This window comes from Microvirga sp. KLBC 81 (assembly GCF_003075415.1).
GTDB lineage: Bacteria > Pseudomonadota > Alphaproteobacteria > Rhizobiales > Beijerinckiaceae > Microvirga.
Genome location: NZ_QDAH01000024.1, coordinates 1 through 57,671, shown reverse-complemented (window position 1 = coordinate 57,671; position 57,671 = coordinate 1). Strand labels below are relative to the sequence as shown.

The following is a 57,671-nucleotide window of genomic DNA, read 5'->3' as shown; positions in this document are numbered from 1 at the left end:
GCCATAAAGCTTGTCGGAGCCGGAGCCGCCAACGATCACGTCATCGCCGCCATTGCCGAAGCCGGTGTCGTTGCCTTCGCCCCCGACGATGGTATCCGTGACGTTGCCGCCATACAGCATGTCATCGCCGGAGAAGCCGCCGAGACCGTTCACGCCCTCGTTGGCGTAAATCACGTCCTTCTCCAAGCCACCGATGATCGTATCACCATCGTTGCTGCCGTAGAGAATGAGCGAAGCGTCAAGCGTCTCGGATTGCGATGACGATATCGCAGTGGATGCCGTGCTGGTGCTGACGGGTGCGAGCTCGAGAGGATTGGCCTTTGCCAACTCCAGGAGCTTCGCGGAGGAGAGGGTCGTTCCATCAGCGAAGACGATGGCGACATCATGGTAGCTCGGGGCAGGGTAGTCGTTGAAGATGATCGCATCGCCGCTCGGGTCGAGGATGATGGCGATCTTGTCGTGATCGGTCGTGCCGATCCGATTATCGACTGCCTTCACGATGGTGAATGCGTACACGTCGCCGAGCGTATAGCCCGACAGCCTGATCACGTCGTGACCGGGCTGGAAATCCCAGATCATGTCAACGCCGTCACCCTTCTTGTACAGAAAGGTATCATTTCCGTCGTTGCCGTAGAGATTGTCACCGATCTGGACGCTGAGGCCGCCGTCCCAGGTGAGGGTGCCGTTATCCTTGCCGCCGATGATCAGATCATCTCCGCCTTCACCCTGCATCTCGTCATTGCCAAGACCGCCATAGATCGTATCGTTGCCATCCCCGGCCTCGATCAGGTCGTCATAGGAAAGTCCGGGCTGGGGGGGTCCGTCGGGATTCTGAGGGGTAGGATCGTCTTCATTTCCGGGATCGTCGCCGGGCGGGGTGGCGGTGTCGCCGATGACCTTCGGAGTGCCCGTCATCTGTCCGGTGAGCTTCAGGCTGAGTTCCCGCCCCTCGCCATTGTTGCTGACGCTGGTCAGACGCAGACCGAAATGCTGCTGGAGCACGAATCCCAGGCTCAGCGGCTTGGAGGCGCTCAGGGTGAAGGTGGTCTCGCGGATATCGTCGCCCTTGCCCATCCCCGAGGTGCCGAATTCGATGCCGACGTCGAACGGGCCGACCGACTTGCCGACCTCGCCGCTCATGGTGACGTCTTTCTCGACCTCCATCACCTTGTTGGCATCGACCAGGGAGGTCGTCACATCCAGGCCGGTCACCGAGAGGCCGGAGAGCAGAGTCTCATCCGATACGTGGAAAAAGAGTCCGCGAAGATCCGCGATGTCGAGGGCATCCGTGGCGCCGGCAATCACGTCCATCACCTTGACCTTGAAGGTGAGGGTGCCTTCTAGCGTTTCCGTGACTGTGACGAGTGCCCCTGGCTCTCCCTCAATGAGGAGATCGACTGCCCGAAGTGACGTAGAGGACATGAGAGACCTTTTTATTATAGGTCTCTTTAAAGGCTCAGCTTTGCTGTAGAGTCAAACGAATAACGTGCGTAAGTTTAACTACATAGGTTGTCGTTATGCTGTGTCTGTGTTATTTTGTTTCGATGAATTCCTGAATGAAGCGGCTGAGATCCTGGCTCGAATGGCGCTGGCTATAAGATTAAGCTCGCGCTGCAATCGGTTTAAGCGGGAGAGAAGCTCCCCGTCGTCCATCGTCGGGAGGTTTTGCAGGCGTTGCTCGGCTGGGGCTTCGCTGATGAAGCGGCGTATTTCTTCGAGGGTCGTCGGCCCAATGTTGGGGACGGTCAGCCATTGCGCATCGGAGATGCTCGCGACCTCCCTGATGGTGGGACATCGCCCCTGGAACTCCGCGAGAACCGCACCTCGTACTCGTCCCGAGCACTTCTCGATCGGAAATGGATCATCCAAACCCATCTCGGTTCCTCGCATCCCCGCCGGTGATGTATCGTTTGCCAGCACTGGACCGTTCCTGATCTTAGCCTTACCGGTTCACATGCGTAACTTTTACATCTGGAAAAGAGCAGAGTTCCATAAGGTGATACAAGGCATGCGTATGGAGTAGCCAAAACGGCTTGCGCGGCGAGAAGATGGCAAGAGGCCCATTCGTGTTGGGAAATACACAACTCAGAAGCGAATTGGCCTGCGGGCGCGATCAGCTTGCTTTTTGAGTTGCCAACATGGTGCCTGTCTGCTGGGCGAGAATGTGCCAGGAGAAGGCCTCCTCCAGAAGGTGAGACGTATGTCCTCCGCGCTGGATAGCCCGACGCAGGTAGTCGGAGGCCAACTCACGATAAGTCGGATGGATGCAGTTGTGGATGATCGCTTCCGCACGCTCGCGCGGCGCGAGGCCGAAGATCGGCAAGGCCGATCTCCGTGGCAATCACGTCCACATCATGCTCGTTATGGTCGACATGGGTGACCATCGGCACAACTCGCGAGAGCGCACCATTCTTGGCCAGGGATTTCGTGACAAAGATGGCGAGACAGGCGTTGCGCGCGAAATCGCCGGAGCCGCCAATGCCGTTCATCATATGCGTACCGTTAACATGAGTTGAGTTCACGTTGCCGGAGATATCGCATTCCAGCGCCGTATTGATGCCGATCACGCCGAGTCTGCGAATGACCTCAGGATGATTGCTGATCTCCTGTGGCCGCAGAACGACTTCAAACGTCCCGCAGGTGCCCCTTAGGCCCAGCCGAGCCGGACAGGTAGGATGTTGAGTGCAGGGTAGCCTTGATCCGGCTCAAAGCCGACCTCCGGAAGATTCCTGAGGCGGGACATATGCCATCCTCTCTATAAAAAGGGGACTGTTCTCGTAAATCCCGGCAGGCCATGCGAAAAAACCGGGAAATCTCGCTTGGCATTCATTATTAGCCGGCAACCTTATTGTCGTTCTGCAACAACAGGACTAAGCAGAAGGATTAATTCGTATCTGTCGATTGCAGAGGAATAGATGTCCGCCACCTCCGTTTTGATCCACCTTCTCGGTGAGATTGCCCTGCTTCTATGGGGCATCAACATGGTCAACAGCGGAGTTCAGCGTGCCTTCGGCAGCGATCTGCGATGGATCCTCGGCATTGGGCTGCGCACCCGCCTGCACGCCTTCCTGGCTGGCGTCGGAGTGACGACGGTTCTCCAGAGCAGCACGGCCACGGCCCTGATGGTGGCCTCCTTCACTGCAGGCGGCGCGGTAGACATCGTTGCCGCGCTGGCCGTGATGCTGGGCGCCAATGTGGGCACGACACTGATCGTGCAGGTCTTGTCCTTCGATATCACGCTGATCTTCCCGTTGCTGATCTTCTTCGGCTTTATCGGCTACAAGCGTGGGCAATCCAGCCGGATCAGAGACTTGGGCCGCGTTGCCATCGGTCTCGGGCTTATGCTGCTTTCGCTTCACCTCCTGAGCGAGACAATCCGCGAAATCGAATCCTCAGCGGTGCTCAAGGAATTGCTTGGAGGTGTCGCGTCCGATCCGCTCATCCTGCTGCTCCTGTCAGGAGTGTTCGCCTGGATGGCCCATTCCAGCGTCGCGGCGATGCTGTTCATCATGTCGCTCGCCACGGCTGGCGTCATCGATACCCATGCTGCTCTGGTCATGGTGCTTGGCGCCAACCTCGGAAGCTCCGTCAATCCGATGCTGGAGGGCTTGGGCGGGGACCCGGCCAAGTTCCGGGTGCCGTTCGGCAACCTTGCTATGCGGGTTATCGGATGCGTAGCGGCGCTGCCGCTCATCGACGTCATCCAGAGCTATATGACGTTGTTCGATCCCAACCCCGCCCGGCTGGCGGCGAACTTCCATACACTCTTCAACATGGCTATCGCGGCAATCTTCGTCCTGCCTCTGCCATGGATCGCAAAGCTGCTCACGAGGGCTTTCCCTGAGAAACTGCGAGCCTCCGATCCCGGCATGCCGCAATACCTCGACAAGGATGCCCTCGATACACCCTCCGTCGCCCTCTCAAACGCAGCTCGCGAGGTTCTCCGCATGGCGGATACAGTGGAGATCATGCTGCGCAGCTCGCAGGATCTCTTCCGGGAGGACGATATCAGCCGCGTAGCCGAGGTAAGCCGCACGGACGACGTGGTGGACCGTCTCTACAGCGCCATTCGCCGCTACCTGAGCTCCATCAACCATGAGGCTTTGAGCGAGACGGAGGCGAAGCGCCTCTCCGATATTCTGGCCTTTGCGATCAATCTCGAGCACATCGGCGATATCATCGACAAGAACCTGATGGAGCTGGCGGCGAAACGCATCAAGAACCATCTGCGCCTGCCCAAGGACAGCCTCGACGACATCACCAGCATGCATGGGAAGCTGCTCGAACATCTTCACCTCGCGGCCACCGTGCTCATGTTTCAGGATATCGGCTCGGCCCGTAAGCTGGTCTCGGAGAAGGAGCGTTTCCGCGACCTTGAACGCGCCATGACCCAGAAGCAGCTGGAGCAGATTCGCTCTGGCCGTACGGTCGGGGACACGAGTGCGCTTCAGCTCGACATCGTGCGCGATCTGAAGCGCATCGAGGCGCATATCGCAGCCACCGGCCATTCCCTGCTGGAGCAGAGCGGTGAGCTGAGGCCCAGCCGCCTCTCGTCCTGACACATTACAGGCGGCCCTCATTCTTCAGCGTGCGCCAGTCCATGTAGCGGACTGGCTCGGGCAAGCCGATGTCGCGCCTCTCGTGATCCGAGAGATGATTTAGGTCTACCATCGGTGGCTGGTCTCGCAGGTGTGTAGCGCGCAACCAGAGCTTTACACGCAGCCAAACGCTCTCAACGCCGCGCGAGCGGCGGGCATCTTCGTACCTCATGACGATGTCCCTGCTGTGTCGGGAGGCGCCACAGCGCCTCGTTCATGCAAGGAAAAGATGCTCCTGTTCGGCGGCCTTGACAAAACGAAAGCCAAGGGGCTGGCATAAGGCAGCCTTATGGATCCGCCATGACGAAAGCGCCTTTAAAACTTCCTCCTATGAGTGCCGTGCGAGTCTTCGAAGCCGCTGCCCGGCATCAGAGCTTTACGCGGGCAGCTGAAGAACTCGGCATGACCCAAGCTGCCGTGAGCTATCAGATCAAGATGCTGGAGGATCGGGTCGGCGCGCCGCTCTTCGTGCGCATGCCCCGGCAGGTGACGTTGACGGCACGAGGACAGCAGCTCGCTCCAGCCGTAACGGAGGCCTTCAATGCTCTGCGGGCGGCTTTTGCCGGCGTTGAAGAGGCGGTGCAGTCGGTCCTGTCCATCACGACGCTGAGTACCTTCGCGTCAAACTGGCTTATCCCTCGCTTGGGCCGTTTCCAGCAGCTTTTCCCTAACATCGCGGTGCAGATCTCGGTCGCTCAGCACGTGGTGGATTTAGCGCAAAGCGAGTTCGATGTGGGGATACGCAGTGGCGATGGAGAATGGCCTGGGCTCGAGGCTCATCTCCTCTTTCCCAACCATTTCACGCCGGTCTGCAGCCCCGATCTCATCAGAGGTGCAGAGCTGAAGGAGCCCGTGGACATCCTGAAGTTCCCTATCATTTCGCCGAGCGATCCCTGGTGGAAGGATTGGTTCACGGTGGCAGGCGTGCCCAATATCGACCTGTCGCGCCGCCTCGACAACTCACTCGGAGTTCAGCAATTCGAAGGCATGGCGGCCATGGCGGGGCAGGGCTTTGCACTGATCAATCCCTATTTCTTCCCGGCCGACCTTGCCGCAGGACGCCTCGTGCAGCCGTTCAACCTGATGGCTACATCCAGCCGGGGCTATTGGCTCGTTTATCCCAAGGCTCGCAGGCGATCCCCTAAGATCGAGGCGTTTCGGGATTGGATCTTGAGCGAAGTGGCTGGTGACGCTGAGCGAGGGCCGCTCGTGAGCCATATGAAAACCGGGGCCTGAGCCCCGGTTCAAGAAAAACCATCACTCGGCAGCCTGAGCATCCGCAGGCTTGTCTTTCAGATGCACGAGCATGTTGAGCAATGCGCGATCATGGAGCACCACTATGCGCTCCTTCGAATGCAGCCAGCTGATCGCATCCTCAATGGTCTCCGCATCAACGAGTTTGGCTTCGGCGAGAGCGCGCTCCGTTTCGATGATGCCGCGTTTGCGGGGAGCGGCAGGCGGTAGCATCTCCATGTGCCGTTCTCTCAACCTGGCATCCGAGTAGATCGCCCTGAGGCTATCCTCGTCATCGAATCCGAAGCCGGCGTTGCGCGCTTGCAGCTCGTTCGCGCGCGTGGCGATGGCCGGCGGCTGGTGTTCCTCCGGTGTCATAAGAAGCCCGAGCTTCTTCAAGGCAAGACCCGCGCCTAACTGGCCACTAAGCCAGGATAGCGGGATCGCCAGAAGCAGACCGATGATCGTCGGCGACATCCATAGGAACAGGGATGTGGCGATCATGAAGGCGGAGATGCCGGCCAGCGCACCCAGCACCGTATGGGCCCGGTGACGGCGCACGATGTCCTTGAACGGGATCGACCCGTCGTCACGGCGCTGCGGCTGCCAGCCCGTGTCGCGCCCCAGGAGGATCTGGAACACCGAACCGGACTGAATCAGCATCAGGATGGGCGCAAGAAGCGCGGAGAGGATGATCTCGATCAAGGACGAGATGATAAGCCGGATGCCGCCGCCGGACGCCCGACGGTCCTTGCCGCGGATCAGCATCAGAATCAGGCCGAAGACCTTCGGCGCGAGCAGAATGCCCATGGTCAACGCGAACAGGGCGAGGGCTCGTTCAGGGTCGAACCGAGGCCAGATCGGATACAGGCGGAAGTCGCGCGCGAAATATTCCGGCCGGATATAAGTCGTCTGCAGGACGAGTGCGATACCGACGATCAGCTGGAACAGCCAGAACGGCGAAGCCAGATACGACATGATGCCGGTGGCGAAGTGCTGGCGGGTCGGAAGCTTCAGGCCCTTCGCCGTGATCACACGCATGTGCTGCAGGTTGCCCTGGCACCAGCGGCGATCACGGGCCGAAAGGTCGATGAGAGAGGGCGGACTTTCCTCATACGAGCCTTCGAGGTCCGGCAGCATATAGACATCCCAGCCGGCACGGCGCAGCAGCGCAGCCTCCACGAAGTCATGGCTGAGAATATGTCCACCGAAGGGCGGTTTGCCCCTCAGGTCCGGCAGTCCGCCATGAGCCGCGAAGGCCTTGGTGCGGATGATCGCGTTATGGCCCCAGTAATTGCCGTCGCGACCCATCCAAACCGACAGTCCCATTGCGATGACCGGGCCAGTCACGCGGGCCGCGTATTGCTGAACGCGCGCGAAGAGGGTGTTGCGGTTGATGATGAGCGGCAGCGACTGGATGATGCCGGCATCGGGATCGGCTTCCATCGCCGCCGCAAGGCGCACGATGCACTCGCCGGTCATGAGGCTGTCCGCATCGAGGACCAGCATGTGCTCGTAGTGGCCGCCCCAGCGGGAAACGAAATCCGCGATGTTGCCAGCCTTGCGGTGATGATTCTTCGCCCGGTGGCGATAATAGAACCTCGCCTTGGGGCCCAGTCTTTCACGCAGATCGAGGAAGGCGCGCTCCTCCGCGATCCAGGCATCGGGATTCGTACTGTCGGACAGGATGAAATAGTCGAAATTCCCTCCGAGACCCGTGGCCTCGACGGATTCATAGATGGCCTCGAGGGCCGCATAGGTTCGCGACGTCTGCTCGTTGTAGACCGGCATGACGATGGCCGTGCGTGCCTGCAGTGACGCTGGCAGCGGGGCAGGGCGCGGCTGCCGGAGAAGGGCGAAGAAGCCGAGCAGGGCGCTCGTGAATGCGATCGCGATCCAAGAGAAGTTGATGGTGAAGAGCGCCACCAGCACCCACTGGAGGGCTGTGGTGCGGCTCACCGACACCACCTGGTACATTTCATAGGTGCCGTACCCGGTCAGCAGCAATCCGCCGCCGAACACGAACAGGCGGGCGAGCCAGGTGCCGAGCTTGGGATTCTGCCGAACAGGCTTACGCTCCTGGTCGGCCGACCAGCGCCTGAGGTGCTGGGTCGGCATGTCCAGGTGCTTTTCTGGAGGCATGATGGATTCGGGCCGCCCGAGGGCAGCGACTTTTGAGTTCGAGTCGGAACTTAGGGTGTCCAACGATACAGCCATGTCTCGCTTATCGGTTTCCCGCCTGCTTCGAGGATGAGACGCATCTCACACGCGTTTTCGTTGCCCGGGTCAAGCTCGAATGCGACGCGCACCGTCTTTCGCTCCGGATAGGGCAAAAGTTTGAGGTTCTGGAACGTTCCCGGACCAACGGTCAGGACGGACTTAAGGTCCGTGGGCCAATTGTCACCCAGCATGTCGCCAGAAAAGTCCACGGTGAACCGCCGCCGGCGCCCGCCGTTGCCCCGGCCAACGCGGGTCCCGGAAACGGTGGCGAGCGGCGGCCGTTCCGGCGAGTTCCAGCCCCAGTACTGCCGGTAGGCGAAAGAAAGCTCCGATCCGGCAGCCATGGGAGCCTTCGGACGCCAATAGGCCAGGATGTTGTCGTTGATCTCCGCGTCGCTTGGGATTTCGAGCAGCTGAACGCTGCCCTGACCCCATTCGCCCAGAGGTTCGACCCACAGACTCGGGCGGCGCTCGAAGCGCTGGTCGTCATCTTGGAATGACTCGTAGGAGCGCTCCCGCTGGAGCAGTCCGAATCCGCGAGGCGAGTTGTCCACAAAGGCAGAGATCTGAAGGGTCTCGGGGTTGTGCAGGGGGCGCCAGAGCCACTCGCCCTGGCCGTTCAGCATCTGAAGGCCAGAGGATTCGTAGACCGCAGGGCGAATATCATCCGCATTGCGACGGTCGTTCGGACCGTAGAAATAGGTCGAGGCCATGCCTCCGAGACCCACATGCTCCAAATTCACGCGCGGGAAAAGGGTCGTCTCGACGTCCACGATGGTCATGTCGCCTGGGCGAAAGGTCATGCGCACGGCGCCGGTCGTCGATTCCGAATCGAGGACGCCATGAACCGTGATACTGGTGCTGCCGATGCTGGGCCGTTCGATCCAGAAGGCCCTGAAGAGAGGGAACTCTTCGCCCTTCGCCTCGGCAGGCTTCAGGGTCAGAGCACGCGCGATGGCACCGTAGCTCTGGCCGCGAGCCAGCGCCCGGAAGAAGGTCGCCCCCTGAACGATGGCAAACTCGAATGGCTTGCCCTCGGCCGGATGGGAGATCAGGCGAAAGCCCGAAAACCCAATGTCCTTCAGGTCATTAGGGACGTTTATTCCATCGAAATTGAACTGCGAGCGATCATACCCGATACGCCGGACAGCCCCATCCTCGACGAGGAACAGATCGACCGCATTGTTGAACACGAAGCCGCGATGAAGAGGCTCCAGGGTAATACCGCGCCCCTCATTGCTCCAGACCGGTGGCTGGAGGGATTTGATGGCGACATACTGATCGTAATTTAGATTCGAAAACACATCCGGCAGATCGTTCGGCGGCTGCACGAATGGCTTTTTGGAAAGTTGCCGGGCGATGTCGGTGACCGTGGCGGAGTCGAAGCGCTGATTGTCGCCCATGCGCGAGGCAATGGTGGCTTGGGGCGTCTGGGCCCGAACGGCAGGCGCGAGGGTGAACGCGGCAACGGAAGCGCTGAGATAAGCCAGCACATCGCGTCGCCGAGGATGAGAAGGGCGCGGGGCCCCCAGCGAAACCGACACAGTGATACTCTTGTGTGAACGTGGCTCTTCGGCCAGACAATCAGGAACTCTCATGATTTATCATCAAACATGAGTATGAAGTAAACGAGGCAGTTCGCTTGAGAGGGCTTTGCCCATGAAAAGATTGCCGAATTACCTCTTCTGATCTAGCTGCACAGCAGAACCCCCACCGGATTGAAACTTTATGACGTCGAGCGATTCTCCCATGATCTCCACCGCCCGGAGCTGCCTCGCCATTGTTCTGGCCGCCGGGGAAGGCACCCGGATGAAATCCGATAAGCCCAAGGTGCTGCATCAGGTGGCGAACCGCTCCATGCTCGGACATGTCCTGGCTGTCCTGACGGAGGCCGGCGCGACGCAGGCCGCCGTGGTCATCGGTCCCGGTCGCGAAGACGTGGAGAAGGAAGCGCGCAAGAGCCTGCCGAAAGCCCGGATCTTCGTGCAGCGGGAGCGGCTTGGAACGGCCCATGCGGTCCTCAGCGCTCGGGAGGCGCTGGCGGAAAAACCCGACGATGTGATCATCGCATTCGGAGATACCCCTCTCGTCAGGACGGAAACCTTCGCCAAGCTGCGCGCCCCATTGGCGCAGGGGGCTGCAGTTGTGGTCATGGCCTTCGAGCCCAAGGACCCGAGCGGCTATGGGCGCCTCATTATGGCGGAAGGCCAGCTGCTTGCTATTCGAGAGCACAAGGACGCGACGGAAGCAGAGCGGGCGATCACTCTCTGCAATGGCGGCCTGATGGCAATCCGCGGTGACCTTGCCCTGACGCTTCTGGAGAAGGTCGGCAACAACAACTCCAAGGGCGAATATTATCTGACGGATATCGTCGAGATCGCTCGTGAGCTCGGGCACCGGACAGCTGTCGCTGTCGTGCCGGAAGAAGAGGTGCATGGGGTCAATGACCGGGCTCAGCTCGCGGCTGCCGAACGCATGATCCAGGAGCGGCTGCGTTCGGCCGCCATGGCAGCGGGTGTGACTCTCGTTGCGCCGGAGACCGTTTTCCTGAGCTATGACACCCGTCTCGGACAGGATGTGATTGTCGAGCCGCACGTGGTTTTTGGCCCGGGCGTCACTGCGGAGCCGGGAGCCGTCATTCACAGCTTCAGCCATCTGGAGGGGGCACGCATCGCGTCCGGCGCCGGCGTTGGGCCGTTCGCGCGCCTGCGCCCTGGCGCCGCCATTGGTCCCAAGGCCAAGGTTGGCAATTTCGTCGAGATCAAGAACACCGATCTTGGTGCGGGCGCCAAGGTCAGCCACCTGACCTATCTGGGGGATGCCAGTGTTGGAGCCGACGCCAATATCGGCGCGGGGACGATCACCTGCAATTACGATGGCTACAACAAGTACCGTACGGAGATTGGCCAGGGGGCCTTCATCGGCTCCAATTCCTCCCTCGTCGCACCTGTCACCATCGGCGACGGGGCCTTTGTCGGTTCCGGCTCCGTCATCACCGAAAGCGTGCCTGCCGATGCCCTGGCACTTGGACGCGGCCGTCAGGTCATGAAGGAGGGCTGGGCCGTCGAGTTCCGAGCTAAAGCCAAGGCAGCGAAAGGAAATAGGGATTAGCTGTCATAATTTGTCACGCAAGTTGATTCCAGCGGAGTCCGCCTCCCCTATATGGAAGCGGTGAGCTTGGCTTAGAACTTATCGTCTCAAAGGAAGCCTAAGGGCATGTGCGGAATCGTTGGAATCGTCGGAAACACACCTGTCGCGCCGCTGATCATCGATGCGCTCAAGCGGCTAGAATATCGCGGCTACGATTCCGCCGGTGTGGCGACGCTGGAATACGGACGCCTCGACCGCCGTAGGGCTGAGGGCAAGCTCCGTAATCTTGAAGCGAAGCTCTTGGACAATCCGCTCTCCGGCGTTATCGGCATCGGCCACACCCGCTGGGCGACGCACGGCAAACCCAATGAGACGAACGCCCATCCGCATGCGACCGACAAGCTGGCGGTGGTGCATAACGGTATCATCGAGAATTTCCGCGAGCTGAAGGCCGGATTGGAAGCTAAGGGCGTCCGCTTCGAAACGGAAACCGATACCGAGGTCGTCGCACAACTCGTCACCTATGAAATGCGCCAGGGCCGTGGGCCCATAGAAGCCGTTGCCGTTACCCTGCCGCGCCTGCGTGGTGCCTTTGCGCTCGCGTTCCTGTTCCATGGTGAGGACGATCTACTGATCGGTGCCCGCCATGGCGCGCCTCTCGCTATCGGCTATGGCGAAGGCGAGATGTATCTGGGCTCCGATGCCCTGGCTCTCGCCCCCTTCACCGACGACATCACCTATCTCGAAGATGGCGATTGGGCGATCCTGCGGCGCAAAGGCGCTGATATCCGCGACGCTTCTGGAGCCATGGCCAAGCGTCCGCGCCACAAGATTCTCGCCAGCTCCTTCATGGCGGATAAGGGCAATCACCGGCACTTCATGGCAAAGGAAATCCATGAGCAGCCGGAGGTGGTGGGGCGCACGCTCGCCCACTATGTGAACTTCGCGGCTGAGCGGGTGGAACTTCCGTTCCAGCTGCCCTTCGACTTCAAGAACCTGAAGCGGATTTCGATTTCTGCTTGCGGCACGGCTTATCTCGCAGGCCTCGTCTCGAAGTACTGGTTCGAGCGCCTGGCGCGCATCCCGGTCGAGATCGATGTGGCATCCGAGTTCCGTTATCGCGAAGTGCCGCTTGAACCGGGTGAGCTTGCGCTGTTCGTTTCACAGTCCGGCGAGACGGCGGATACCCTTGCTTCGCTCCGTTACGCCACGACTGAAAAGCAGCATACGCTCTCTGTGGTGAATGTGCCCACATCGACAATGGCGCGCGAAAGCACCGTCATTGCGCAAACGCTTGCCGGCGTGGAAGTCGGTGTTGCCTCGACCAAGGCCTTCACCTGCCAGCTCACTGTTCTTCTCTCGCTTGCCATTGCGGCAGGCCGTGCCCGCGGTACGTTGAGAGCGGAGGAGGAGAAGGAGCTGGTGGATGCGCTTATCGCCGTTCCCGGTCAGATGAGCGAGGCCATGAAGCGCGAGCCTCAGATCGAGATCCTGGCGCGTGAGCTCTCGAAAGCGAAGGACGTACTCTATCTCGGGCGCGGAACGTCTTACCCGCTCGCCATGGAAGGCGCGTTGAAGCTCAAGGAAATTTCCTACATCCATGCGGAGGGCTACGCGGCGGGCGAGCTGAAGCACGGGCCTATCGCGCTCATAGACGAGACCATGCCGGTCATCGTCATCGCACCCTACGACAACATTTTCGAGAAGACCGTCTCGAACATGCAGGAAGTGGCGGCGCGTGGCGGCCGTATCATTCTCATCACGGATGAGAAGGGCGCTTTGGAAACGGGCCTCGAAACCGTGGCCACGATCGTGATGCCCTCCGTGCATCCCATCGTCGCGCCAATCGTGAACTCGATCCCGATCCAGCTGCTCGCCTATCACACGGCGGTCTTCATGGGCAAAGACGTGGACCAGCCGCGCAATCTCGCGAAGTCCGTGACGGTGGAGTGAGGGGGCACACCCCACGTCATCACAGGCCTTGTGCCGGTGATCTCGATTGCGAGAAGTGCGTCCCCTTACAGGTCGAGATGGCCGGACAAGCCCGGCCATGACAAGGTAGGGCGCAGCAATATGCTTTCAGCCCGCCCTCAACAGCTTGATCGCCGAATCCCGCTCGAAGAGATAGAGCATGGTCCGCAGAGCCTGACCGCGCTCGCTCATCAGCTCGGGATCCCTGTCCACGATCAGCCGCGCATCATCGCGCGCGGCGGCGAGAAGATCGCCGTCGACCTCCAGGCGCGCCAGCTTGAAGCCGGGTGTACCCGATTGGCGGGTGCCCAGGACTTCGCCTTCGCCGCGAAGACGCAGGTCTTCCTCCGCGATGCGAAAGCCGTCTTCCGTCTGGCGCATCATCTCGAGCCGCGCCTGCGCGACCTGTCCGAGCGGGCCCTTGTAGACGAGAAGGCAGGTGGAGGATTTCGAGCCGCGTCCGATGCGCCCGCGCAGCTGATGCAGCTGCGCAAGGCCGAAGCGCTCTGCGTGTTCGATTACCATGATCGTGGCATTGGGCACATCGACGCCCACTTCAATGACGGTGGTGGAGACGAGAATCTTGGTTTCGCCACTCGAGAACCGTTCCATGGCGGCGTCCTTGTCTTTGCCCGCCATCTTGCCATGGACGAGACCGACCTGATCGCCAAAGAAGCTCTTCAGCGTCTCGAAGCGTTCCTCGGCTGCGGCGAGATCGACGGTCTCGGATTCGCCCACGAGAGGGCAAACCCAATAGATCTGGTCGCCATTGGCGATGGCGCGGCCAATGCCGCCGATCACCTCGTCGAGACGGTCGATGGAAATCAGCTTCGTAGCGATGGGTTTGCGGCCTGCCGGCTTCTCGCTCAGCACCGAAACGTCCATGTCGCCGAAATAGGTGAGGGCAAGCGTGCGCGGGATCGGCGTTGCGGTCATCACGAGAATGTCGACGGCTTCGCCTTTGGAGCCCAGCGCGAGACGCTGGTGCACGCCGAAGCGGTGCTGTTCATCGACCACCGCGACGCCGAGATCCTGGAAAGCGACGCCTTCCTGGAACAAGGCATGAGTTCCCACCGCGATCTGAATGCTGCCGTCTGCAAGTCCGGCGAGCACCGCTTTGCGGGTAGCGCCCTTCTCTCGCCCCGTGAGGAGGGCAATGGTGAGGCCGGCCTGTTCGGCCATGGGGGCAAGGCGCTCGTAATGCTGGCGCGCCAGGATTTCCGTCGGCGCCATCATGGCGGCTTGTCGGCCTGCCTCGATGGCGCTGGCCATGGTGAGGAGGCCGACAACGGTCTTGCCCGAGCCCACATCGCCCTGGAGCAATCGCAGCATCTTCTTGTCGGAGACGAGATCGCGGCGGATGTCCTCGATGGCCTGGGCCTGGGATGCCGTGAGGCCGAAGGGCAGGGCCTTTTTCAGCTTCTCAACGAGGTGCCCGTCGCCTGCATTCACCCGGCCCGGCAGACGGCGCATGCGGCTTCTGACCAACGCGAGGGCGAGCTGGGAGGCAAGCAACTCATCATAGGCCAGCCGACGACGCGGCGCGGATTTGGCAATCGCTTCTTCAGAAAGCTGTGATGCGCTGTCGGGCCTATGCAAAGCGAACAAGGCTTTTCGGAAGTCGGGCAGGGCGTTTCGGTCAAGCCAAGCGGAATCCTGCCACTCGGGCAAGTTTGGAACACGCTCCAACGCCGCGCCGATATACTTGCCGACCATGCGGGACGAGAGGCCCTCGGTCAGGCCATAGACGGCCTCGACTGCCGGCAGGTTCTCGATGCCCCTTTCGTCCAGAATGCGATCGGGATGGACCATCTGGCGGCGGCCGTCCCAGAGCTCGATCTTACCGGAGACGTAGCGGCGCTCCCCCACGGGCAGGAGCTTTTCCAGGCGCGCCTTCTGACCGTTGAAGAAGACGAGCGACACGTCCCCGGTCTCATCTTCCACCAGGATCCGGTAAGGCGCGCGGCGGCCGGGCGGGGGCGGGCGGTGGGCGACAACCGTGACGGACAGGGTTACCGGCTCGCCAACGGGCGCGTCGGCGACGGAACCTTTCATTTCCCGGGAAATGCCGCTGCTCGGCAGGTGAAACAGCAGATCCATCACACGCGCGGGCTTACCCGGCTCGCCGAGCAGGCGGTCCAGGAGGGGCGCGATTTTCGGTCCGACGCCGGGCAGGCTGGCTGCCGGAGAGAACAAAGGATCGAGAATGGAAGGACGCAAGGACATCAAACGGGTAGCAAGTGGAGGGGAGATGGTTATATAGCGGCCAAGCCGCTTTGAAGCGACGTTATCTTTTCCCACCGGAGCATTTTCATGAGCGGGATGACACGCAGCAGCGCCGACCTCGATGTTCGCCGCAGGCAGATTCTTTTCCGGGCCTGGCACCGGGGCATGCGGGAGATGGACCTGATCATGGGTCGCTTCGCAGATGCCGAGATCGGGGATCTATCCGAGGAGGACCTGGCTGATTTCGAACGCCTGATCGAGGTGACCGATCGGGACCTGCTCGGCTGGATCACGGGCGAGATCGAGACGCCCTCCAACTACGATACGCCCCTGTTCCGGCGGTTGAAGGCGTTCCATACCCACACTTCGCCGATTCACGGCTGAAGCCCGGCTCTCTACCGAATTCTGCCGAACCGGGCCGAAAAGCCTGCGTTCTCTTCCCATTGACCTGACACGTTGCCATGAAATCTGCCCTGACCCGTGCTCTCGACGCCCTGAAAAAAGGCCAAGGCCTGACGCTGTCCAGCATTCCGGACGGGTTCGACGCGCTGGCGGTGGCCGATCTGGCGCGTGGACTGTCGGGGCATGTGGACGGTCCCGCCGTCCTGGTCCATGTGGCCCGTGACGGGCAGAGGCAGCAGAACTTCGCGAACAGCCTCGGTTTCATCGCACCTGAGATCGAGATTCTCACTTTTCCGGCCTGGGACTGCCAGCCCTATGACCGGGTATCGCCAAATGCCGCGATCACCGCGCAGCGCATGACGACGCTGGCGCGTTTGGCCCGCTCCAAGACCTCCGAGGACAAGCCTCGCATCCTCTCCACGACCGTGAATGCTCTCGTGCAGCGCGTGCCGCCGAGGGCGCGCATCGCGGCGGAAACCTTCTCCGCCGCGCCGGGCAACGTGGTGGACACGACGCTTCTCATCAACTGGCTCGAGACCAACGGCTTCATGCGCACGGGCACGGTGCGGGACACCGGCGAATATGCCGTGCGCGGCGGCATCATCGATCTCTATCCTGCAGGCCTCCCGAATCCGGTGCGCCTGGACTTCTTCGGCGATGCGCTGGAATCGATCCGCTCCTTCGATCCCGAAAGCCAGCGCACAATTGGCACCCTTCGCTCGCTGGACCTTGTGCCAATGAGCGAGGTGCAGCTTACCACCGAGAGCATCAAGCGCTTCCGGCAGGCCTATGTGGCCATGTTCGGCGCTCCCACCCGCGACGACCGGCTCTACGAGGCGATCAGCGAGGGGCGGCGCTATCCCGGCCTCGAGCACTGGCTGCCGCTTTTCTACGATCATCTCGACACATTGCTCGATTACGTGCCCGGCATTCCGGTCGTGTTCGATCCGCTGGACGACGATGCTGCCGCCGAGCGCCTGTCGCAGGTGAAGGATTACTACGACGCTCGGCGTGAGAACATGGGGCAGAACCAGCCCGGCGTCGCGCCTTACCGTCCGCTGCCGCCCGACCAGCTCTATCTGAAACCTGAGGAATGGGCGGAGCGTACCGCCACATTGCCGCTGGCACGACTGACGCCTTTTGCCATTCCGGAATCGGAAAGCGGGCGTCTCGTGGTCGATTGCGGCGCGCGTCAGGGGCGCAACTTCATCGCCGAGCGTGCCGACGAGAACGCAAACGTGTTCGAGGCCGTGGTGCGCCACATCCGCGATCAGCAGGCACAAGGCCGCCGGGTGGTTCTCGGCGCGTGGTCCGATGGCTCGCGCGAGCGCCTGTGCCATGTGTTGCAGGATCATGACCTGAGGCAGACGAAGCCGATTGGCCGGTTCTCGGAAGCCGTGGCCTATCCACGCAACGAGATCCCGGTCGGCGTCTGGCCGCTGGAGCATGGGTTCGAGACGGGCGATCTGACCGTCATCAGCGAGCAGGACATTCTCGGCGACCGTCTCGTGCGCCAGAAGCGCAAGTCCAAGCGTCCGCAGGATTTCCTCACCGAAGTGGCTGCGCTCACGCCTGGCGATCTCGTGGTTCACGTCGATCACGGCATCGGGCGTTTCGAAGGTCTCAAGACCATTGAGGCCGCAGGTGCGCCTCACGATTGCCTTGAGCTGCATTATGCCGGCGGCGACCGCCTGTTCCTGCCGGTCGAGAACATCGAACTTCTGACGCGTTACGGATCAGAAGAGACGGAAGTTCAGCTCGACAAGCTCGGTGGCGGCGCGTGGCAGGCACGCAAGGCCCGCATGAAGCAGCGCATCCGCGAGATGGCGGGCGCGCTCATGAAGATCGCCGCGGCGCGTATTCTCAAGGAAGCCCCGCGCATGGTGCCGCCGGAAGGGCTCTATGACGAGTTCGCCGCGCGCTTCCCCTATGATGAGACCGAAGACCAGCTCAACGCCATCGAGGCGGTTCTCGACGACCTTGCCTCGGGCCGTCCCATGGATCGTCTGGTCTGTGGTGACGTGGGCTTCGGCAAGACCGAGGTCGCTCTGCGCGCCGCTTTCGTCTCGGCCATGAGCGGCAAGCAGGTAGCGGTGGTGGTGCCGACGACACTGCTTTCGCGCCAGCATTACAAGACCTTCTGCGAACGCTTCCGCGGCCTGCCGCTCAACATCGCGCAGGCATCCCGGTTCGTGCCCTCTGGCGAGATGAAGAAGACGAAGGAGGGATTGGCGGACGGCTCGGTCGATATCGTGGTCGGCACCCATGCAGTGCTGGGCAAGTCGATCAAATTCAAGGACCTCGGCCTCATCATCGTGGACGAGGAACAGCATTTCGGCGTGAGCCACAAGGAACGCCTGAAGGAGCTGCGCGCAGAGGTGCATGTGCTGACGCTCTCCGCAACGCCCATTCCGCGGACCCTGCAATTGGCGCTCACAGGCGTGCGCGAACTGTCGCTCATCACCACGCCGCCGGTGGATCGTCTGGCTGTGCGCACCTTCATCACACCGTTCGACCCGCTTCTCGTCCGCGAAGCGCTGCTGCGCGAGCGCTACAGGGGCGGGCAGGCGTTCTATGTGGTGCCGCGTCTCGACGATCTCGGCGAGGTCAAGACCTTCCTGGACAAGGAGGTGCCGGAGGCGAAGGTGGCTGTCGCGCACGGTCAGATGGCGGCGGGCCAGTTGGAGGATGTCATGACCGCCTTCTACGAGGGCAAGTACGACATCCTGCTCTCCACCACCATCGTGGAGTCCGGTCTCGATATTCCCACGGCCAACACTCTGATCGTGCATCGCGCCGATATGTTCGGTCTGTCGCAGCTCTATCAGTTGCGCGGACGCGTCGGCCGCTCGAAGACGCGTGCCTACGCCCTGTTCACAGTGCCAGCCAACAGGAATCTCACGGCCCAGGCAGAGCGTCGTCTGAAGGTGCTGCAGACGCTCGATACGTTGGGCGCAGGCTTCCAGCTTGCCTCGCACGATCTCGACATTCGCGGCGCAGGCAATCTGCTCGGTGAAGAGCAGTCCGGCCATATCAAGGAAGTGGGTTACGAGCTTTATCAGCAGATGCTGGAGGAGGCCGTTGCGCAGTTGAAGGCAGGCATCGAAGAACCTGCCGAGGATCAATGGTCGCCGACGATCTCGGTAGGCGCGCCAGTGATGATCCCCGAGAGCTACATCGCCGACCTGCAACTGCGTCTTGGTCTCTATCGCCGCCTTTCGACCTTCGAGACGGATGCGGAAATCCAAGGCTTCCGCGCAGAACTCGTCGACCGCTTCGGACCCGTTCCGTCGGAGGTCGATCAGCTTCTCAAGATCATGGCGATCAAGGTTCTATGCCGTCGCGCCAATGTGGAGAAGGTGGATGGCGGCCCGAAGGGCATCATCATCTCCTTCCGCGACAATTCCTTCGCTAATCCGACGGGCCTCATCTCTTATGTCACCGAGCAGGCGTCGTTCGCGAAGGTGCGCCCGGACATGAAGATCGTCTTCGTGCGCGATGTCGAAACGCCGGACGAACGCATCAAGGTATCGACCAGCATCCTGCGTGATCTGGTGCGGATTGCCGAAAAGAAGGCGGCCTGAGGATTAAAAGTCGGCAGCCGCCACGGCGCGGGTGTTCAGTTCGTGTTGAAGCATCGTAGCGGCACCGCTTATACCACCCGTGACGATGACAGGCGTATGGCTCGCCGCCAAAGTCTTGCGCAGGCGCGTGGCAAGTTCCAGGAACCGGCGTCGTTCGGCCCAATTGGCATGCAGAGGCATCTGCAGCACGACGGCGGCAGGGCTCGGGATGAGTGCCAGAACCTCGTCCGCGGCCTCAAAAGGAGTCGTGACGCTTGCGTATCCCATGCCTGCGAGTTCTGCCGAAAGAGCGCTGTCAGGAGCGCGCTCGCCGTTGTCGACGACGAGTACCTTCTGCATTCCGTGCATTGCAACACCCTTGCGTGAAAACGCGTTCATTGAGACAGGAGACACCTCGCTCAACGAACAAAGCACGGGATAAGTTGCATCGCCTAGCTGAACGGAAGAGTAACAGTCGGCGTAGCCATGGCCGCTAAAGAGTTAGTTCAGTTGCGCCACCAGACGTCGATATAGGGTCCGAAGAGGGGTGTCCGATCCGGCTTCTTCAGGCTGCTGTCATAGGCAAGCCATTGATCGCCCACGTAAAAGAGTGGAACGACATAAAAGCCCGAGAGCAGAACGCGATCGAGGGCACGGACCGCCGAGACGAACTCCTCCCGGCTTTTCGCTTCTAAAAGAGCATCGATCATGCGGTCGATGGCCGGAGAGATAGCTCCTGAGTAGTTGAAGGAGCCATCCCTCTTAGCCGCTGCAGAGCCCCAGCGATTGCGCTGCTCGTTCCCCGGAGAAGCGGATGCCGGCCAGACCCATTGGATCATGTCGTACTCGAACCGGGAAATGCGGCGCCAATACTGAACATCGTCCACCAGGCGCACCTTCACGCTCATTCCGATCCGCTCAAGTGTCTGCGCATAATTCAGGGCCAAGCGCTCCTGTTGGCGCGAATTCACCAGCATCTCGAACGCAAAGGGCTCTCCGGTATCTTTGTGGCGCAGAATATCGTTATCGAGAACCCAGCCTGCTCCGGCGAGCAGGGCCAGGGCTTGGCGAGCCATCTCCCGGTCCCGTCCGGATCCGTCAGCGACGGGCGGGGCCCAGCGCCCTTCGAGAATGTCCTCGCGGACAGCACCTGGGAACGAGGCGAGGAGCTCACGTTCGCGCGTCGTGGCCGGTCGGCCGGTCGAGGAGAGCTCGGAACCCGCAAAATAGCTGTCAGATCTTTTAAGCAGGCCATAAAACAGATTGCGGTTCAGCCAATCGAAATCGAACATGAATCCTAAGGCTTCCCGCACCCTGACATCGCCAAAGATGGCGCGGCGAGTGTTGAACACAAAGCCGTTCATGCCCTTGGGGAGCTGGATAGGGATCGTTTCGCGGACGATCCGTCCGCTCCGGGTGCCGGGGAACTCATACCCCGAGGCCCATCGGGTCGGGTCGCCTTCGAGCCTGTAGTCGTAAAGCCCGGCCTTGAACGCCTCGAACATGGTGTTGGCATCGCGGTAGAGATCGTAGCGGATCTCGTTGAAGTTATAGAGCCCGCGCAGAATCGGCAGGTCCTCGGCCCAAAAGTCCTTGCGGCGCTTCAGGACCACGCGCTCACCGGGCCGCACCTCGGTGATGACATAGGGGCCGGAGCCAATCGGAGGGGTGAGGGTGGTGTTGGCGAAGGTATCCGGGTTGGTCGCATGGGCCGGAAAGATCGGCATCATCGCGATCAGCAGCGGCAACTCCCGGTCGTTGGAGCCTGAGAGGTCGAACTTGATCCGGTGGGGATTCTCGATAACGACGGCCTTCGCCTGCCCGAAGCTTGAGCGGTAAAAGGGTTTGCCGTGCTTTTTCAGAAGCTCGAAGGTGAAGCGGACATCTTCTGCGGTCAGCGGATGACCATCCGAGAACCGTGCCCGCGAATCGAGATTGAAGGTCACGGAGCTGCGGTCCTCGGGCATCTCGGCCGACCGGGCAACCAGGCCATAGATCGTGAACGGCTCGTCCTGGGAGCGCATCATCAGACTCTGGACCACGTAAGTCGGAACGGCGGGCGGGGCAACGCCAAGAACGATAAAGGGATTGAGACTGTCGAAGGTGCCCTGGATGGCCAGCGTGATTCGCCCGCCTTTGGGCGCATCAGGGTTGGCATAGGGCAGGTGAGGGAAACCCGCCGGAAGCGCGGGCTCGCCATGCATGGCGATGCCATGCCGCAGGGTCTCCGCCTTTGCTGCGACCATCGGCCCAAAACTCGCCAGGGCAAAGGTGGCAAGCAGGCGAAAAATCCTTATAAGATTGCAGCTCATGGCGCTCCTGCTGCGTAATGGCGCTTGGTGGCAATTCGGCGGGCAATATTGTACAGGAATCTGCCCGAAGTGACTGGAAACCTAGCACGCGAAAGGTTAAAGGAGCGCCACAGGTCATGTCTTCGCCGCATTCGGCAAAGATTCACCGTCCCATTGCAGGTTTAAGAAAGCCGGATACCAACGGCCCATTCAAGAGCCGACCTTTCGACTGAAGAGGATCTAACGACATGTCATTCGCGACACGCATCGCGAGCTTGGGGGGCACCTGCGGCCTGGCTACCGCCCTCGCCCTTCTCGCCAGCGCACCCGCTTTCGCTCAGGCCCAGCCGAAGCCCGCGGCTCCTGCCGCTCAGCCGGCCAAGCCCGCAACTCCTGCTCCTGCGCAGGGCCAGCCTGCTCAGCAGCAGTCCGGTCCCACGGTCGTCCAGGTTAAGGCCGAGCCTTCCCAGCCTGAATGGACCAAGGTCTGCGGTAAGGACCAGAACACCAACACCGAGATCTGCTACACCACCCGCGACTTCGTGTCGGATCAGGGCCAGCCGGTTCTCGCTCTTGCCGTCTATGACGTGAAGGGCCAGCAGCCGCAGAAGGTCGTCCGCTTCGTGATGCCGCTCGGCCTGCTCCTGCAGCCCGGCCTGCGCTTCGCCGTCGACCAGGGCCAGGCGACCCCCGGCCGCTACGTGATGTGCCTGCCCAACGGCTGCTTTGCCGAGGCCCAGGTGAAGGACGACTTCATCGCCTCCTTCAAGAAGGGCGCCAACCTGAACGTCAGCGTTCAGAACCAGATGGGCCGCGAAATCACCTTCGCCGTTCCGGCTGCCGGCTTCGGCAAGGCCTTCGACGGTCCTCCGATCGACCCGAAGGTGCTCGAGGAGCAGCAGAAGAAGCTGCAGGAAGAACTGCAGAAGAAGAGCGAAGAGATGCGCCAGAAGATGCTTCAGAGCCAGGGTGGTGGCGCCGCGGCTCCGAGCGCTCAGGCCGCTCCCAAGCCCTAATCTGGGTCTCCAGACAAAAAGAAACGCCGGGCAAAAAGCCCGGCGTTTTCGTTTATGTGACTGATTTAGTTGGCGAAGGTCGGTTTGGCACGATAGGCGCCATTCGGCTCGCGCACGAACATTTCCTCAATCATGGGATTGCGCAGGGGCTCGTCCGAATGGTCCGGCAGCAGGTTTTGCTCGGACACATAGGCAATGTATTCGGTTTCCGCGTTCTCGGCGAAGAGATGGTAGAACGGCTGGTCCTTGCGGGGGCGCACGTCCTCAGGGATCGACAGCCACCATTCTTCCGTGTTGTCGAATTCAGGGTCCACATCGAAAATGAGGCCTCTGAAGTCGAACAGGCGATGCCTGACCACCTGGCCGATCGCGAATTTCGCTGAACTCGCTTTCATAGGCATGGTCCTAACTCCTTGGACTCGCATATAGGCGCACAAGCCGGAATCTCCAAATCCACAACCGTCACAATTCAGAGAGTATTGCCAAGACCTTATTGCGGCAGCCGGCAAACGTTGGCGACGATGATGGAGAGAAAACTTCAGCGAGGTCTGCAATCTTGGTCTGCAGGTCTTCCAAAGGTGGGATTGCTGCACGGTTAGAACCTTGCCAGAAGAGTTACCCCAAGTCCTCGCTGCCTTACCCCACGCTTCAGGAGCCCGCGATGTCCGACCTGATCGGGCTTTTCAACCTGCTTGCCCCGTTCTTCGGCCTCATCGGTCTCGGCTTCTTCTGCGGCAAGATGGTTAAGCAGCCGGAGAGTGGGCTGGCCTGGATGCAGTTCTTCCTGATCTATGTGGCGCTGCCTTGCCTCTTCTTCCGCCTGATTGCCGATAAGCCTCTGGACCAGCTGGCGAATTGGGCTTTCATTGCAGCGACCACTTTTTCGACGGCTTGCGCCTTCCTTCTGTCCTTTGCGGCCGGCTGGCGCCACACGAACGACTTTCCGCAATCGGTCATGCAGGGAGTTGCGGGTTCCTATTCCAATATCGGCTATATGGGGCCACCCTTGATCCTGGCCGCCATCGGGCCCGCCGCCAGCGCGCCGGTCGTCCTCATCTTTGTGTTCGACAACCTGTTCCTGTTTTCGGTGGTGCCGCTGCTCATGTCGGTTGCGGGCGTGGAGAAGCTACGCCTGTCGGCCACGATCCGCCGGATCATCTGGCGTGTCGCGACCCATCCCTTCAACGTGGCGACGGCCATCGGCATTGCCGCGAGCTATCTGCATCTCAAGGTGCCGGGCCCAATCGATCAGATGATCACATGGCTCTCGGGCTCTGCCGCCCCCTGTGCCTTGTTCCTATTGGGCGTGACGGTTGCGCTACGTCCCCTGGCTCGTATTCCGGGGGAGGTGCCGGCCCTTGTGTTCGTCAAGCTGATCCTCCATCCGCTGCTGGTCTGGGTGGTGCTGTCGGCCGTCGGCGATTTCGGACAGACCTGGACCTATGCGGCCATGGTCATGGCGGCGCTGCCGCCCGCTCTGAACATCTTCGTGATCTCGACCCAGTACAATGTGGGCGTAGAACGGGCTTCCGCCTGCGTTCTCATCGGGACGCTGGTGTCGATGCTGACGTTGACGGCGGTGCTCTACCTCACCACCAAGACCGGCACCTTGCCCTACGATCTCATTCCTTAAGCGGCTGAGGCATCCTGCATGAGGCGGGGCGCGCCCATATGAGGCAGTACGCCTTCGCGCATGACAGCGCGGCGGAGGAAGCCGACCTTGCTGAGAGCTAGAAGTCCCGCGCCTCTCAGAAGATCGGCAGGCAGGAGGCCGGTGAGAAGGGTCCGATTGAGCCCATCCACCGCAGCCGTGCGCAGGCGGACATCGAGATCGCGGCTGCGCTGATACTGCCGCAGCGTTTCGGGTGAGCCTGGCTCGCGCCCATCGTCGAAGGCATCCACCACCGCATCCCTCAAGGATGCCACGTCGCGGAACCCGAGATTGAGTCCCTGAGCGCCGATGGGTGGGAAGACGTGCGCAGCCTCGCCCACCAGTGCGAGGCGGGGCGCTCCGAAGCGATTGACCGAAAGGCCGCTCATGGGCACCAGCCCCCGGGGGCCGTCAATGCGCATGGCACCGAGAGAAGAGTGAGCTTGGCGCTCGATCTCCAAGGCCAAGGCTTGATCGTCTAGCTTGGCGAGGCGCTCAGCCTGTTTAGGGCTTGTCACCCAGACAAGGCTGGAGCGCTTGCCCGGAAGGGGGACGAGGGTGAAGGGCCCGTTGCGGGTGTGAAACTCGGTCGACATCTCCCGATGCTCCCGGTCATGGGCCAGGATCGCCGTGAGAGCTGTCTGTGGGTAGCACCAGGTATGGGCCTCGATCCCTGCAATCTGGCGAAGTTTGGAATTGCGCCCATCGGCAGCCACGACAAGATTGGCCTCTACTTCCGAGCCATCTGTCAGCGTGATGATTGCCCGGTCGGCTTCGGCGCGGAAATCCTTGGCCTGCTCGTTTATGATCGTCAGATATTCATAATCTTGGGCAGCTTCGGCGAGCTTTTCCACCAGTGTCGCATTCTCGATGTTCCAGCCGAAGGCATCGAGGTCGATCTCTCGTGAGGAAAAGGAGACCGGGGGCGGCCGGAAAAGACTGCCTGTGTCGTCGATGATCCGCATGGTCTCGAGCGGAGCCGCCTCCGGAACCAGGGCAGTCCAGACACCCAGGGCTTCCAGGAACCGGACGGAGCCATTGAGGAGTGCAACGGTGCGCCCATCGCGTCGCAGGTCCAGACCACCGATCAGAACCGTTTCGAAGCCATCGCGAGCGAAGGCAATGGCGGCGCTCAGGCCGGCAGCTCCCGCACCGACGATGGCAATGCTATAGCTTTTCTGGGTCAATGAATTTCCCCGTCATCTGGTTGTGGACGGCTTGCCGACTCACAATAAACCATGGATTCGCCATTGCCGACCTGTGCGGCGCATCCCTATGATCGTTATCCATGGTTCTTGTCGGACCCTCTTCCTTTTTAAGTCAGAGTCGCTTGCGTGAAGGCAGACGTATCATCATCTGGGCCACCCCTCGTCGAGCTTAAAGGGATCAGCAAGCGCTATGGCGATCTCCTCGCCAATGACGGCATCGACTTGACGATCGAACCGGGAGAAATCCACGCCCTGCTTGGCGAAAACGGAGCGGGCAAGTCCACCCTGGTGAAGATCCTTTACGGTGTGATCGAGCCCAGCGCTGGTGAAATCCGATGGGAAGGGAGGCCGGTCACCATCGGCTCCCCAGTCGAAGCGCGGGCCCTCGGCCTCGGGATGGTGTTCCAGCACTTCTCCCTCTTTGACGAGATGACGGTTGCCGAGAACATCGCGGTGGCGCTCTCGGACGAGTGGGACCTCGCCATGGTTCGCGGTCGCTTAAGCGAGATCAGCCGGACCTATGGCTTGGCTCTCGATGCGGACCGGGCGGTCTGGACGCTGTCGGCTGGCGAGCGTCAGCGCATCGAGATCGTCCGTTGCCTGCTGCAGAATCCGCGACTCCTGATCCTCGACGAGCCGACTTCGGTTCTCACGCCGCAAGAGGCCGAGCATCTGTTCAAGACGCTGGACAAGCTCTCGGCTGAAGGCTGCTCGATCCTTTACATCTCCCATAAGCTTGAAGAAGTCCGCCGCCTTTGCCGCCGCGCCACGATCTTGAGGGCAGGGCGTGTGGTGGCGACCATCGATCCGCGCGCGATTTCTGCGCGGGAGATTGCGGCGCTGATGGTCGGTAACGAGGTCGGCGAGATCCGTTCCGATGCTCCTCACGCCCCCCAGGGAGAGGTTCTGCGGGTCAACCATCTCAACATGCCGCCCGCAGGCCTTCATGGCGTTGCGCTCAAAGACATCAACCTCGTGGCGCGCGCCGGAGAGATCGTTGGCATCGCGGGCGTTGCCGGAAACGGACAGAGCGAATTGTTCGCGGCCTTGTCCGGCGAGAGATTGGTCGACCGGGCTGATGCCATCACCATTGCGGGCCGGGCGTGCGGCACGATGGGAATCGATGCCCGCCGCCGGCTCTCGGCCGCTTTCGTTCCCGAAGAGCGCCTGGGCCATGCGGCGGCTCCAACCCATCGTCTGAGCGAAAACACGCTGATCTCCCACGCGGCGACGGAAGTGAGCCGCTCAGGGTTCATCCTCCTCAATGCCGCCAAGCGGCTCGCTCGCTCGATCATCAAGAGTTTCGATGTCCGCACGCCGGAAGGCGATCCGCAGGCGCGCAAGCTCTCCGGTGGCAACCTGCAGAAATTCGTGATCGGACGCGAGATCATCCGCAAGCCGAAGTTGTTGATCGTCGATCAGCCGACCTGGGGCGTCGATGCGGGCGCCGCTCGCCTCATCCGCCAGGCGCTTGTCGATCTGGCCCGCGAGGGCAGCGCCATCGTGGTGGTCAGCCAGGATCTCGACGAGTTGTTCGAAGTCGCGGACCAGATGGCGGTGATCCATCAGGGATACTTGAGCCCGCTGAAACCCATCGGTGCATGGACCAAGGAGGCGGTCGGCCTTGAAATGCTAGGCGTGGCTCAAGCTCAGGGGGGCGCTCATGCGCTTTGAGCTCACGCCCCGCACCACCGTGTCTACCGTCGCGCGGGCGCTCGCGCCGGTCGCTGCCTTCATCACGGCCTTCCTCATTGCAGGAATCGTGATCTGGCTGATGGGCCGTTCTCCCATTGCGGCCTTTGATGTTTATGTGCTTCAGCCCTTGAGCGATCTGTGGTCGCTCCAGGAACTGCTGGTCAAGGCGACACCCTTGATGCTGATCGCAATCGGCCTGTCCTATTGCTTTCGCGCCAATCTCTGGAATATCGGGGCGGAAGGCCAGTATGTGATCGGCGCCGTCTTCGGCGGCTGGCTCGCGCTCAAGACCCACGGGACCGATGCTGGGGCCTGGGTTCTGCCTGCCATGCTTCTGCTCGGCATCATCGGCGGCGCGCTTTACGGCCTGATCCCTGCGTTCCTGAAGACCCGCTTCGGCGTCAACGAGATCCTTACCAGCCTCATGCTGGTCTATGTAGCGCAGCTCTTCCTGGATTATCTGGCGCGTGGCCCCTGGCGCGATCCGAAGGGCTTCAACTTTCCGCAATCGGTGACCTTCGATCCGGCTGCGACCTTGCCACCCATCATGGAGGGCAGCCGCGTCCATTGGGGGGCGATTTTTGCCCTCATCGCCATTGTGGTCACTGCGGTTATTCTGGGTCGCACTCTCTTTGGCTATCGCCTCAAGCTGACAGGCGATGCGCCCCGCGCCGCTCGCTTCGCGGGTTTCAACGCGAAGGCGACAACGATGGCGGTGTTCGCCATTTCCGGCGGCCTGGCGGGGCTTGCGGGCATCGTTGAAGTCTCGGGACAGATCGGACAACTCCAGCCTTCGATTTCGCCCGGATATGGTTTTACGGCAATTACCGTTGCCTATCTCGGGCGTCTCAACCCGATCGGCATTCTCATTGCGGCTCTTGTCGTCGCGCTGACTTTCATCGGCGGCGAGAGCGCTCAGATCCTGCTGAAACTGCCGCTCGATCTCACGCAGGCTTTTCAGGGCATTCTTCTGCTCTGCGTTCTCGCGGCCGATGCGCTCGTGAGCTACCGCATCCGTTTCGTGACCCGGGGAGGGGGGAAATGACCACGTTCGAGGCCATCCTTCTGACCATCGTCACCGCCTCCACGCCGCTGCTCATCGCAGCGCTGGGCGAATTGGCGACGGAGCGTTCCGGTGTCTTGAATCTTGGCGTCGAGGGAATGATGGCAATGGGAGCCGCTTGCTCCTTCGCGGCCGCCGTAACCTTCAACTCCACGCTGATCGGCGTCGCTGCTGGCATTGTGGCGGGCGCTTTTATGGCGGCCTTGTTTGCCCTTGTGGTGCTTGGGTTTGCCGCAAACCAGGTCGGCTCGGGGCTTGCCCTCACCATCTTTGGTCTGGGCCTGTCGGGGCTCATCGGTGCGCCCTTCGTCGGCTCGCGGCGTGATCCCATCGCTCCGATCGATATCCCGGGCCTGAGCGACATCCCCGTGGTTGGCCGCCTGTTCTTCGAGCAGGATCTCTTCGTCTACGCGTCCATCGCCCTGACGATCCTGGTCGCCATCTATCTCAAGCGCACGCGCTCCGGCCTGACCTTGCGATCCATCGGCGAGAACCATGCATCCGCCCATGGCCTCGGCCTTCCGGTCCTGCGTGTGCGGTTTCTTGCGATCCTGTTCGGCGGTGCCTGTGCAGGTTTGGCGGGCGCTTACCTGGCCCTCGTCTATACCCGCTTCTGGTCACCCGGCATGACGGCAGGCAGGGGCTGGATCGCTCTGGCGCTTGTGGTTTTCGCAGCCTGGCGGCCGGCGTGGGTTCTGGTCGGGGCCTATATCTTCGGCGCAGCCACGGTGCTGCAGCTTCACGCGCAGGCTGCTCAATGGGGCATCCCGGCTCAGCTTCTTTCGGCCGTCCCGTACCTTGCCACGATCATCGCCCTGCTGCTGCTTTCATTGCGGTATGGGCGAGCCATTGGAGCTCCCGGATCGCTCGGGATGCCCTTCGTGCCTGACCGATGAGCAAACCGGTGTTAACATGCACTTATTCTAGGCACGGGAATTCTTGCCAGAGTGCCTCAGACCTGCGACGGAATGTCTGAAATCCAACTCGAGGGAGCGAGCATGTTTTCGAAGACGATTATGGGTGCTTTGGCAGGGGCGGCAGCCCTGGCCCTGTCCGCAGGTGCCGCCTCGGCCCAGCAGAAGCTGAAGGTCGGCTTCATCTATGTGGGCCCGGTGGGCGACCACGGCTGGAGCTATCAGCATGATCAGGGCCGCAAGGCTATCGAGAAGGCCTTCGGCGACAAGGTCGAGACTACCTATGTGGAAAGCGTTCCGGAAGCCGATTCCGAGCGCGCCATCGAGCAACTCGCCCGCACGGGCCACGGACTGATCTTCACGACCTCGTTCGGCTTCATGGAGCCGACCCTGAAGGTCGCCAAGAAGTACCCGAACATCAAGTTCGAGCACGCCACCGGCTTCAAGCGTGCCCCGAACCTCTCGACTTACGCCGCGAAGTTCCACGAGGGCCGCTACATCATCGGCCAGATCGCCGGCAAGATGACGAAGACGAACACCATCGGCTATGTGGGCGCCTTCCCAATTCCGGAAGTAATCGCCGGCATCAACTCCTACTTCCTCGGCGCACAGTCGGTGAACCCGAATGTGAAGATCAAGGTCGTGTGGGCCAATACTTGGTATGACCCCGCGAAGGAAGGCGATGCCGCCAAGGCTCTGCTCGACCAAGGCGTCGACATGCTCGCGCAGCACACGGACAGCCCGGCTCCGATTCAAGCAGCCGAGGCTCGCGGCAAGTTCGGCTTCGGGCAGGCTTCCGATATGGAGCGCTTCGCTCCGAAGGCGCAGCTCACGGCCATCGTCGACAACTGGTCCGACTATTACGTCGCCCGCACCAAGGCCGTCCTTGACGGCACCTGGAAGTCGGAAGACACCTGGGGCGGTCTCGCCGCCAATATGGTGGTCATGTCGCCCTACAAGAACATGCCCGACGACGTGAAGAAGCTGGCCGAGGAGACAGAGGCTGCGATCAGGTCCGGCAAGCTCAACCCCTTCAAGTGCCCGGTCGTCGGCCAGGACGGCAAGGAAATAGAGTGCAAGGGCAACGGCGCACTCTCGGACGAGCAGGTCCTCGGCATGAACTTCTACGTGAAAGGCATTGAGGACAAGATCCCGCAATAGGCGGCGGTCTACATTCGATCCTGAAAGGCAGCCGAGCGATCGGCTGCCTTTTTCAGTTGCGCCGCTATAATTCATGAGCAACACGAGGAGGCTGCAAGTGGCTGAGCAAGGCGCGATTAAACCGGGTGATACCGACGTCCTTATCGTCGTGGATGTCCAGTACGACTTCCTCCCAGGCGGCGCCCTTGCCGTGCCGGATGGAGACGCCGTCATCGAGCCCATCAACCGGCTGGCCCGAGCCCTTCAACATGTCGTTCTAACGCAGGATTGGCATCCAAGCGGGCATGCTTCTTTCGCGTCCAGCCATCCCGCCAAGCAGCCCTTCGAGTTGACCGAACTGCACTACGGCCAGCAGGTGCTCTGGCCGGACCACTGTATCCAGGGTACGCCAGGTGCCGAGATTTCCCGCGATCTCCTGATCCCGCACGCGCAGCTCGTCATCCGCAAAGGCTATAACGCAGGCATCGACAGCTATTCGGGGTTCAAGGAAGCCGACCGGAAGACTTCGACGGGCCTTGAAGGCTACCTCAAGGAGCGCGGTTTCAAGCGTGTCTTCTGCGCCGGTCTGGCGACGGATTTCTGTGTGGCGTGGACCGCTCTCGATGCGGTTGCGGTCGGGTTCGAGACTTATCTGATCGAGGATGCCTCGCGCGCGATCGACACCAATGGCTCGTTGGCGAGAGCCAAAAACGATTTGAGCGCTGCCGGCGTTCACACGATCAGCAGCGCTCAGGTTCTTGGGGCTTAAAACCTGCGTCAGGGCCGAGCTTGTCCCGGCCATTCGTCTTGAGACATGTGCTGTTTAAAAAACATGGATCCCCGGAACAAGCCCGGGATGACCGCGTGAACTCAAAACCAGCCAGAGTAAAAATTAAACAGCCGTTCCGTGCAGGTCGTACTCGTCCGAGCTCTCTATCTTCACATCAACGATCTCGCCCGGCTTCAGTGGCTTCTTCGAGGCCACGTAGACCACGCCGTCGATCTCCGGCGCGTCATACTTGGTGCGGCCCGTGGCGACGGTTGCGCCGACCTCGTCGATGATGACGGGGAGCGTTTTGCCGACGCGACCTTTGAGCAGCTTGGCGCTGACTTTCTGCTGGGTCTGCATGAAGCGGTGCCAGCGCTCTTCCTTGACCTCCGGCGGAATCGCGCCGGCGAGTTCGTTGGCGGGTGCGCCCTGCACGGGCTCATACTGGAAGCAGCCGGCGCGGTCGATCTTCGCTTCCTTCAGCCACTGCATCAGGAAGTCCACATCCTCTTCCGTCTCGCCGGGGAAGCCCACGATGAAGGTGGAGCGGATGGCCAGATCCGGGCAAATCTCGCGCCACTTCTTGATGCGCTCCAGGGTCTTCTCCTGATTGCCGGGGCGGCGCATGGCCTTGAGCACGCTCGGTGAGGCATGCTGGAAGGGGATGTCGAGATAGGGAAGGATCTTGCCCTCCGCCATGAGCGGGATGACCTCGTCCACGTGCGGGTAGGGATAGACGTAGTGCATGCGCACCCACATGCCGAGATCGCCGAGTTCCTTGGCGAGTTCGTAGAAACGGGTGCGGACCTCGCGGTCCTTCCACATGCTGGGTTGGTACTTGATGTCGAGGCCGTAGGCGCTGGTGTCCTGCGAGATCACCAGCAGCTCCTTCACGCCGGCCTTGGCGAGCCTCTCGGCCTCGCGCAGCACATCACCAATAGGGCGGCTGACGAGGTCGCCGCGCAGCTTCGGGATGATGCAGAAGGTGCAGCGGTTGTTGCAGCCTTCCGAGATCTTCAAATAGGCGTAGTGGCGCGGCGTCAGCTTCACGCCCTGGGGCGGCACGAGATCGATGAAGGGATCGTGCGCGGGCGGAACGGCCCGGTGAACGGCGGAGACCACGGATTCATAGGCCTGCGGGCCGGTGATCGCGAGGACGTTCGGGAACTGCTCGCGGATCTGCTCGGGCTCGGCGCCCATGCAGCCGGTCACGATGACTTTGCCGTTCTCGGCCATGGCCTCGCCGATGGCTTCCAGAGACTCGGCCTTGGCACTGTCCAGGAAGCCGCAGGTGTTGACGATGACCACGTCGGCCCCGTCATGCTCCTTGGTCAGATGGTAACCTTGAGCGCGAAGCTGCGTGATGATGCGCTCAGAGTCGACCAGGGCCTTCGGGCAGCCCAGGGACACGAACGAGACTTTGGGTGCGGGAGCATTCATCCGCGAAATTCCACTCTAGAGGCTATACGGACATCGGGAAGGCGCCCGCGTAATGCGGCTTCGGTGCGAAATCATGGCAAGGGAGCCTGGATCGGGCGCGCTTCGCGCCCGGTGACTTCGCAGCCCTGCGGGACTGCCTCATCAAGTCGATGTCACGCCTCGCGCAGGCGCCCCGGATGGAGGAGCGCGCGACTGAAGCGCCGGAATGCCTTACAACAGAGCGCCCGCATTGACAACACCGGGCGGCCAAGGCAACCCGGACGTACGGCACGATTAAGTCTTTGAACGGCTTAGGTTGTTGAGCCGCCTTAGTGAGCCATGAGGATGGGAAATTCCGATGTGATCAGGGTATTTCGCGTCGCGCCGCCGATGATCCATTCCCGTGCCCGGGAGTGGCCATAGCCGCCCATGACGATCAGGTCGGCGGAGGTTCTGCGGGCCTGCTCGAGAATGACATCGCTGACATCTCGGCCTTGGCTCTCAGCGGTAGTCACCTCCACAGGTGCTCCGTAGCGGCTGATATGCTTGGCGATATCGGCGGCTGGCTGACTGTTGCCGTCTGCCTTATGTTCCGGATCGACCACCAGAATCGTGATCTTCGTAGCCTTCTCCAGGAAGGGAACTGCCTCGGCAGCGGCGCGAGCGGCCTCCCTGGAGTTGTGCCAGCACACGAGCACGCGGCGAAGGGCGTCCGCCGGTCGGTGATTGGGCGGGACGACCAAAACGCTTCGGCCGCCCTCGAACAGCACGGCCTCAAAGAGAGAATTCCACTGCTCGGATCCGTTTGCATCGTAGGGACGGCTCATGATGAAGAGATCCGCCCAACGGGCCTCCGTGGCAGCCTCATTCGAGATTTCCCCGGAAGTACCGTCGATCCGCCGGATTTCATTCGGGACGCTGAAGCGGGCCATGCGATCAGCCAATTTCCTCTGAAGCACGTCCCCCGTGCCCTTGGCCTCTTCAGTCAGGGAGACGAGGATTTCGGCAGCTGCTGCTCCTGCATCCATGGGCGCGATCAGGGGGACGTCAGGAAGGAGATTGGTGAACAGGCCAGTCACATGCGCTTGAGAGACCGAAGCAATGGCCTCTGCATGCTGCAGACGCTCCTCATCGCGAGAGGTGCCGTCGAGGTGAACGAGGACGTCTTTGATCATGATGTTCTCCAGCCGAATATTCGAAGTCAGCAGAAGTCCCACACTTGATTCTTGGGCGAGTGGGCCCCCAGCCAAGATGCCGGCAGACAATAAGCTCAGCCGCGATCGATGAAATTGATGCCGATCAAGATTCGATGTGGCTCGTTCCCAAGCGCGCTTTCACGGCGGGAGCCCGGGCATTAGGAATAATGCCAAGCCTGAGGAGGGCAGAGCGCTACATCCAAGAAGCGAGATATCTGTCGATCCTAAGGAGGGAGGGTTGCCGTGCAGATCGCGGTCTTTAGCACCAAGCCGTACGACCGGCGTTTCCTGGAAGCGGCCAGCGCCGGATCGGGACACCGGCTGGTCTATTTCGAGGCTAAGCTGTCCGTTGAGACCTGCGACCTTGCCGCGGGCGCCGATGCTGTCTGCACTTTCGTTAATGACGACGTGAGCGGGGGTGTTCTCGCCAGCCTCTCCGCAAAGGGCATCAAGCTGATCGTCCTACGCTCGGCCGGCTTCAACAATGTCGATCTCGCGGCCGCCAAAGTCTTGGACATCACCGTTGCCCGTGTTCCGGCCTATTCGCCCCATGCGGTTGCGGAGCACACACTAGCCCTCATCCTTGCGCTCAATCGCAAGACACATCGTGCCTATAATCGCGTACGGGAAGGCAATTTTGCTTTAGAAGGCCTTCTCGGCTTCGATCTTGCCGGTAAGACAGTCGGTGTGGTGGGAACCGGCAAGATCGGGGGGGTCGTGTGCAAGATCCTTGTGGGATTTGGCTGCAAGGTGATCGCCTACGATCTGCAGCCCAATCCCGCCTGCCTCGATATCGGCGTCACCTATGTGGCGATTGATGAACTGTTCTCCTCCTCCGACATCATCACCCTGCACTGCCCACTGACACCCGTGACGCACCATCTCATCAACGAGGCGGCTCTGACGCGCATGAAGCGGGCCGTGATGCTGATCAACACGAGCCGCGGAGCCGTTGTCGACACCCACGCTGTGCTGAAAGGCCTGAAGGAGGGCGTGATCGGCAATCTCGGCCTCGACGTCTACGAGGAAGAGGCTGACCTCTTCTTCGAAGATCTGTCGGGCCGCTTCATCGATGACGATGTCTTCGCGCGCCTGCTGACTTTTCCTAACGTGCTCATCACGGGTCACCAAGCTTTCTTCACAAAGGAGGCACTGACCAATATCGCGGAAACGACAATCGCCAATGTCACCTCCTTCGAAAAGACCGGAAGCGCTATGCATGAGGTCTCCGTCGAGAAGATCGCACGCTAGAAGCGGGCGGTTCGGTTGTCCTTAGGAGGTCTTGGCAACCGCAGCCAGGAGAAGCAGGACATGTCCTTCTCCCCAAGTCGGCAGGACAAGACGGGCATATGAACCGGAGGGAGACCGGAAATAGGTCGGTGCACGCTGAGACACCGTCATGAGGCACTGCTCAGTGAAACCTTCCAATGGAGCGTTTTGCGGGATCTCATCCGAGAATTCGCCAGCGAGAGGCACCCTGGACTCCTGAACGATCTTCTCGCCTGCCGTTTCGAAGCGAAACCGGTCGGGATTCTCGAAGGCGGTCAACAGCATGAGGTTCGAGGAAAGCTCCGGCAGTTGAGAAAGATCGACATCATCGGAGAAAGGCATGGGGTTCTCGCCGCGGAGCAGATCTTTCCAATAGGCCAGCGCCTTGGCGAGGTCGGGCTCGAGGTCGTCGGGCAGAGATGTGGTGAGAGCTGCTGATGTCATGTCTTGACCCGCTATGATGCGCTTCGCATGCACCATCTTATCTCACAAGGTCGAAAACTCTCAGGCTGATTTCGGGTTACCTGTCTTAGTCGCTGGGGATCTGCTGTTCTCTACCCTATAAAAAAGGAAGCTCGATCCTCGTGGCTCCACAAGGGACTGCGAGGCGTTGAGACGACGAGTGGAGGCGCATGAATTGCCGGATATTGTAACACTCACGATGAACCCGGCGCTCGATGTCTCAACGAGTGCAGAGACCGTCGTGCCCACGGACAAGGTTCGGTGCGGTGCCGTCCAGCACGATCCGGGCGGAGGCGGAATCAATGTGGCACGTGTTGTTCAAACTCTAGGCGGCCATGCTCTCGCGGTTTTTCCGGCCGGCGGCCCGACAGGTTTGATGTTGGAAAGGCTTTTGGGGCGCGCAGGCGTTCCATCCCGGCATGTAACGATCAGCGGCTTCACGCGGGAGAGTTTTACGGTCGACGAGCGGAGAAGCGGACTTCAATATCGCTTCGTGTTGCCCGGTCCCGAAATCAGCGCAGCGGAGAGGCAGGCTTGCCTCGAAGAGCTGGCGCGAGCCGCTGAAGGCGCTCGCATCATCGTCCTGAGTGGTAGCTTTCCTCCCGGCCTGTCTCACGACTTCGTCCAGGATGTCGCCGATCTCTCGAAAAGGCTCGGCTGCCGTTTCGTGCTCGATACGTCGGGCGAAGCCCTGCGCCATGTCAAATATGGAGCCTACCTTCTCAAACCCAGCATTCGCGAACTTCGAGAATGGGTAGGTCAGGAGTTGCACAGTGAGGCCGAGCAGGTCGAAGCTGCCCGGCAATTGATTGATCGAGGCATCACCGAAGTGATGGTTGTTTCGCAAGGGGCTGAGGGTGCACTTCTGGTCACGGCCGATGGTCACGAGAAACTCGCGCCTATCGAAGTGCCGATCAAAAGTGCAGTCGGCGCAGGGGACAGCATGGTCGCGGCCATATGCTTCGGTCTCGTTCAGGGCCTCGACCTGCGCCATGCCATACGCCTCGGCATGGCCGCGGGAGCGGCAACCCTGATGACGCCGGGAACAGGGTTATGCCGCAGAGAAGATGTCGAGCGTCTCTATGCTGAGCGGATCGCTCAGGAGACCATCGAACCCCTTAGGGGCGTAGGAAGCGGCTAGTCCTGTACTCTCGACCTTTCCCTCACCACCAAAGCCTTGGAGAATGCTGTGTCTGTGATTGAAAGCTACCTGTCGCGAACACGGATCGCCTATTTCTCCATGGAGATCGCACTCAGAAGCGAGATGCACACCTATTCCGGAGGCCTGGGTGTCCTTGCCGGGGATACGGTGCGCTCCGCCGCCGACCTCGAACTGCCGATGGTGTTTGTGACGCTGGCAAGCCGGCAAGGCTATCTTTGGCAGGAAATCGATGCCAAGGGGCAGCAGATCGACCATCCCGATCCTTGGGAGCCGGAAGATTGGGCGATTCCGCTTCAGGATGTCATGGCGGTTGCGATCGAGGGACGCAATGTATGGGTCCGGCCATGGCTCTACGAATGGGTTTCCCCCCGCGGCTATAAAGTCCCGGTGATCCTGCTAGATACGCATGTCGACGAGAACGATCTTCATGATCGCGGCATTACTCACAGGCTCTATGGTGGGGACGACGCATACCGTCTCAAACAGGAGATCGTGCTCGGCATTGGCGGAGAGCATGTTCTGAGGGCACTCGGGTTCAAGATCGAGACCTATCACCTCAATGAGGGGCATGCTGCGCTGCTGCCTCTCGCGCTGCTGCGCCGTGGTGAGGACATCGAAGTGGTAAAGAGACGTTGTGTCTTCACCACCCATACTCCCGTCGAAGCAGGGCATGATCGCTTTAGCTACGGGCAAGTCGCACACATTCTCGGGGAGTTTCTGGAAGTCGATCAGATCAAGACTCTGGCTGGCGATGATCAGCTCAACATGACGCGGCTCGCCTTGAATCTCAGCTCGTACGTCAACGGCGTTTCCCTCCGTCATGCGGAGACGACACGGCAGATGTTTCCCGATTATCGCATTCATGCGGTGACCAATGGCGTCCATGCCCGGCAATGGACGCACCCCGCATTTGCGCGCCTGTTTCACGACATGGCGCCGGACTGGGATGTGCAGCCGGAAACCCTAGCGAGAGTCGTCCACCTCAGTGATGAGGCAGTCTGGCGCGCTCACGAGGAGGCGAAGGGGGATCTGATCGCTCTGGTGCGGCAGACAGCCCATCAGCCTCTTGATCCTGCTCTTCCCATCATCGGCTTCGCGCGCCGGATGACCGAATACAAGCGCGCGGGCCTGCTGATCAGCGACTGGTCGAGATTGATGGAAATCCATCGTCACTTTCCGTTTCAGATCGTGATGGCCGGGAAGGCCCATCCGCGCGATGAGGGCGGAAAACAACTGATCCATGAGATTACGGCACAGGCGCATCATGCAAGGATCCCAGTCGCCTTCATTCCCAATTATCACATGGACCTTGCCAGGATCATCGTAGCCGGCAGCGATATCTGGCTGAACACACCTTTGCCACCCCTGGAAGCTTCGGGAACGAGCGGCATGAAGGCCACCCTCAATGGCGTTCTGAACTTCAGTACTCTTGATGGTTGGTGGCTTGAAGGATGTGAGGAGGGGATCACAGGCTGGGGATTCGGCCAGGAAGGATTGCCCGGTGATCACGCGCGAATTCTCTACGACAAACTGGAGAACACCATCCTTCCACTCTATTGCAAAAACAGATCCGGTTGGGTTGGCATGATGAAACAGGCTATCGCGAAGATCGGACCGGTGTTCAATACGCAGCGCATGATGCGGACCTACGCCAGCGAGGCCTACTTGCTGCATGTCAAGGACGTAGCCGGAATCTCCCTGTTGACTGGGGAATGATCAAGGTCGGGAGGCAGGGATGACCCGCATTGCTATCCTTCAGGGGCACCCAACTCCGGGAGGCCGACATTTCTGTCATGCGCTGGCGGAGGCTTATGCTCAGGGTGCAGCGAAGGGCGGCCATGACGTTCACCTCATCTGTGTGGCGGAACTCGATTTTCCGCTTCTTCGCTCCAAAAGTGATTGGGAGAATGATCCCCCGCCGCCTGTAATCGAACAGGCGCAGCAATCGCTGGCCTGGGCCGAGCATTTCGTAATCGTCTACCCACTCTGGTTGGGAGGCATGCCGGCCCTTCTCAAAGGGTTTCTTGAGCAGGCTCTCCGACCTGCCTTCATGACCGGTGGTGCAGGTGCGGGAGCCAGTTGGAAGACTGCCCTGAAGGGCAAGTCGAGCCGCATCATCATCACCATGGGCATGCCCGGCTTTGCGTTCCGCTGGTATTTCGGCGCGCATAGCCTGAAAAGCCTCAAGTGCAGCATCCTGTCGCTCGTGGGCGTTGGACCGAGCCGGCATACGCTCATCGGAATGATCGAGGGAATGAGCGATGCCAAACGCAAAGCCTGGCTCAATTCTGTCGCAGAGCTCGGACGGAAAGCGCGATAGGCTAATCCTGCTCTAACGGCGCTCCTGAAGAAGCTCGATCTGCAGTTCCTGAATCTCGGCAAGCCTTTCCCATTGCCGCGAGATCAGGTGATCGATCTTCTCATGAAGATGTCGAATTTCCAGCTCTGCCTTCAGGTTGACTCGGTAGTCATTGAGAGAACGCAGCCGGTCCTTCGCTTCCTGCCGCTTCTGGCTCATCATGATGATCGGAGCCTGGATTGCGGCAAGGCATGACAGCATGAGGTTGAGAAGGATGTAGGGATACGGATCAAAGGCATCCTGGCCGACGAGAGCATTGAGGCCAATCCAGCCTGCAAGAACCAAGCCGAAGAAGACGAGGAAGGTCCAGCTGCCGCCGAAGGCTGCCAGCCAGTCGGACAGTCTCTCTCCGATGGTGCGGCGCTCGTCATAACTGGCCTCGATATTCATCGAGACCGTAGCTCCTTCGGCAAGAGAGCGGGTGACCTCCTGATCGAGCTTGGTCAATTCGCCCCGTTCTTGCCGCAGCAACTCCTCCACGTGGAGCATGCGGTAGCGGTCAACGGCCGCACGGCTGATGCGAGCGTCCATCGTCAGTGATGGATGGTCTCTCAGAATCCGATCCACAAGTGCAGGGTGGAGGTGATCCAGTACCACGAACTCCCGATGCGGGTAGGATTTACCGGTGATCGGACAGATGGCATTGGTTGACGACAGGACCCGGGATGTCATGAACTATCCTCCGTAGGATTGGCGGATCACTTGGCATGGATCAAACTTAACCGCACAAAGGCTGTCTACATAGCCGCATCCGCTCCCTTCCGAGCTTGTTATCTCAGAACAGGTGTTCTTTGTCCGTTCGCATACATTTCCATGGCGCAGCCCATGCTGTCACAGGCTCCTGTTTCCTGCTGGAAACGGATGAGGCCCGGGTCCTCGTCGATTGCGGAATGTTCCAGGGTGCCAAGTCAGAGAAAGAGCTGAATTACCGGCAGTTTCCGTTCAGGGCGTCGGGGCTTGACGCCATGTGCCTCACCCATGCCCATATCGACCATAGCGGCCTCATCCCGAAGCTCGTGAATGCCGGGTTCAAGGGCCCGATCTATGCCACGCCCGCGACGGCGGATCTTGCCTCCATCATGCTGCCGGACTCCGGGCATATCCAGGAACTCGAGGTCGATCAGCTCAATCGGCGCAACAGCCGCCGAGGCCGGCCGACCGTCACCCCGATCTACACCGCCGAGGATGCCGTTGCCTCTCTCGATCAATTCCGGCCCGTCCCGTACGGGCAATGGCGAGACGTCGCTCCCGGTTTCAAGGCTCGTTACTGGAATGCGGGCCATCTCCTGGGCTCGGCCTCCATCGAGATGGAGATCGCCTCCGGCGGAAGCGACAAGCCTGTTCGCCTGCTTTTCTCGGGCGATGTGGGACCGGACTACAAGCTTCTGCAGCCGGATCCGGTTGGTCCGAGCGGTATCGATTACGTCGTTATGGAAGCCACCTACGGCGATACGGACCGGGATGGCATCACCATAGAGCGTCGCCGTCGCATGCTGAGAGACGAAGTTCGCGCGGCGATGCGGCCGAGTGGTGTGCTTCTCATCCCATCCTTCGCGGTTGAGCGGACGCAGGAGCTGCTCGTCGATCTGCTGGAGTTGATGGAAGTCGGAGAACTGCCCGAAATCCCGCTTTTCATCGACTCGCCACTTGCCACCAGGGCGAGCGCCATCTTCAAGAAACACGCCCGTGAATTGCGGAATGGCAAGGATCTGGTTGAGGCGCTCGAGAAGCGCTGGGTTCGATTTACGGAGAGTGTAGAGCAGAGCAAGGCCATCGACCGTATTCATAGCTTTCATATCGTGATGGCCGCGAGCGGCATGTGTGAGGCGGGCCGGATTCGACACCACCTGAAGGCATGGCTCTGGCGCGACGAGGCGACGGTGCTGTTCGTTGGCTATCAGGCACAGGGCTCGCTCGGACGCATCCTGCAGGATGGAGCGACGCGGGTGCGGATCCAGGGAGAGGACGTGAGGGTCAGGGCCCGGATGAGAAGCCTCGACCTTTATTCGGGGCATGCTGATGGGCCTGAGCTGAAAACCTGGCTCATCGAGCGGCTGCCGGTCCGGCGCGGTGTTTTCCTGGTCCACGGCGAGGAAGCCCCACTCCAAGCCCTGCAATCTTCGCTGAGTGGAATTGTTCCGGCCGACCGGGTGCTCATCCCGGAACTCGACGATATCTATGAGTTGTCTGGCGGCAGGGCGGTTCAGGTGGATGACCATGAGCGTCGCCTGGAGCCCGCCATCGTGGGGCGGCAGGACTGGAGCAATGATTATTCCAAGTTGCTGATGGACATCAACGAGGCCCTCGACAAGGCTGCCGACAAGCGGGCGAAGGCCGTCATTGTCAGACGCCTGCGCCGTGCCCTGCAGGAGCAGGAGGAGGCTGGAGCTTGATGAGGATCAAGTTGAGGGAAGGGGCGATCCTCTAGGGTCAGGTATGGCTGCGTGATAGAATGATCAGGCGCGGTCTAGGAGGAACTCATGCTTTACCACCTCACCCTTCACCTCGCCCGGTCAAAGGCCTATCCCGAGGGCAGCTCGAAATTCGGCTATGAGATCACGGCCCCGCTTGACGCCGCAGGAATGCTGGATGCGGCCGAGTGGAAGGAGAAGCGAGCACTCTGCCGTGTCCGACGGTTCTGGGGCGACGAGATCGATCGGCATGGCTATCTGATTCACCGTCCCGGTGGCTCTGGGGGTGCAACCTGGGCCATCGATTATGATCCCGAACGTGCGATCGACGATGAAGCGGGATATCGTCTCAACAAGCATCGATTTGCCGTGGGCGAGTACGTCTCCATCCAGGATGAAGATGACGAGCTCCACACGTTCCAGGTGGTTGAGGCTCGGCCGATCGAGGCGGCTGAGAAGGTCTAGAGCATCGGACCCGAGAGTGGCCACCACTTGGGGGTCAATCCTATGCTCATTCCTCGGAAGAGAGCGTCGTCCGGAGCGGAAAACCGGGTCCCCTTTTCGCTGACGCGGCCGTTCGGGTCGCTGACGCGGACCTCCGGTTCCGCACAATGCACCAAGGAGCGGAGATTATGTGGCGCCTGTGTCTCGTCGTGCTGGCCTTTGCCATGAGCCTTCAGCCTGTTCTGGCTCAGGAAGGACGCATTCAGCGCGGGCGTACCTTCGTTCAGACAAACTGCGCCATGTGCCATGCCGTCGGGCGCATCGGTGAAAGCCCCTTAAGCGAAGCGCCGCCTTTCCGGACTCTTCAGAGGCGCTACCCTCTAGAGGATCTGGCGGAGGCACTTGCTGAGGGCATCATCACCGGCCATCCGTCCATGCCGGAATTTCAGCTCGACCCGGCACAGGTCAACGATGTGATCGCCTATCTGCAATCGATCCAGCAATAGAGTTCGAGTTCCTTGAGGTCTCTGGTTAGAGCATCGTGCGGAAAAGTGGACCCGGTTTTCCGCAAGAACGATGCTCCGCTTGAAAGAGGAAGCATCGAATCAATCCCAAAAGTGCAGATCCACTTTTGGGTCCGATGCTCTAGCGTCATCCGGCGGCCCTGAGGCCGCCGTTTTCATGTTTAGTAGGACAAGAACAGCGGCACCTTGCTGCTCTTGAGCATCGATTGGGTGACGCCGCCCAGCACCATCTGGCGCAGACGAGAATGAACGAAAGCGCCCATCACGATAAGATCTGCCCGGAAATAGCCCGCCTGCGTCCGTAAGGTCTCGCCTATATCGCCGTCGGTTGCGGCTGTTTCCTTGACGGCGCAGTTGATGCCGTGACGGGTCAAGTGGGGCGCGAGCTCAGCTCCTTTGACAGACTTCGACAGGTCCTTCTCTCCAGATATGCTGAGGATCTCAACCTGCTGTGCTGCTCTCAGGAAGGGCAGGGCGTCGCTGACGGCGCGGGCCGCCTTCGCACTGCCATCCCATGAAATGAGCACACGATTGGCGCTGTAGCGGGTTACGCCCGGTGAAACGACGATCATCGGAGCGCCACCATTGAACAGGCCCTCCTCAAGAAGACCGCGGTTCAAACTCAGCGTATCCGTCTCCGCATCGAAAACCGTCAGGTCATGGATGCGGGCCCTTTTCGCGAACGATGTCGAGAGCGCAGGGTAATGCTCCTGAACCACCTCGGCCGTGCAGGCAATGCCCTGGGATAGGGCCTCCTGCCGAGCTTGATCGGCCAATGTCTGAGCGAGGCCCAAAAGGCGGGTATTTTCCTCCTCGATCAGCCGATCCGCGACTTGGCTCACGAAGGCGTGGGTTACCGTCACCTTCGGCGACAAAGTCAAAATGGAGGCGTGGGCTTGGGCCTGCTGGGCGAGCGAAAGTCCATAATCGATAGCGGCCGATTGGGACCGTTCATCGCGAGAAAGGCCAATCAACAGGCTCTTGATATTCTGCAGCATAACTTCCTCCTCTTGGGAAGAATATGCCTCCAGAGTTGATCACCGACATTGACGGCAATCAAGGAGTTGTGAGCCTAAGGCACAAGAACGGCAGCGCCCTGAAGCCGTCCCTGACGTAGATCCGCCAAGGCCTCGTTGGCCGCTTCGAGGGGATAGACGACAGTTTCGGTTTTGATGCCGGCCTTGGGTGCGATCGCCAGAAAATCATGAGCGTCCTGGCGGGTGAGATTGGCAACCGAGAGGATCTGCCGCTCTCCCCACAGCAGCCGATAGGGGAATTGCGGAATGTCACTCATGTGAATGCCGCCGCAGACAACCCGGCCACCTTTGCGGACAGCCTTCAGGGCAAGCGGTACCAGATACCCAACTGGGGCGAAGATGATTGCTGTATCCAGGAGTTCGGGGGGAGGCTCATCCGAGCCGCCAGTCCAAATCGCGCCGAGGGAGCAAGCGAAATCCTGAGCGGCGAGATCGCCCGGACGCGTGAAAGCGAAGACTTTGCGGCCCTGCCAAACACAGACCTGAGCGATGATATGAGCGGCCGCCCCGAAGCCATAGATTCCAACTCTCTGACCATCCCCTGCCGCAACAAGGGAGCGCCACCCGATGAGGCCCGCGCATAGGAGAGGGGCAATGGCCACAGGATCGGCGTTGTCCGGCAGTTTGAACGCGTAGGCGGCATCAGCTACGGTATGGGTCGCAAAACCCCCATCCCGCGTGTAGCCCGTGAACAAAGGGTTATCGCACAGGTTCTCGTGGTTCGACAGGCAATAAGGGCAATGCCCGCAGGTATGGCCGAGCCAGGGGACGCCCACACGCTCTCCAGTCTGGAGGCCTGTCACGCCACTTCCGAATGCTTCGATGCGCCCCACGATTTCATGGCCGGGAATGAGGGGCAGCTTCGGATGGGGCAGGTCGCCGTCGACCACGTGCAGGTCGGTCCGGCAGACAGCGCAAGCCTCGACCCTAATGCGGATCTCGCCGGGACCAGGCACAAGAAGAGGGCGCTCCTCCAGTGCGAGGAGCGTGCGCTGTTCTCGAAGGACCATGGCCCTCATGACAGAGCCTTACAGTTGAAGCTCCTGAGCCACTTTCTTCTCCAAAGCCGCGAGCTCCATGGCTATGGGGGTGTGTCGCTCGCGATGCCGGCGCTTCAATTCCTGGATCAGCTCGCTTTTGTGCGCCTCGGAATATGAACTGTTCTTGGTAGCCTGGAGATCCTTCTCGAGCGCACAATCGAGATCGGCGATTTCGGCCAAGAGGGATTGCATGTGAGGCAGAAGGTCCGGTGAATAAATTCGTCTGGGCCCTGATGCGCTCTGGACAGGTTGGTAATCAACGTGGGTTGACATGGCTTCCTCCACTCTTGCAGTGGCTCCCACCCGCGCGGCTCTCTGCAACTATAAGAGCAGATCACTATGGTAATGGTTGGGCACCTCAGCAGAACGAGGCCAGACTGGGCCGGAAAAGGCTTCCAAGCATTGACGCCGATCAAGAAACTGCCTCGGCTTAAGCTTTATAGAGACCCTTCAGATGGTGGGAGAGGATGATGCTCGGGTGGGTCGTGCGGATCATCATGATCGTTGCAGGTGTCGTGACGGGCCTGTTCGTGGCCAAGGATGCGCCGCTGTTCGGGGTCGTGCAGACGATGGTGATGCTTCTGCTCCTCGCCCTGATCGTCGCTGCGCTGGCTTTTTGGCCCGAGCGCTGGTCGCTCAAACGGCGGCGGGTACGCTGACGACCTGAAGACAAACGAGGCGCAGCAAGAAATTCCCGCTGCGCCCTTTTTGGCCGAATGTTTCAGTCTTACCGGCCCCAGCGAAGCACCAGCGGATCAAGGCGGCGGGCGATCTCGATGAGGCCCTTGCGCGTCTCGGGGTGAAGCGGCTGAAGCGGATGGCGGACGGCATCGGACTTAATCACTCCGCCCTCCTTCATGAGCGCCTTGGCGGCGGACAACCCGCACTGGCGGTTCTCGTAGTTGATGAGAGGGAGCCACCGCTCGTAAGCCGCAGCCGCTTCCTCGCGGTTGCCCGCGAAGTACGGATCGATGATCTTACGGATGCCGTCGGGATAAGCACCGCCCGTCATCGCGCCCGTAGCGCCCGCGTCGAGATCGGCCATGAGGGTGATCGCCTCCTCGCCGTCCCAAGGGCCCTCGATGGCCTCACCACCCAGCGCGATGAGTTCGCGGAGTTTATTGGCAGTGCCGGCCACCTCAATCTTGAAATAGGAGACATTGGCGATTTCCTTCGCCATCCGGGCCAGAAAGGCAGGCGACATGGAGGTGCCCGCCATGGGGGCGTCCTGGATCATGATAGGAATGCTGACGGCATCCGATACCCGGCGGAAGAACTCGTAGATGCCGCCTTCCGAGACGCGCAGCGTCGCGCCATAGAAGGGTGGCATGATCATCACCATCGCTGCTCCGGCCTCCTGCGCCCGCTTCGAGCGGTCGGCGCAGATTTCGGTCGAGAAATGGCTCGTTGTGACGATGACCGGCACACGCCCTGCCACATGGTCGAGAACGGCGTGCATCACGGCATCGCGTTCGGCATCGGTGAGCAGGAATTGCTCGGAAAAGTTGGCGAGAATGCAGACGCCGTCGGAACCGGCATCGATCATGAAGTCGATGGCTCGCTTCTGCCCCTCAAGATCGAGCTGGCCATTGCCGCCGAAGATAGTCGGAGCGACCGGAAACACGCCGCGATAGGGACGGACTGAAGATCTTTCGAGCGAAGACATGTTCTCTCCCTGAAATCCTGTTTCTTGGGTATCGATGTTAATGGTTGTCGCGCGGGACCGGTGATCCCGTTTTTCCGACGAGGAAATCGAGATCCGCGCCCTTGTCCGCCTGCATCACATGATCGACGTACATTTTCACATAGCCACGGGTAGCATGAGGCTCCGGCGCCATCCAGGCGGCGCGACGGCGCTCCAGTTCCTCGGCCTCCACGTGTAAATGGAGGCTGCGGGCCGCCACGTCGAGGGTGATCAGATCGCCGTTCTGGACAAGCGCCAGCGGACCGCCAGCTGCGGCTTCGGGGGCTACATGCAGAACCACGGTGCCGTAAGCCGTGCCGGACATGCGGGCATCGGAGATGCGGATCATGTCGCGCACGCCCTTCTTCAGCAGCTTCTGGGGCAGGGGCATGTTGCCGACCTCGGCCATGCCTGGATAGCCTTTCGGTCCGCAGTTTTTCAACACCATGACGCAAGTCTCGTCGATGTCGAGAGTGTCGTCATCGATGCGGTGGTGCAGGTCCTCAATGGTTTCGAACACCACGGCTCGGCCCGTATGCTTCATGAGTTCAGGAGAGGCCGCGGACGGCTTGATGACCGCACCGTTGGGCGCCAGATTGCCCCGCAGGATCGCAATGCCGGCTTCCGGCTTGAAAGGCTCCTCGAAGGTGGTGATCACCTCGCGGTTCCAGCAGGGTGCATCCTTCACGTTTTCCCAGAGCGACTTGCCATTCGCGGTCAGGGCATCCTTGTGCAGAAGGCCCTTTTCGCCCAGCGTGCGCAGAACCACCGGCAGGCCGCCTGCGTAGTAGAAGTCCTCCATGAGGAAGCGGCCCGACGGCATGAGGTCGACAAGGCAATGGACGTCGCGGCCAAGGCGGTCGAAGTCATCAAGCGTGAGCTCAATCCCAGAGCGCCCAGCCATGGCAAGAAGATGGACAACGGCGTTGGTCGACCCGCCGATGGCGGCGAGGGTGCGGATGGCGTTCTCGAAAGCTTGGCGGGTCAGCAGCTTCGAGAGCACGAGATCTTCGTTCACCATCTCGACGATGCGGCGGCCCGCCATGCGGGCGAGATGGTTGCGGCGCGCGTCTGCTGCCGGGATTGCGGCATTCTCAGGCAGGCCGACGCCGAGCGCTTCCACCATGGACGCCATGGTCGAGCCGGTGCCCATGGTCATGCAGTGCCCGGCCGAGCGGTTCATGGCACCTTCGGCCTCGTGGAACTCCTGCAGGGTCACCTCACCAGCGCGCAACTGCTCGCTCATGGAAATGATGTTGGTGCCCGAGCCTATGTATTTGCCGCGATAGACGCCGCGCAGCTGCGGGCCGCCCGACACGCCAATGGTCGGAAGGTCGGCGGATGCTGCGCCCATCAACAGGGCAGGGGTAGTCTTATCGCAGCCCATGAGCAGCACGACGCCATCGAGCGGATGAGCGCGGATGGCTTCTTCCACATCCATAGCCGCGAGATTCCGGAAGAGCATGGCGGTCGGGCGCATCGTCACCTCGCCGAGCGAGGAGACAGGAAACTCCAACGGAAAGCCTCCTGCATCGAGCACGCCATATTTCACATGCTCCGCAATGGTTCGGAAATGCGCGTTGCAGGGCGTCAGTTCGGACCAGGTGTTGCAGATGCCGATGACGGGGCGACCTTCGAACTGGTCCTGTGGGAAGCCGCTGTTCTTCAGAAACGAGCGGTAATAGAATCCCATTTTATCCTGGCGGCCGAACCAAGCCTGGCTGCGCAGCTGGCGTTTCTTGTCTTCGCTCATTTTTCTTGTCCTTGAACCTTGCGGTAACGGCTGGGGGCGCCCCATTGATTACGACTAATGTAGCATGGTTGCCATTTAATCGGCATATAATATGATAAATAGGCAGCTGTTAAGGCTGCTAAAGTCTAAAATCAAAGAATCCAGTGGGAGAAAACGCATGAAGGCTCGTCATCTTCTGACGACAATCGGTATGGCTGCGCTGATGCTGTCGTCGGGTGCTGCATACGCCCAGACCAAAATGACCGTTGGCTTTTCGCAGGTCGGATCGGAATCCGGCTGGCGCGCCGCGGAGACGAAGGTCTCAAAAATCGAGGCCGAAAAACGCGGCATCGATCTGAAGATCTCAGATGCGCAGCAGAAGCAGGAGAATCAGATCCGTGCGGTCCGCTCCTTCATCGCGCAGGGCGTTGACGCCATTCTCCTGGCCCCGGTCGTCGCGACCGGCTGGGATGCGGTGCTCAAGGAGGCCAAGGAAGCCAAGATCCCGGTGGTGCTGCTCGACCGCTCCATCGAGACGAAGGACGAATCGCTCTATCTGACCGCTGTGACCTCCGACACCGTCTATGAGGGTAAGGTCGCCGGCGAATGGCTAGCCAAGGAAACCGGCGGCAAGTGCAATGTGGTCGAACTGCAAGGCACCGTTGGCTCGAGCCCGGCGATCAACCGCAAGAAGGGTTTTGATCAGGTCGTGGCCGCCAATCCTGGCATGAAGATCATTCGCACCCAGTCCGGCGACTTCACCCGCACCAAGGGCAAAGAGGTGATGGAGAGCTTCATCAAGGCTGAAGGCGGCGGCAAGAACATCTGCGCCGTCTATGCCCACAACGACGACATGGCCATCGGCGCCATCCAGGCCATCAAGGAAGCGGGCCTGAAGCCGGGCAAGGACATCAAGGTCGTCTCCATCGACGCTGTGCCAGATATCTTCAAGGCGATGGCCGATGGCGAGGCGAACGTCACCGTGGAGCTGACGCCCAACATGGCTGGTCCCGCATTGGATGCCCTGATTGCCTACAAGAAGGCTGGCACTGCTCCGAAGAAGTGGATCCAGACGGAGTCCAAGGTCTACACGCCGGAGACGGCGAAGGCCGAGTACGAGAAGCGCAAGGAGCTCTACTGACCTCTTGGATCCACGGGCGGCAGGTGTGGGGGCATGCCTGCCGCCTTTCATGTTCCGTTCTCAAGGGGCGGTTCACCCGTGAACTGGCGAGGGGGTATGCAGTTAATGAGCGAGCAGCCTGATCTTCTTGAGATTAGGGGCCTGACAAAAGGTTTTCCAGGCGTCCAGGCGCTCGACCATGTTGATTTCACCCTGCGCGGCGGCGAGATCCACGGTCTTTTAGGTGAAAACGGAGCCGGCAAGTCCACGCTGATCAAGGTGCTCACGGGTGTCTTCAGGCGGGACGGCGGCAGCATTTGTCTCGATGGCCAGGAGATTGAAGCACGTGACCCGGCAGATGCTCTCTCACTGGGAATCGGAACCGTCTACCAGGAGGTGAATCTCCTCCCTAATCTCTCCGTTGCCGAAAACCTCTTCATCGGCCGGCAGCCTCACCGTTTCGGTCTTGTTCGTACGGGCGAAATGCGCCGACGCTCATCCGAGCTTCTCGCAACCTACGGTCTCCATATCAATGTGGCCGATCCATTGGGAAGCTTCTCGGTTGCCGTTCAGCAGATCGTTGCGATTGCGCGTGCCGTGGATCTTTCCGCCAAGGTGCTGATCCTGGACGAACCGACGGCCAGTCTCGATGCGCAGGAGGTCGAAACGCTCTTTCGCATTCTGAATGATTTGAAGGCGCGAGGCATCGGCATTGTCTTCGTCACGCACTTCCTCGATCAGGTCTATGCCGTGTGCGACCGGATCACCGTGCTCCGCAATGGGCGCCTCGTTGGTTCACGTCCCATAGCGGAGCTGCCTCGGATTGAACTCGTCTCCATGATGCTCGGGCGAGAGCTCGCAGCAGAGGCCCTCCATCGCAACCGGCGTCCGGCCGTGACCGGCAATCCTGTGGTGGCGTTCAAGGGTTACGGCAAGCGCCGCCTCGTAGAGCCGTTCGATCTTGAAATCCGCCCTGGCGAAGTCGTGGGTCTAGCCGGGCTTCTGGGATCCGGGCGCACGGAGACGGCTAAACTGATCTTCGGCATTGAGCGAGCCGAGAGCGGGCAGGCGTTTGTGGATGGCAAGCCTGTGCGCATCGCGTCCCCTCGGGATGCGTCCAGATTGCGGTTCGGTTTCACTCCCGAAGATCGCAAGACGGAAGGCATTGTTGCGGAACTCTCGATCCGCGAGAACATCATTCTTGCCTTGCAGGCGCAGCGCGGATGGCTGCATCAGATCCCCCGTCGCAGGCAGGACGAGATCGCCAACCGCTTCATCAAGCTCCTGGATATCCGCACGCCCGATGCGGAAAAGCCTATCGGTCTTCTCTCCGGCGGGAACCAGCAGAAGGCCTTGCTGGCCCGTTGGCTCGCAACCGAGCCTCGCTTCCTCATTCTCGACGAGCCGACCCGAGGAATCGATGTCGGTGCGCATGCGGAGATCATCCGCCTGATTGAGCGCCTGTGCGAGGACGGCCTCGCTTTGCTCGTGATTTCCTCGGAACTGGAAGAAATCGCCTCCTACAGTGACCGCGTCGTGGTTCTGCGCGACCGGAAGCATGTGCGCGAATTGTCCGGCCCGGAGGTTAACGCCGATACCATCATGACGACGATTGCGAGCCATTAATGAGCGGAATGATGATGCAGGTCAGTGCCCCTCGTACACTTCCCAAAGGCCTGCCGCAGCTGGCAGCGCTGCTGGTGGTCCTTCTCGTCAATTGGATGGTGTTTCGTGATTTCTTCGCGGTACGCCTGCAGGACGGGCGTCTTTTCGGCAGCTTGATCGATGTGCTGAACCGAGGTGCGCCCGTAGCAATCCTTGCGCTGGGGATGACGCTCGTTATAGCCACCCGCGGCATCGATCTCTCGGTTGGTGCCGTGATGGCGATCGCAGGAGCGACAGCGGCCACCTTAACGGCCCAGGGCTATCCGCTCCCGGCGGCATTGGCTGCCGCTGCCGGAGTTGGATTGGCCTGCGGCCTGTGGAACGGCATCCTGGTCGCCATTCTGGAGATCCAGCCCTTCGTCGCCACTCTCATCCTGATGGTTGCCGGCCGTGGTTTCGCACAGCTGATCACGGAAGGGCAGATCATCACCTTTGTCAGCGAAGGCTTTGCTGCGATTGGCAGCGGATCATTCCTAATGCTGCCCATGCCAGTCGTCATTGCTCTCGCAATGCTGATCGTGACGCATCTCGTGGTTCGATTTACGGCTCTGGGGCTCTTCATCGAAGCCATTGGAGCCAATGTGAGCTCAAGCGCCTATGCGGGTATTGGCACGAAGGCCGTGACCATCGCGGTCTACATGTGGTGCAGCCTGTGCGCCGCCATCGCAGGGTTGATCGTGACGGCCGATATTCGGGGCGCGGATGCCAACAATGCGGGGCTTTGGCTCGAGCTCGATGCCATTCTGGCCGTCGTTGTTGGCGGTACCTCGCTCTTTGGCGGACGGTTCAGCCTCGGGCTCTCTGTCGTCGGGGCACTCATCATTCAGGCCATGAATACGGGCATCCTGCTCAGTGGGTTCCCGCCGGAATACAACCTCATTGTGAAGGCCATCGTGGTGCTGGCCGTACTGTTGGCGCAGTCGCCCGTCCTGTCCGGGCTCCGCGTTGTCTGGAGGGCCAAGGCATGATGCGCCGTCACCTGCCGGTTCTGATCACGCTGGCCGTCTTTATCGCAGGCTACCTCATCTGTCTGGCTCAGTTCCCGAGCTTTGCCTCGACCCGCGTCATTGGCAATCTTCTGACTGACAATGCTTTTCTCGGCATCGTCGCAGTCGGCATGACCTTCGTGATCCTGTCAGGTGGTATTGATCTGTCGGTTGGTTCCGTTATCGCCTTCACTGGCGTCTTTCTGGCTGTGGCCATCGAGCGGTTCAATATCAATCCGTATCTGGCTTTCGCTCTGATCCTTGGGATCGCGACCTTGTTCGGGGCCGGCATGGGGCTTCTGATCCACACCTTCCAGATCCCGGCTTTCATCGTCACCTTAGCCGGCATGTTCCTGGCCCGAGGCATGTGCTTTGTACTCACAACGGATTCGATCCCTATCAATGCTCCGGCCTATGGCGAGATCGCGGATATCGCCCTTCGACTGCCGGGAGGAGGGCGTCTCACGTTCATTGCTCTGACCATGCTGCTGGTTTTTGCCATAGGGATCGTGCTGGCGCATTTCACCCGGTTTGGGGCCAATGTTTATGCACTTGGCGGCAACCGGACATCGGCGGAGCTGATGGGCGTTCCGGTCGGGAAGACGACAGTCCGGATCTACATGTTGTCGAGTTTTCTGGCGGCTTTGGCCGGAATCGTCTTTTCTTTCTATACTTCGGCGGGCTATTCCCTGGCAGCATCCGGGGTTGAGCTCGACACGATTGCTGCAGTCGTCATTGGCGGCACTCTTCTGACGGGCGGCTCCGGAACAATCATCGGCACGCTCATTGGCGTGCTCATCCAGGGGTTGATCCAAACCTACATCACCTTTGAGGGGACCTTGAGTTCCTGGTGGACCAAGATTGCGATCGGTGCGCTACTGTTCGCCTTCATCGTTCTGCAGAGGGGGCTGTCGGCGGCATCGATCCGGGCAAGGTAGAGTTTCAAGAGCTTCATCATGGTTTTGGCAAACGACGATCTCCGCAAGCCTGCAAGAACGCGGTCGGCCCACGATCTCGTGGCCCACGGCATCGGCCAGAACATCATGAGGGGGCGCTTTCCAGTCGGCAGCATACTGCCTGGCGACGCCGAACTGATGGAGCTGTTCGGGGTCTCCCGCACGGCTCTTCGGGAAGCCTTGAAGACCTTGGCTGCGAAAGGCCTCATCGAGTCCAAGACCAAGGTCGGCACGAAGGTTTTGGACCGCAACAACTGGAACATGTTCGATGCCGACATTCTCGAGTGGCATCTCGAGATGGGCGTGGATGCCCAGTTCCTCGGTTGGCTATTCGAAATCCGGCAGACACTGGAACCCTTCGCCTGCGCGACGGCCGCCCTGAGGCGGACGCCGAAGCAGCTGGAAGGGATGCGAAAAGCACTGCAGGCCATGTATGGCTGCGCCACCAATCGCCAGGGTTTCACCAAGGCGGATCTAGCCTTTCATCAGGCTATTCTCGAAGCCTCGGGCAATCCTTTCCTACAATCGATTGGGTCGGTGATTGGTGCGGCGCTTGCCACCTCCTTCACGATCAGCTCTCCCGTTTCGAGCGATGCCCGGTTCGAGCAGGTGATGGAGCAGCATCAGGCCGTGTTCGATGCCATTGAGAAGAAGAACCCATCGGCTGCCAGCGCGGCGATGTCCGCGCTGATCATACAAGCTGCCGAGCGCGTCCGGATCACACACGGCGAAGCTGCCCTGGCGACCATCCCGACGCACGCTTTCTCAGGGAACTGAAGCCCTGTCGGCTTAAAAGTTTAGAGACTCTGAAAATCCACTGGAGCCACTTCTCCACGGCAAAATAGTATTATAGTATTATTGAGTGATTAGGCGCGTGACTTTCAGAGTTGGATCGCCTGATATGCGAGCTGCAAGGGCTCCTGAAGAAGGGCCCTGTGGCGCCGCTGCTACTGGACGACGCCGCCCAAACGGTGAGCGTGAACTGCCTGGGCCCGCAGCGTGGGAACTCTAGATATGAGCCGGCACAGCCATGGACCGCCCCGGCCATAGGATGGAAAAGGGAGAACGACCTTGAGGACTTTAACGACTGCACTTGCAGCGCTGGCTCTCGGAGCGACCAGCCTGCTCACTCCGGCCCTCGCCCAGGGCAAGGGCACCGTTGGCGTGGCTATGCCCACAAAGTCGTCCGCGCGCTGGATCGACGACGGCAACAACATGGTCAAGGTGCTGAAGGAGAAGGGCTATAACGTTGACCTTCAGTACGCCGAAGACGACATTCCGAACCAGCTCTCGCAGATCGAGAACATGATCACCAAAGGCGCCAAGGTGCTGGTGATCGCGGCGATCGACGGCACGACGCTCTCGGATGCTCTCCAGCAGGCAGCTGATAAAGGCATCAAGGTCATTGCCTATGACCGCCTGATCCGTAACTCCAAGAACGTCGACTACTATGCCACGTTCGACAACTTCCAAGTCGGCGTCCTCCAGGGAGGCTACATCGAGAAGGCGCTCGGCTTGAAGGAGGGCAAGGGTCCCTTCAATATCGAACTCTTCGGTGGCTCGCCGGACGACAATAACGCCTATTTCTTCTACAATGGCGCCATGTCGGTGCTCGACCCGTACATCAAGAGCGGCAAGCTCAAAGTGGTTAGCGGCCAGACGGGCATGGACAAGGTTTCGACCCTGCGTTGGGACGGTGCTGTCGCCCAGGCTCGTATGGATAACCTGCTCAGCGCCTACTACACCGACAAGCGGGTTGACGCCGTTCTCTCGCCCTATGACGGCCTGAGCATCGGCATCATCTCCTCGCTCAAGGGTGTCGGCTACGGCACGCCGAAGCAGCCCATGCCGGTGATTACCGGTCAGGACGCCGAGGTTCCGTCCATCAAGTCGATCCTGGCCAAGGAGCAGACTCAGACGGTGTTCAAGGACACCCGCGAGCTCGCCAAGGTCACCGTCAACATGGTGGACGCTGTTCTGTCCGGCAAGCAGCCTGAGGTGAACGACACCAAGACTTATGAGAACGGCGTGAAGGTCGTTCCCGCTTACCTGCTGAAGCCGGTCAGCGTTGATGCTTCGAACTGGAAGGAAATTCTGGTCGGCAGCGGCTACTACAAGGAAGACCAGTTCAAGTAGGACTTGAACCGAAGACGGACCCTGCGCACCTGCGCGGGGTCCTTGCTCATTTCTGAAAGGGCTTGGGGCCCGTTCCTTGAGTTGCCTGAGGTTTAAGCGATGAATGCGATCCTTGAGATGCGAGGGATCACCAAGACGTTTCCGGGCGTGAAAGCGCTCGACAACGTCAACATCACCGTCAAAGCCGGTGAAATCCACGCGCTTGTTGGAGAGAACGGCGCGGGAAAATCGACTTTGATGAAGGTTCTGAGCGGCGTGTACCCGCACGGCTCCTATTCCGGCGAGATCATCTATGAAGGTCAGGAGCGGCGCTTCAAGGGTATCGCGGACAGCGAAGAACTCGGCATCATCATCATTCACCAGGAGTTGGCTCTGGTGCCACTCCTGTCGATTGCGGAAAACATCTTTCTCGGCAACGAGCAGGCCAAGTTCGGTGTGATCGACTGGTCGGCGGTTTTTTCGCGCACCAAGCAGCTGCTCAAGACCGTGGGACTCAATGAGTCCCCGGAAACGCTCGTCACCAATATCGGTGTCGGCAAGCAGCAGCTCGTCGAGATCGCCAAGGCCTTGTCCAAGAAGGTCAAGCTGCTGATCCTGGACGAGCCGACGGCAAGCCTGAACGAGAAGGACAGCGACGCGCTCCTGAACCTGCTTTTGCAATTCAAGGCGCAAGGCATTTCGTCGATCCTGATTTCCCACAAGCTTAACGAGATTACGAAAGTTGCGGACTCCATCACTGTCCTTCGCGACGGCAGCACAGTCGAGACCCTCGATTGCCATGCCGGACAGATCAGCGAGGATCGTATCATTCGGGGCATGGTCGGCCGTACCATGGAGGACCGCTATCCGAAGCGGGAGTCCCATATCGGGGAGATTATTTTCCAGGTCGAGAACTGGTCGGCCTATCATCCGCTTCATTCGAACGTGCAGGTCGTCAAGAACGTTAACTTGAACATCCGCCGCGGCGAGATCGTCGGCATTGCAGGTCTTATGGGGGCAGGGCGGACGGAGTTTGCCATGAGCCTCTTCGGCCGCAGCTATGGCCAGAACGTATCGGGCCGCGTGCTGTTGCACGGTAAGGAGATCGACGTCAGCACGGTGGAAAAGGCCGTTGCGAATGGGATTGCTTATGCCACTGAGGATCGCAAGACCTATGGCCTGGTTCTCGACGAGGACATTCGCAAGAATATCTCCCTGGCGAACCTCGACGGCGTGGCAAAGAATCTTGTCATTGACGACATTCGCGAGCTTGCTGTTGCCAATGACTACCGTAGCAGGATGCGGATCCGCTCGCCCAACGTGTTCCAGGAGACGGTGAATCTGTCGGGCGGCAACCAGCAGAAAGTGGTTCTGAGCAAGTGGCTCTTCTCCAACCCGGAGATCCTCATTCTGGACGAGCCGACCCGCGGCATTGACGTGGGGGCGAAATACGAAATTTACACGATCATCAACGGCTTGGCGGATGCCGGCAAAGGTGTCCTCATGATCTCGTCCGAGATGCCGGAACTGCTCGGAATGTGCGACCGGATCTATGTGATGAACGAGGGCTCTCTGATCGCCGAGCTCGACGTCGCCGCGGCCTCACAGGAAAAAATCATGCACGCTATCGTTAAGTCGGGGAGACGCTGAGATGGATACGAGAACTGCTGACGAGCTTCACGTTCCCCAGCAAAAGACGTCGTGGCTGGAGTTCATCAAGGCCCATTTCCGTGACTACGGCATGTTGCTTGCGCTCCTGGTAATCATGCTGTTCTTCCAGGTCGCGACGGACGGTACCCTGCTGCGACCTCTCAATCTCACGAATCTGGTTCTGCAGAACAGCTATATCGTCATCATGGCGCTCGGCATGCTGCTGGTCATTGTGGCCGGGCATATCGACCTGTCGGTCGGCTCCATCGTCGGCTTCGTGGGCGGCTTGGCTGCCATGATGATGGTGAAGTGGGGCTTCGATCCCGTGACGACCACCATCGCCTGTCTGGTGGTGGGCGGCCTTATCGGCGCGGCTCAGGGCTATTGGGTGGCCTATTTCAAGGTGCCTTCCTTCATCGTCACGCTCGCTGGCATGCTCGTGTTCAAGGGGCTGACGCTGGCTCTTCTCGGCGGCATGTCGGTCGGCCCGTTCCCGGTCGTGTTCCAGCGCCTCAGCTCCGGTTTCATTCCCGATTTCTTCGGCGGTGAAGGGTTCAACTACACCTCGCTCTTTATCGGTGTGGCGAGCGTTATTGCCATTGTCTACTTCAGCGTTCGCAGCCGTGCGAACCAGCTGAGGCACGACGTCGAGACAGCGCCTTTCGGCTTGTTCGTGGCCAAGAACGTGCTTCTTGCTTTGCTCGTGGTTGCGTTCTGCTACCTGATGGCGACCTATCGCGGCCTGCCGAACGTGCTGGTCATCATGGCGGTGCTGATCATTCTTTATGCCTTCGTAACCAATCGCACGACAATCGGCCGGCGTATCTATGCGCTGGGCGGCAACGAGAAAGCGGCGCGGCTCTCTGGCATCAAGACCGAGCGCCTGACCTTCCTGACCTTCGTGAACATGGGTGTCCTCGCCGGTCTTGCCGGTCTCATCTTCGCGGCGCGCCTCAACACGGCGACACCCAAGGCCGGTCTCGGCTTCGAGCTCGACGTGATCGCGGCCGTCTTCATCGGTGGCGCCTCCGCTACGGGCGGCGTCGGCAAGGTCACGGGTGCGGTGATCGGCGCCTTCGTCATGGGTGTCATGAATAACGGCATGTCGATCCTCGGTATCGGAATCGACTATCAGCAGGTCATCAAGGGCCTGGTGCTGCTCGCAGCCGTATCCCTCGACGTATACAATCGAAAGAAGTAACACGGGACCCTCGCTTCTCAGCGGGGGCTCAAGCCCTATAAGGGGCAGCTTGGCCTCCTTGCCTGTCAGCGGGCAGGGCATACTTGAGCCTGCATACGGAATGGAGAAATGCTGATGACCAAGAATTACATTGCGGGTGAATGGGTTGCCGCGTCCGAAGCGACCCCGAACCTCAACCCGTCCAACACC

Annotated in this window: 48 protein-coding genes and 1 pseudogene (1 of these 49 running past the window's edge); 29 read left to right on the top strand and 20 right to left on the bottom strand. The window is 60.5% G+C overall.

Features of this window, described 5'->3' with window-relative positions:
- From DC522_RS16190 to DC522_RS16180, 3 genes and pseudogenes are all read right to left on the bottom strand, one after another.
- On the bottom strand, nt 1-1,422 hold the 5' portion of the coding sequence (locus DC522_RS16190) for a calcium-binding protein (protein ID WP_116529703.1). 1,098 nt of this gene lie to the left of the window's left edge; the window shows 1,422 of its 2,520 coding nt (coding positions 1-1,422); the start codon lies at nt 1,420-1,422; its stop codon lies beyond the left edge, outside the window.
- Nucleotides 1,423-1,515: 93 nt separating this feature from the next.
- A complete protein-coding gene (locus DC522_RS16185) occupies nt 1,516-1,920 on the bottom strand; it encodes a hypothetical protein (RefSeq protein WP_133239296.1) in 405 nt (134 codons plus the stop codon).
- Between the two features lie 193 nt (nt 1,921-2,113).
- A pseudogene (locus tag DC522_RS16180) lies at nt 2,114-2,624 on the bottom strand (acetyl-CoA hydrolase/transferase C-terminal domain-containing protein); the annotation flags it as partial.
- 291 nt (nt 2,625-2,915) lie between these two features.
- On the opposite strand from DC522_RS16180, the gene DC522_RS16175 reads away from it, so the two are divergent.
- Nucleotides 2,916-4,559: a Na/Pi cotransporter family protein gene (locus tag DC522_RS16175; protein ID WP_116529701.1), complete on the top strand. Its 1,644-nt coding sequence runs from the start codon at nt 2,916-2,918 to the stop codon at nt 4,557-4,559.
- A gap of 4 nt (nt 4,560-4,563) precedes the next feature.
- Here the strand turns inward: DC522_RS16175 and DC522_RS16170 are convergent, their stop codons facing one another.
- Nucleotides 4,564-4,770 carry a hypothetical protein gene (locus tag DC522_RS16170; RefSeq protein ID WP_116529700.1) on the bottom strand — a complete coding sequence of 69 codons (207 nt, stop codon included), beginning with the start codon at nt 4,768-4,770 and terminating at the stop codon, nt 4,564-4,566.
- Nucleotides 4,771-4,898: 128 nt separating this feature from the next.
- Here DC522_RS16170 and gcvA point away from each other — a divergent pair, with 128 nt between their 5' ends.
- Complete coding sequence (gcvA, locus tag DC522_RS16165; protein WP_116529699.1) at nt 4,899-5,834, top strand: transcriptional regulator GcvA; 936 nt, start codon at nt 4,899-4,901, stop codon at nt 5,832-5,834.
- 21 nt (nt 5,835-5,855) lie between these two features.
- On the opposite strand, the gene mdoH is transcribed toward gcvA, so the two are convergent.
- Together mdoH and DC522_RS16155 are read right to left on the bottom strand one after the other, a co-directional pair.
- Nucleotides 5,856-8,048, bottom strand: coding sequence for a glucans biosynthesis glucosyltransferase MdoH (gene mdoH, locus DC522_RS16160; protein ID WP_116529698.1), 2,193 nt, complete (start codon nt 8,046-8,048; stop codon nt 5,856-5,858).
- Nucleotides 8,024-9,544 carry a glucan biosynthesis protein gene (locus DC522_RS16155; protein WP_245444225.1) on the bottom strand — a complete coding sequence of 507 codons (1,521 nt, stop codon included), beginning with the start codon at nt 9,542-9,544 and terminating at the stop codon, nt 8,024-8,026. The genes mdoH and DC522_RS16155 overlap by 25 nt, the downstream gene beginning before the upstream one ends.
- Before the next feature lie 235 nt (nt 9,545-9,779).
- Between DC522_RS16155 and glmU the strand changes: the two genes are divergently transcribed.
- On the top strand, nt 9,780-11,162 hold the full coding sequence (gene glmU / locus DC522_RS16150) for a bifunctional UDP-N-acetylglucosamine diphosphorylase/glucosamine-1-phosphate N-acetyltransferase GlmU (RefSeq protein WP_116529697.1): 1,383 nt from the start codon (nt 9,780-9,782) through the stop codon (nt 11,160-11,162).
- A 105-nt stretch (nt 11,163-11,267) separates the two neighbouring features.
- A complete protein-coding gene (glmS, locus tag DC522_RS16145; protein ID WP_116529696.1) occupies nt 11,268-13,094 on the top strand; it encodes a glutamine--fructose-6-phosphate transaminase (isomerizing) in 1,827 nt (608 codons plus the stop codon).
- 126 nt (nt 13,095-13,220) lie between these two features.
- On the opposite strand, the gene recG is transcribed toward glmS, so the two are convergent.
- Nucleotides 13,221-15,338: an ATP-dependent DNA helicase RecG gene (gene recG / locus DC522_RS16140; protein ID WP_116529723.1), complete on the bottom strand. Its 2,118-nt coding sequence runs from the start codon at nt 15,336-15,338 to the stop codon at nt 13,221-13,223.
- An 87-nt stretch (nt 15,339-15,425) separates the two neighbouring features.
- Between recG and DC522_RS16135 the strand changes: the two genes are divergently transcribed.
- Both DC522_RS16135 and mfd read left to right on the top strand, forming a co-directional pair.
- Nucleotides 15,426-15,722: a succinate dehydrogenase assembly factor 2 gene (locus tag DC522_RS16135; protein ID WP_116529695.1), complete on the top strand. Its 297-nt coding sequence runs from the start codon at nt 15,426-15,428 to the stop codon at nt 15,720-15,722.
- A 77-nt stretch (nt 15,723-15,799) separates the two neighbouring features.
- Nucleotides 15,800-19,324 (top strand): transcription-repair coupling factor, encoded by a 3,525-nt coding sequence (gene mfd / locus DC522_RS16130; protein ID WP_116529694.1) that lies wholly within the window; start codon nt 15,800-15,802, stop codon nt 19,322-19,324.
- A 3-nt stretch (nt 19,325-19,327) separates the two neighbouring features.
- Here the strand turns inward: mfd and DC522_RS16125 are convergent, their stop codons facing one another.
- Complete coding sequence (locus DC522_RS16125) at nt 19,328-19,663, bottom strand: hypothetical protein (RefSeq protein ID WP_116529693.1); 336 nt, start codon at nt 19,661-19,663, stop codon at nt 19,328-19,330.
- Nucleotides 19,664-19,809: 146 nt separating this feature from the next.
- Entirely contained in the window at nt 19,810-21,615 is a 1,806-nt protein-coding gene (locus DC522_RS16120; protein WP_116529692.1) for an extracellular solute-binding protein, read from the bottom strand.
- 227 nt (nt 21,616-21,842) lie between these two features.
- On the opposite strand from DC522_RS16120, the gene DC522_RS16115 reads away from it, so the two are divergent.
- Entirely contained in the window at nt 21,843-22,610 is a 768-nt protein-coding gene (locus DC522_RS16115) for an invasion associated locus B family protein (protein WP_116529691.1), read from the top strand.
- A gap of 65 nt (nt 22,611-22,675) precedes the next feature.
- On the opposite strand, the gene hspQ is transcribed toward DC522_RS16115, so the two are convergent.
- Entirely contained in the window at nt 22,676-23,005 is a 330-nt protein-coding gene (gene hspQ, locus DC522_RS16110) for a heat shock protein HspQ (RefSeq protein WP_116529690.1), read from the bottom strand.
- A 266-nt stretch (nt 23,006-23,271) separates the two neighbouring features.
- Here hspQ and DC522_RS16105 point away from each other — a divergent pair, with 266 nt between their 5' ends.
- Nucleotides 23,272-24,243: an AEC family transporter gene (locus DC522_RS16105; protein ID WP_116529689.1), complete on the top strand. Its 972-nt coding sequence runs from the start codon at nt 23,272-23,274 to the stop codon at nt 24,241-24,243.
- On the opposite strand, the gene DC522_RS16100 is transcribed toward DC522_RS16105, so the two are convergent.
- A complete protein-coding gene (locus DC522_RS16100; RefSeq protein WP_116529688.1) occupies nt 24,240-25,448 on the bottom strand; it encodes a UbiH/UbiF family hydroxylase in 1,209 nt (402 codons plus the stop codon). The genes DC522_RS16105 and DC522_RS16100 overlap by 4 nt on opposite strands.
- A gap of 147 nt (nt 25,449-25,595) precedes the next feature.
- Here DC522_RS16100 and DC522_RS16095 point away from each other — a divergent pair, with 147 nt between their 5' ends.
- From DC522_RS16095 to pncA, 5 genes are all read left to right on the top strand, one after another.
- Nucleotides 25,596-27,143, top strand: coding sequence for an ABC transporter ATP-binding protein (locus DC522_RS16095; protein ID WP_116529687.1), 1,548 nt, complete (start codon nt 25,596-25,598; stop codon nt 27,141-27,143).
- Entirely contained in the window at nt 27,133-28,209 is a 1,077-nt protein-coding gene (locus DC522_RS16090; RefSeq protein WP_116529686.1) for an ABC transporter permease, read from the top strand. The genes DC522_RS16095 and DC522_RS16090 overlap by 11 nt, the downstream gene beginning before the upstream one ends.
- Nucleotides 28,206-29,123 carry an ABC transporter permease gene (locus DC522_RS16085; RefSeq protein WP_116529685.1) on the top strand — a complete coding sequence of 306 codons (918 nt, stop codon included), beginning with the start codon at nt 28,206-28,208 and terminating at the stop codon, nt 29,121-29,123. Before DC522_RS16090 ends, DC522_RS16085 begins: the two co-directional genes overlap by 4 nt.
- Before the next feature lie 102 nt (nt 29,124-29,225).
- Nucleotides 29,226-30,302, top strand: a complete 1,077-nt coding sequence (locus DC522_RS16080; RefSeq protein WP_116529684.1) for a BMP family ABC transporter substrate-binding protein — start codon at nt 29,226-29,228, stop codon at nt 30,300-30,302.
- 97 nt (nt 30,303-30,399) lie between these two features.
- On the top strand, nt 30,400-31,050 hold the full coding sequence (pncA, locus tag DC522_RS16075; RefSeq protein ID WP_245444223.1) for a bifunctional nicotinamidase/pyrazinamidase: 651 nt from the start codon (nt 30,400-30,402) through the stop codon (nt 31,048-31,050).
- A gap of 123 nt (nt 31,051-31,173) precedes the next feature.
- On the opposite strand, the gene rimO is transcribed toward pncA, so the two are convergent.
- Complete coding sequence (gene rimO / locus DC522_RS16070; RefSeq protein ID WP_116529683.1) at nt 31,174-32,490, bottom strand: 30S ribosomal protein S12 methylthiotransferase RimO; 1,317 nt, start codon at nt 32,488-32,490, stop codon at nt 31,174-31,176.
- A gap of 308 nt (nt 32,491-32,798) precedes the next feature.
- On the bottom strand, nt 32,799-33,644 hold the full coding sequence (locus DC522_RS16065; protein ID WP_116529682.1) for a universal stress protein: 846 nt from the start codon (nt 33,642-33,644) through the stop codon (nt 32,799-32,801).
- A gap of 264 nt (nt 33,645-33,908) precedes the next feature.
- Between DC522_RS16065 and DC522_RS16060 the strand changes: the two genes are divergently transcribed.
- Complete coding sequence (locus DC522_RS16060) at nt 33,909-34,916, top strand: 2-hydroxyacid dehydrogenase (protein WP_116529681.1); 1,008 nt, start codon at nt 33,909-33,911, stop codon at nt 34,914-34,916.
- 21 nt (nt 34,917-34,937) lie between these two features.
- Here the strand turns inward: DC522_RS16060 and DC522_RS16055 are convergent, their stop codons facing one another.
- The gene (locus tag DC522_RS16055; RefSeq protein WP_133239295.1) at nt 34,938-35,378 is read right to left on the bottom strand and encodes a hypothetical protein; all 441 of its coding nucleotides are present in this window, start codon (nt 35,376-35,378) and stop codon (nt 34,938-34,940) included.
- A 193-nt stretch (nt 35,379-35,571) separates the two neighbouring features.
- Here DC522_RS16055 and DC522_RS16050 point away from each other — a divergent pair, with 193 nt between their 5' ends.
- Genes DC522_RS16050 through DC522_RS16040 form a run of 3 tightly spaced genes read left to right on the top strand, consistent with a single transcriptional unit; the run spans nt 35,572 to nt 38,878 of the window.
- Entirely contained in the window at nt 35,572-36,537 is a 966-nt protein-coding gene (locus DC522_RS16050; protein WP_116529721.1) for a 1-phosphofructokinase family hexose kinase, read from the top strand.
- A gap of 48 nt (nt 36,538-36,585) precedes the next feature.
- The gene (gene glgP / locus DC522_RS16045; RefSeq protein ID WP_205769652.1) at nt 36,586-38,274 is read left to right on the top strand and encodes an alpha-glucan family phosphorylase; all 1,689 of its coding nucleotides are present in this window, start codon (nt 36,586-36,588) and stop codon (nt 38,272-38,274) included.
- A 19-nt stretch (nt 38,275-38,293) separates the two neighbouring features.
- Nucleotides 38,294-38,878 carry an NAD(P)H-dependent oxidoreductase gene (locus tag DC522_RS16040; protein ID WP_116529679.1) on the top strand — a complete coding sequence of 195 codons (585 nt, stop codon included), beginning with the start codon at nt 38,294-38,296 and terminating at the stop codon, nt 38,876-38,878.
- Nucleotides 38,879-38,890: 12 nt separating this feature from the next.
- On the opposite strand, the gene DC522_RS16035 is transcribed toward DC522_RS16040, so the two are convergent.
- Nucleotides 38,891-39,589 (bottom strand): DUF1003 domain-containing protein, encoded by a 699-nt coding sequence (locus tag DC522_RS16035; RefSeq protein WP_116529678.1) that lies wholly within the window; start codon nt 39,587-39,589, stop codon nt 38,891-38,893.
- Nucleotides 39,590-39,708: 119 nt separating this feature from the next.
- On the opposite strand from DC522_RS16035, the gene DC522_RS16030 reads away from it, so the two are divergent.
- The 3 genes from DC522_RS16030 (at nt 39,709) to DC522_RS16020 (ending at nt 42,278) form a co-directional block, all read left to right on the top strand.
- Nucleotides 39,709-41,310, top strand: coding sequence for an MBL fold metallo-hydrolase (locus tag DC522_RS16030; RefSeq protein WP_116529677.1), 1,602 nt, complete (start codon nt 39,709-39,711; stop codon nt 41,308-41,310).
- Between the two features lie 87 nt (nt 41,311-41,397).
- Nucleotides 41,398-41,793: a hypothetical protein gene (locus tag DC522_RS16025; RefSeq protein WP_116529676.1), complete on the top strand. Its 396-nt coding sequence runs from the start codon at nt 41,398-41,400 to the stop codon at nt 41,791-41,793.
- 203 nt (nt 41,794-41,996) lie between these two features.
- Nucleotides 41,997-42,278 carry a cytochrome c gene (locus tag DC522_RS16020; protein WP_371679748.1) on the top strand — a complete coding sequence of 94 codons (282 nt, stop codon included), beginning with the start codon at nt 41,997-41,999 and terminating at the stop codon, nt 42,276-42,278.
- A 179-nt stretch (nt 42,279-42,457) separates the two neighbouring features.
- Here the strand turns inward: DC522_RS16020 and DC522_RS16015 are convergent, their stop codons facing one another.
- The 3 genes from DC522_RS16015 to DC522_RS16005 form a co-directional block, all read right to left on the bottom strand.
- Nucleotides 42,458-43,294 (bottom strand): universal stress protein, encoded by an 837-nt coding sequence (locus DC522_RS16015; RefSeq protein ID WP_116529674.1) that lies wholly within the window; start codon nt 43,292-43,294, stop codon nt 42,458-42,460.
- Nucleotides 43,295-43,368: 74 nt separating this feature from the next.
- Complete coding sequence (locus DC522_RS16010; RefSeq protein ID WP_116529673.1) at nt 43,369-44,352, bottom strand: zinc-dependent alcohol dehydrogenase family protein; 984 nt, start codon at nt 44,350-44,352, stop codon at nt 43,369-43,371.
- A gap of 9 nt (nt 44,353-44,361) precedes the next feature.
- Nucleotides 44,362-44,646: a hypothetical protein gene (locus DC522_RS16005; RefSeq protein ID WP_116529672.1), complete on the bottom strand. Its 285-nt coding sequence runs from the start codon at nt 44,644-44,646 to the stop codon at nt 44,362-44,364.
- 194 nt (nt 44,647-44,840) lie between these two features.
- Between DC522_RS16005 and DC522_RS16000 the strand changes: the two genes are divergently transcribed.
- On the top strand, nt 44,841-45,032 hold the full coding sequence (locus tag DC522_RS16000; protein WP_245444221.1) for a hypothetical protein: 192 nt from the start codon (nt 44,841-44,843) through the stop codon (nt 45,030-45,032).
- A 68-nt stretch (nt 45,033-45,100) separates the two neighbouring features.
- Here the strand turns inward: DC522_RS16000 and DC522_RS15995 are convergent, their stop codons facing one another.
- Both DC522_RS15995 and DC522_RS15990 read right to left on the bottom strand, forming a co-directional pair.
- Nucleotides 45,101-46,039 carry a dihydrodipicolinate synthase family protein gene (locus tag DC522_RS15995; protein ID WP_116529670.1) on the bottom strand — a complete coding sequence of 313 codons (939 nt, stop codon included), beginning with the start codon at nt 46,037-46,039 and terminating at the stop codon, nt 45,101-45,103.
- A gap of 37 nt (nt 46,040-46,076) precedes the next feature.
- Nucleotides 46,077-47,810: an IlvD/Edd family dehydratase gene (locus DC522_RS15990; protein WP_116529669.1), complete on the bottom strand. Its 1,734-nt coding sequence runs from the start codon at nt 47,808-47,810 to the stop codon at nt 46,077-46,079.
- Nucleotides 47,811-47,967: 157 nt separating this feature from the next.
- Here DC522_RS15990 and ytfQ point away from each other — a divergent pair, with 157 nt between their 5' ends.
- The 8 genes from ytfQ to mmsB all read left to right on the top strand — a co-directional run bounded on the left by ytfQ (nt 47,968) and on the right by mmsB (nt 57,482).
- Nucleotides 47,968-48,930 (top strand): galactofuranose ABC transporter, galactofuranose-binding protein YtfQ, encoded by a 963-nt coding sequence (gene ytfQ, locus DC522_RS15985; protein ID WP_165820180.1) that lies wholly within the window; start codon nt 47,968-47,970, stop codon nt 48,928-48,930.
- 96 nt (nt 48,931-49,026) lie between these two features.
- A complete protein-coding gene (gene ytfR, locus DC522_RS15980; RefSeq protein WP_116529668.1) occupies nt 49,027-50,535 on the top strand; it encodes a galactofuranose ABC transporter, ATP-binding protein YtfR in 1,509 nt (502 codons plus the stop codon).
- Nucleotides 50,535-51,542, top strand: coding sequence for a galactofuranose ABC transporter, ATP-binding protein YtfT (ytfT, locus tag DC522_RS15975; RefSeq protein ID WP_116529667.1), 1,008 nt, complete (start codon nt 50,535-50,537; stop codon nt 51,540-51,542). The genes ytfR and ytfT overlap by 1 nt, the downstream gene beginning before the upstream one ends.
- On the top strand, nt 51,542-52,498 hold the full coding sequence (yjfF, locus tag DC522_RS15970) for a galactofuranose ABC transporter, permease protein YjfF (protein ID WP_205769655.1): 957 nt from the start codon (nt 51,542-51,544) through the stop codon (nt 52,496-52,498). Before ytfT ends, yjfF begins: the two co-directional genes overlap by 1 nt.
- Before the next feature lie 18 nt (nt 52,499-52,516).
- Nucleotides 52,517-53,293, top strand: a complete 777-nt coding sequence (locus tag DC522_RS15965; RefSeq protein ID WP_116529665.1) for a FadR/GntR family transcriptional regulator — start codon at nt 52,517-52,519, stop codon at nt 53,291-53,293.
- A 294-nt stretch (nt 53,294-53,587) separates the two neighbouring features.
- Nucleotides 53,588-54,652, top strand: coding sequence for a multiple monosaccharide ABC transporter substrate-binding protein (chvE, locus tag DC522_RS15960; RefSeq protein ID WP_116529664.1), 1,065 nt, complete (start codon nt 53,588-53,590; stop codon nt 54,650-54,652).
- A 99-nt stretch (nt 54,653-54,751) separates the two neighbouring features.
- Nucleotides 54,752-56,281 carry a multiple monosaccharide ABC transporter ATP-binding protein gene (gene mmsA / locus DC522_RS15955; protein ID WP_116529663.1) on the top strand — a complete coding sequence of 510 codons (1,530 nt, stop codon included), beginning with the start codon at nt 54,752-54,754 and terminating at the stop codon, nt 56,279-56,281.
- A gap of 91 nt (nt 56,282-56,372) precedes the next feature.
- Nucleotides 56,373-57,482: a multiple monosaccharide ABC transporter permease gene (gene mmsB, locus DC522_RS15950; protein ID WP_371679746.1), complete on the top strand. Its 1,110-nt coding sequence runs from the start codon at nt 56,373-56,375 to the stop codon at nt 57,480-57,482.
- The last annotated feature ends 189 nt before the right edge of the window (nt 57,483-57,671 follow it).

What these genes read in the sequence shown, in the direction of transcription:
- DC522_RS16175 (WP_116529701.1), top strand. Translation starts at nt 2,916, where the DNA reads ATGTCCGCCACCTCCGTTTTGATCCACCTTCTCGGTGAGATTGCCCTG.
- DC522_RS16170 (WP_116529700.1), bottom strand. Translation starts at nt 4,770, where the DNA reads ATGAGGTACGAAGATGCCCGCCGCTCGCGCGGCGTTGAGAGCGTTTGG.
- gcvA (WP_116529699.1), top strand. Translation starts at nt 4,899, where the DNA reads ATGACGAAAGCGCCTTTAAAACTTCCTCCTATGAGTGCCGTGCGAGTC.
- mdoH (WP_116529698.1), bottom strand. Translation starts at nt 8,048, where the DNA reads ATGGCTGTATCGTTGGACACCCTAAGTTCCGACTCGAACTCAAAAGTC.
- glmU (WP_116529697.1), top strand. Translation starts at nt 9,780, where the DNA reads ATGACGTCGAGCGATTCTCCCATGATCTCCACCGCCCGGAGCTGCCTC.
- glmS (WP_116529696.1), top strand. Translation starts at nt 11,268, where the DNA reads ATGTGCGGAATCGTTGGAATCGTCGGAAACACACCTGTCGCGCCGCTG.
- recG (WP_116529723.1), bottom strand. Translation starts at nt 15,338, where the DNA reads ATGTCCTTGCGTCCTTCCATTCTCGATCCTTTGTTCTCTCCGGCAGCC.
- DC522_RS16135 (WP_116529695.1), top strand. Translation starts at nt 15,426, where the DNA reads ATGAGCGGGATGACACGCAGCAGCGCCGACCTCGATGTTCGCCGCAGG.
- mfd (WP_116529694.1), top strand. Translation starts at nt 15,800, where the DNA reads ATGAAATCTGCCCTGACCCGTGCTCTCGACGCCCTGAAAAAAGGCCAA.
- DC522_RS16125 (WP_116529693.1), bottom strand. Translation starts at nt 19,663, where the DNA reads ATGCAGAAGGTACTCGTCGTCGACAACGGCGAGCGCGCTCCTGACAGC.
- DC522_RS16120 (WP_116529692.1), bottom strand. Translation starts at nt 21,615, where the DNA reads ATGAGCTGCAATCTTATAAGGATTTTTCGCCTGCTTGCCACCTTTGCC.
- DC522_RS16115 (WP_116529691.1), top strand. Translation starts at nt 21,843, where the DNA reads ATGTCATTCGCGACACGCATCGCGAGCTTGGGGGGCACCTGCGGCCTG.
- hspQ (WP_116529690.1), bottom strand. Translation starts at nt 23,005, where the DNA reads ATGAAAGCGAGTTCAGCGAAATTCGCGATCGGCCAGGTGGTCAGGCAT.
- DC522_RS16105 (WP_116529689.1), top strand. Translation starts at nt 23,272, where the DNA reads ATGTCCGACCTGATCGGGCTTTTCAACCTGCTTGCCCCGTTCTTCGGC.
- DC522_RS16090 (WP_116529686.1), top strand. Translation starts at nt 27,133, where the DNA reads ATGCGCTTTGAGCTCACGCCCCGCACCACCGTGTCTACCGTCGCGCGG.
- DC522_RS16085 (WP_116529685.1), top strand. Translation starts at nt 28,206, where the DNA reads ATGACCACGTTCGAGGCCATCCTTCTGACCATCGTCACCGCCTCCACG.
- DC522_RS16080 (WP_116529684.1), top strand. Translation starts at nt 29,226, where the DNA reads ATGTTTTCGAAGACGATTATGGGTGCTTTGGCAGGGGCGGCAGCCCTG.
- rimO (WP_116529683.1), bottom strand. Translation starts at nt 32,490, where the DNA reads ATGAATGCTCCCGCACCCAAAGTCTCGTTCGTGTCCCTGGGCTGCCCG.
- DC522_RS16065 (WP_116529682.1), bottom strand. Translation starts at nt 33,644, where the DNA reads ATGATCAAAGACGTCCTCGTTCACCTCGACGGCACCTCTCGCGATGAG.
- DC522_RS16055 (WP_133239295.1), bottom strand. Translation starts at nt 35,378, where the DNA reads ATGACATCAGCAGCTCTCACCACATCTCTGCCCGACGACCTCGAGCCC.
- DC522_RS16040 (WP_116529679.1), top strand. Translation starts at nt 38,294, where the DNA reads ATGACCCGCATTGCTATCCTTCAGGGGCACCCAACTCCGGGAGGCCGA.
- DC522_RS16035 (WP_116529678.1), bottom strand. Translation starts at nt 39,589, where the DNA reads ATGACATCCCGGGTCCTGTCGTCAACCAATGCCATCTGTCCGATCACC.
- DC522_RS16025 (WP_116529676.1), top strand. Translation starts at nt 41,398, where the DNA reads ATGCTTTACCACCTCACCCTTCACCTCGCCCGGTCAAAGGCCTATCCC.
- DC522_RS16020 (WP_371679748.1), top strand. Translation starts at nt 41,997, where the DNA reads ATGAGCCTTCAGCCTGTTCTGGCTCAGGAAGGACGCATTCAGCGCGGG.
- DC522_RS16015 (WP_116529674.1), bottom strand. Translation starts at nt 43,294, where the DNA reads ATGCTGCAGAATATCAAGAGCCTGTTGATTGGCCTTTCTCGCGATGAA.
- DC522_RS16010 (WP_116529673.1), bottom strand. Translation starts at nt 44,352, where the DNA reads ATGAGGGCCATGGTCCTTCGAGAACAGCGCACGCTCCTCGCACTGGAG.
- DC522_RS16005 (WP_116529672.1), bottom strand. Translation starts at nt 44,646, where the DNA reads ATGTCAACCCACGTTGATTACCAACCTGTCCAGAGCGCATCAGGGCCC.
- DC522_RS16000 (WP_245444221.1), top strand. Translation starts at nt 44,841, where the DNA reads ATGATGCTCGGGTGGGTCGTGCGGATCATCATGATCGTTGCAGGTGTC.
- DC522_RS15995 (WP_116529670.1), bottom strand. Translation starts at nt 46,039, where the DNA reads ATGTCTTCGCTCGAAAGATCTTCAGTCCGTCCCTATCGCGGCGTGTTT.
- DC522_RS15990 (WP_116529669.1), bottom strand. Translation starts at nt 47,810, where the DNA reads ATGAGCGAAGACAAGAAACGCCAGCTGCGCAGCCAGGCTTGGTTCGGC.
- ytfQ (WP_165820180.1), top strand. Translation starts at nt 47,968, where the DNA reads ATGAAGGCTCGTCATCTTCTGACGACAATCGGTATGGCTGCGCTGATG.
- ytfR (WP_116529668.1), top strand. Translation starts at nt 49,027, where the DNA reads ATGCAGTTAATGAGCGAGCAGCCTGATCTTCTTGAGATTAGGGGCCTG.
- ytfT (WP_116529667.1), top strand. Translation starts at nt 50,535, where the DNA reads ATGAGCGGAATGATGATGCAGGTCAGTGCCCCTCGTACACTTCCCAAA.
- yjfF (WP_205769655.1), top strand. Translation starts at nt 51,542, where the DNA reads ATGCGCCGTCACCTGCCGGTTCTGATCACGCTGGCCGTCTTTATCGCA.
- DC522_RS15965 (WP_116529665.1), top strand. Translation starts at nt 52,517, where the DNA reads ATGGTTTTGGCAAACGACGATCTCCGCAAGCCTGCAAGAACGCGGTCG.
- mmsA (WP_116529663.1), top strand. Translation starts at nt 54,752, where the DNA reads ATGAATGCGATCCTTGAGATGCGAGGGATCACCAAGACGTTTCCGGGC.
- mmsB (WP_371679746.1), top strand. Translation starts at nt 56,373, where the DNA reads ATGTTGCTTGCGCTCCTGGTAATCATGCTGTTCTTCCAGGTCGCGACG.